Annotated in this window: 45 protein-coding genes (2 of these 45 only partly in view); 14 read left to right on the forward strand and 31 right to left on the reverse strand. The window is 43.4% G+C overall.

What is annotated here, in order from left to right:
* The 9 genes from BLW16_RS17090 to BLW16_RS17130 form a co-directional block, all read right to left on the reverse strand.
* Positions 1–482, reverse strand: the 5' portion of a protein-coding gene (locus BLW16_RS17090) for an alpha/beta fold hydrolase (RefSeq protein ID WP_090558848.1). It extends 286 nt beyond the left edge of the window; the window shows 482 of its 768 coding nt (coding positions 1–482); it begins with the start codon at positions 480–482; its stop codon lies off the left edge, out of view.
* Positions 473–772, reverse strand: a complete 300-nt coding sequence (locus BLW16_RS17095) for an acyl carrier protein (RefSeq protein WP_090558849.1) — start codon at positions 770–772, stop codon at positions 473–475. Before BLW16_RS17095 ends, BLW16_RS17090 begins: the two co-directional genes overlap by 10 nt.
* Complete coding sequence (locus BLW16_RS17100; RefSeq protein ID WP_090558850.1) at positions 757–5,025, reverse strand: type I polyketide synthase; 4,269 nt, start codon at positions 5,023–5,025, stop codon at positions 757–759. Before BLW16_RS17100 ends, BLW16_RS17095 begins: the two co-directional genes overlap by 16 nt.
* Position 5,026: 1 nt before the next feature.
* Complete coding sequence (locus BLW16_RS17105) at positions 5,027–12,055, reverse strand: type I polyketide synthase (RefSeq protein WP_090558851.1); 7,029 nt, start codon at positions 12,053–12,055, stop codon at positions 5,027–5,029.
* 650 nt (positions 12,056–12,705) lie between these two features.
* Positions 12,706–14,901 (reverse strand): alpha-galactosidase, encoded by a 2,196-nt coding sequence (locus BLW16_RS17110; RefSeq protein ID WP_090558853.1) that lies wholly within the window; start codon positions 14,899–14,901, stop codon positions 12,706–12,708.
* A gap of 151 nt (positions 14,902–15,052) precedes the next feature.
* Complete coding sequence (locus BLW16_RS17115; protein WP_090558855.1) at positions 15,053–16,258, reverse strand: basic secretory protein-like protein; 1,206 nt, start codon at positions 16,256–16,258, stop codon at positions 15,053–15,055.
* Between the two features lie 95 nt (positions 16,259–16,353).
* Positions 16,354–17,235, reverse strand: coding sequence for a PorP/SprF family type IX secretion system membrane protein (locus BLW16_RS17120; protein ID WP_090558856.1), 882 nt, complete (start codon positions 17,233–17,235; stop codon positions 16,354–16,356).
* A 19-nt stretch (positions 17,236–17,254) separates the two neighbouring features.
* Positions 17,255–20,749 carry a glycosyl hydrolase gene (locus BLW16_RS17125; protein WP_090558858.1) on the reverse strand — a complete coding sequence of 1,165 codons (3,495 nt, stop codon included), beginning with the start codon at positions 20,747–20,749 and terminating at the stop codon, positions 17,255–17,257.
* Positions 20,750–21,159: 410 nt separating this feature from the next.
* The gene (locus BLW16_RS17130; protein ID WP_090558860.1) at positions 21,160–22,083 is read right to left on the reverse strand and encodes an AraC family transcriptional regulator; all 924 of its coding nucleotides are present in this window, start codon (positions 22,081–22,083) and stop codon (positions 21,160–21,162) included.
* Between the two features lie 155 nt (positions 22,084–22,238).
* Here BLW16_RS17130 and BLW16_RS17135 point away from each other — a divergent pair, with 155 nt between their 5' ends.
* A complete protein-coding gene (locus BLW16_RS17135; protein WP_090558862.1) occupies positions 22,239–23,744 on the forward strand; it encodes an aldehyde dehydrogenase family protein in 1,506 nt (501 codons plus the stop codon).
* A gap of 13 nt (positions 23,745–23,757) precedes the next feature.
* A complete protein-coding gene (locus tag BLW16_RS17140) occupies positions 23,758–24,135 on the forward strand; it encodes a DUF779 domain-containing protein (protein WP_090558954.1) in 378 nt (125 codons plus the stop codon).
* Positions 24,136–24,313: 178 nt separating this feature from the next.
* On the opposite strand, the gene BLW16_RS17145 is transcribed toward BLW16_RS17140, so the two are convergent.
* Positions 24,314–25,429: a bile acid:sodium symporter family protein gene (locus BLW16_RS17145; RefSeq protein WP_090558864.1), complete on the reverse strand. Its 1,116-nt coding sequence runs from the start codon at positions 25,427–25,429 to the stop codon at positions 24,314–24,316.
* A 22-nt stretch (positions 25,430–25,451) separates the two neighbouring features.
* Complete coding sequence (locus BLW16_RS17150) at positions 25,452–26,663, reverse strand: aminotransferase class V-fold PLP-dependent enzyme (protein ID WP_090558866.1); 1,212 nt, start codon at positions 26,661–26,663, stop codon at positions 25,452–25,454.
* A gap of 357 nt (positions 26,664–27,020) precedes the next feature.
* On the opposite strand from BLW16_RS17150, the gene BLW16_RS17155 reads away from it, so the two are divergent.
* Both BLW16_RS17155 and BLW16_RS17160 read left to right on the forward strand, forming a co-directional pair.
* Positions 27,021–27,542 carry a GNAT family N-acetyltransferase gene (locus BLW16_RS17155; RefSeq protein ID WP_090558868.1) on the forward strand — a complete coding sequence of 174 codons (522 nt, stop codon included), beginning with the start codon at positions 27,021–27,023 and terminating at the stop codon, positions 27,540–27,542.
* Positions 27,543–27,885: 343 nt separating this feature from the next.
* Positions 27,886–28,095, forward strand: coding sequence for a hypothetical protein (locus tag BLW16_RS17160; RefSeq protein WP_090558870.1), 210 nt, complete (start codon positions 27,886–27,888; stop codon positions 28,093–28,095).
* Positions 28,096–28,110: 15 nt separating this feature from the next.
* Here BLW16_RS17160 and BLW16_RS17165 read toward each other — a convergent pair whose 3' ends face one another.
* Both BLW16_RS17165 and BLW16_RS17170 read right to left on the reverse strand, forming a co-directional pair.
* A complete protein-coding gene (locus BLW16_RS17165; protein WP_090558872.1) occupies positions 28,111–28,950 on the reverse strand; it encodes a transglutaminase-like domain-containing protein in 840 nt (279 codons plus the stop codon).
* A complete protein-coding gene (locus tag BLW16_RS17170) occupies positions 28,947–29,690 on the reverse strand; it encodes a proteasome-type protease (protein ID WP_090558874.1) in 744 nt (247 codons plus the stop codon). The genes BLW16_RS17165 and BLW16_RS17170 overlap by 4 nt, the downstream gene beginning before the upstream one ends.
* A gap of 207 nt (positions 29,691–29,897) precedes the next feature.
* Here BLW16_RS17170 and BLW16_RS17175 point away from each other — a divergent pair, with 207 nt between their 5' ends.
* From BLW16_RS17175 to BLW16_RS17185, 3 genes are read left to right on the forward strand one after another with little or no spacing between them, the layout of a single operon-like run.
* Positions 29,898–31,346 (forward strand): circularly permuted type 2 ATP-grasp protein, encoded by a 1,449-nt coding sequence (locus BLW16_RS17175; RefSeq protein ID WP_090558876.1) that lies wholly within the window; start codon positions 29,898–29,900, stop codon positions 31,344–31,346.
* Between the two features lie 19 nt (positions 31,347–31,365).
* A complete protein-coding gene (locus BLW16_RS17180) occupies positions 31,366–32,298 on the forward strand; it encodes an alpha-E domain-containing protein (protein ID WP_090558878.1) in 933 nt (310 codons plus the stop codon).
* 10 nt (positions 32,299–32,308) lie between these two features.
* Complete coding sequence (locus BLW16_RS17185) at positions 32,309–33,280, forward strand: transglutaminase family protein (protein WP_090558880.1); 972 nt, start codon at positions 32,309–32,311, stop codon at positions 33,278–33,280.
* Positions 33,281–33,601: 321 nt separating this feature from the next.
* Here BLW16_RS17185 and BLW16_RS17190 read toward each other — a convergent pair whose 3' ends face one another.
* Positions 33,602–33,784: a hypothetical protein gene (locus BLW16_RS17190; protein ID WP_090558882.1), complete on the reverse strand. Its 183-nt coding sequence runs from the start codon at positions 33,782–33,784 to the stop codon at positions 33,602–33,604.
* A 176-nt stretch (positions 33,785–33,960) separates the two neighbouring features.
* Here BLW16_RS17190 and BLW16_RS17195 point away from each other — a divergent pair, with 176 nt between their 5' ends.
* Positions 33,961–35,205 (forward strand): alkaline phosphatase family protein, encoded by a 1,245-nt coding sequence (locus BLW16_RS17195; RefSeq protein WP_090558884.1) that lies wholly within the window; start codon positions 33,961–33,963, stop codon positions 35,203–35,205.
* A gap of 99 nt (positions 35,206–35,304) precedes the next feature.
* Here BLW16_RS17195 and BLW16_RS17200 read toward each other — a convergent pair whose 3' ends face one another.
* The 4 genes from BLW16_RS17200 to BLW16_RS17215 form a co-directional block, all read right to left on the reverse strand.
* Positions 35,305–36,570 carry a flavin-containing monooxygenase gene (locus BLW16_RS17200; protein ID WP_090558886.1) on the reverse strand — a complete coding sequence of 422 codons (1,266 nt, stop codon included), beginning with the start codon at positions 36,568–36,570 and terminating at the stop codon, positions 35,305–35,307.
* 120 nt (positions 36,571–36,690) lie between these two features.
* The gene (locus tag BLW16_RS17205) at positions 36,691–38,115 is read right to left on the reverse strand and encodes a Dyp-type peroxidase (protein ID WP_090558887.1); all 1,425 of its coding nucleotides are present in this window, start codon (positions 38,113–38,115) and stop codon (positions 36,691–36,693) included.
* 7 nt (positions 38,116–38,122) lie between these two features.
* On the reverse strand, positions 38,123–39,322 hold the full coding sequence (locus BLW16_RS17210) for a hypothetical protein (protein WP_090558889.1): 1,200 nt from the start codon (positions 39,320–39,322) through the stop codon (positions 38,123–38,125).
* A 43-nt stretch (positions 39,323–39,365) separates the two neighbouring features.
* On the reverse strand, positions 39,366–40,631 hold the full coding sequence (locus tag BLW16_RS17215) for a flavin-containing monooxygenase (protein ID WP_090558891.1): 1,266 nt from the start codon (positions 40,629–40,631) through the stop codon (positions 39,366–39,368).
* A gap of 141 nt (positions 40,632–40,772) precedes the next feature.
* Here BLW16_RS17215 and BLW16_RS17220 point away from each other — a divergent pair, with 141 nt between their 5' ends.
* On the forward strand, positions 40,773–41,450 hold the full coding sequence (locus BLW16_RS17220; RefSeq protein WP_090558893.1) for an HAD family hydrolase: 678 nt from the start codon (positions 40,773–40,775) through the stop codon (positions 41,448–41,450).
* Positions 41,451–41,476: 26 nt separating this feature from the next.
* On the opposite strand, the gene BLW16_RS17225 is transcribed toward BLW16_RS17220, so the two are convergent.
* From BLW16_RS17225 to BLW16_RS17235, 3 genes are all read right to left on the reverse strand, one after another.
* Positions 41,477–42,193 carry a class I SAM-dependent methyltransferase gene (locus BLW16_RS17225; RefSeq protein WP_090558895.1) on the reverse strand — a complete coding sequence of 239 codons (717 nt, stop codon included), beginning with the start codon at positions 42,191–42,193 and terminating at the stop codon, positions 41,477–41,479.
* Between the two features lie 93 nt (positions 42,194–42,286).
* Positions 42,287–42,760 (reverse strand): FKBP-type peptidyl-prolyl cis-trans isomerase, encoded by a 474-nt coding sequence (locus BLW16_RS17230; protein WP_090558898.1) that lies wholly within the window; start codon positions 42,758–42,760, stop codon positions 42,287–42,289.
* Positions 42,761–42,779: 19 nt separating this feature from the next.
* Complete coding sequence (locus BLW16_RS17235; protein ID WP_090558900.1) at positions 42,780–43,928, reverse strand: serine hydrolase domain-containing protein; 1,149 nt, start codon at positions 43,926–43,928, stop codon at positions 42,780–42,782.
* 200 nt (positions 43,929–44,128) lie between these two features.
* On the opposite strand from BLW16_RS17235, the gene BLW16_RS17240 reads away from it, so the two are divergent.
* Positions 44,129–45,136, forward strand: coding sequence for a fatty acid desaturase (locus BLW16_RS17240; protein WP_090558902.1), 1,008 nt, complete (start codon positions 44,129–44,131; stop codon positions 45,134–45,136).
* Positions 45,137–45,541: 405 nt separating this feature from the next.
* Positions 45,542–46,462, forward strand: coding sequence for a helix-turn-helix domain-containing protein (locus BLW16_RS17245; RefSeq protein ID WP_090558955.1), 921 nt, complete (start codon positions 45,542–45,544; stop codon positions 46,460–46,462).
* Between the two features lie 120 nt (positions 46,463–46,582).
* Here BLW16_RS17245 and BLW16_RS17250 read toward each other — a convergent pair whose 3' ends face one another.
* Both BLW16_RS17250 and BLW16_RS17255 read right to left on the reverse strand, forming a co-directional pair.
* On the reverse strand, positions 46,583–47,500 hold the full coding sequence (locus tag BLW16_RS17250) for a helix-turn-helix domain-containing protein (protein WP_090558904.1): 918 nt from the start codon (positions 47,498–47,500) through the stop codon (positions 46,583–46,585).
* A gap of 79 nt (positions 47,501–47,579) precedes the next feature.
* Positions 47,580–48,320 carry an SDR family oxidoreductase gene (locus BLW16_RS17255; RefSeq protein ID WP_090558905.1) on the reverse strand — a complete coding sequence of 247 codons (741 nt, stop codon included), beginning with the start codon at positions 48,318–48,320 and terminating at the stop codon, positions 47,580–47,582.
* Positions 48,321–48,714: 394 nt separating this feature from the next.
* Between BLW16_RS17255 and BLW16_RS23330 the strand changes: the two genes are divergently transcribed.
* Positions 48,715–48,882, forward strand: a complete 168-nt coding sequence (locus tag BLW16_RS23330) for a hypothetical protein (RefSeq protein WP_175470628.1) — start codon at positions 48,715–48,717, stop codon at positions 48,880–48,882.
* A 185-nt stretch (positions 48,883–49,067) separates the two neighbouring features.
* Here BLW16_RS23330 and BLW16_RS24070 read toward each other — a convergent pair whose 3' ends face one another.
* Positions 49,068–49,208 (reverse strand): YHS domain-containing protein, encoded by a 141-nt coding sequence (locus BLW16_RS24070; protein ID WP_090558907.1) that lies wholly within the window; start codon positions 49,206–49,208, stop codon positions 49,068–49,070.
* Positions 49,209–49,383: 175 nt separating this feature from the next.
* The gene (locus BLW16_RS17265) at positions 49,384–50,223 is read right to left on the reverse strand and encodes an SDR family oxidoreductase (RefSeq protein ID WP_090558908.1); all 840 of its coding nucleotides are present in this window, start codon (positions 50,221–50,223) and stop codon (positions 49,384–49,386) included.
* 43 nt (positions 50,224–50,266) lie between these two features.
* Between BLW16_RS17265 and BLW16_RS17270 the strand changes: the two genes are divergently transcribed.
* A complete protein-coding gene (locus BLW16_RS17270) occupies positions 50,267–50,611 on the forward strand; it encodes a winged helix-turn-helix transcriptional regulator (protein ID WP_090558910.1) in 345 nt (114 codons plus the stop codon).
* A gap of 606 nt (positions 50,612–51,217) precedes the next feature.
* Here the strand turns inward: BLW16_RS17270 and BLW16_RS17275 are convergent.
* The 6 genes from BLW16_RS17275 to BLW16_RS17300 form a co-directional block, all read right to left on the reverse strand.
* Complete coding sequence (locus BLW16_RS17275; RefSeq protein ID WP_090558912.1) at positions 51,218–51,460, reverse strand: flagellar basal body-associated FliL family protein; 243 nt, start codon at positions 51,458–51,460, stop codon at positions 51,218–51,220.
* Positions 51,461–51,537: 77 nt separating this feature from the next.
* A complete protein-coding gene (locus tag BLW16_RS17280) occupies positions 51,538–51,969 on the reverse strand; it encodes a MauE/DoxX family redox-associated membrane protein (protein ID WP_090558914.1) in 432 nt (143 codons plus the stop codon).
* A gap of 14 nt (positions 51,970–51,983) precedes the next feature.
* Positions 51,984–52,970 carry a hypothetical protein gene (locus BLW16_RS17285; RefSeq protein WP_139298349.1) on the reverse strand — a complete coding sequence of 329 codons (987 nt, stop codon included), beginning with the start codon at positions 52,968–52,970 and terminating at the stop codon, positions 51,984–51,986.
* Between the two features lie 298 nt (positions 52,971–53,268).
* Positions 53,269–53,865 carry a Crp/Fnr family transcriptional regulator gene (locus BLW16_RS17290; protein WP_090558917.1) on the reverse strand — a complete coding sequence of 199 codons (597 nt, stop codon included), beginning with the start codon at positions 53,863–53,865 and terminating at the stop codon, positions 53,269–53,271.
* A 912-nt stretch (positions 53,866–54,777) separates the two neighbouring features.
* The gene (locus BLW16_RS17295; protein WP_090558919.1) at positions 54,778–55,776 is read right to left on the reverse strand and encodes a helix-turn-helix transcriptional regulator; all 999 of its coding nucleotides are present in this window, start codon (positions 55,774–55,776) and stop codon (positions 54,778–54,780) included.
* Positions 55,777–55,778: 2 nt separating this feature from the next.
* A complete protein-coding gene (locus BLW16_RS17300; protein WP_090558921.1) occupies positions 55,779–56,759 on the reverse strand; it encodes a helix-turn-helix domain-containing protein in 981 nt (326 codons plus the stop codon).
* A gap of 293 nt (positions 56,760–57,052) precedes the next feature.
* Here BLW16_RS17300 and BLW16_RS17305 point away from each other — a divergent pair, with 293 nt between their 5' ends.
* On the forward strand, positions 57,053–57,671 hold the 5' portion of the coding sequence (locus BLW16_RS17305) for an MBL fold metallo-hydrolase (protein WP_175470629.1). Its footprint extends 302 nt past the window's final position; only the first 619 of its 921 coding nucleotides appear in the window; it begins with the start codon at positions 57,053–57,055; its stop codon lies beyond the right edge, outside the window.

A 57,671-nucleotide genomic window follows, 5' to 3' on the forward strand; every position in this document is an offset into this window, starting at 1 on the left:
TTACGGTCCAGCAGTCTTTTACCCTGCTTCTTTTTGTCAGGCCCGTTGAGATAATTTTCCAGTGATTCCTTGTTATAGGCGTCCATCATCAGGCGGGTTTTATCATCATTGGGGTTCGGGGCCTCTATCAGCACCAGCTTTTTCACCTGTTGGGGGAAACGAGCCGCCATTTTTAAGGAGATGAGTCCGCCGAAACTATACCCGGCCAGGTAAACTGAAGAGATGTTCAGGCGTTCGAGCAAATGCGCGATATCATCAGTGAGGCTATTGAGGTCGTAACCGCTGGTGATCTTTTCACTCATGCCATGACTTTTTAAATCATACATCACGACATGGAAATGTCTCGCTAAAATCGGAGCAATCCTGAAGTAATAAACCGACAGGTTGCCCAGCATTCCATGTACAAGCAGTATAGTTTCCGGTGCCCCCCTGTTCAGTTCCTGAATATGCACATCCCGGTTGTTGACCTTAATTATTGGCATGACTCAATAAACTTAACGATCATCCCTAATTTGAGCTCGATCAGCTGATCGATATCCATATTGGACAACCACCCGGTGAAATTTATCCTTTCTCCAAAATGTGCTTTGATTTTCTCTGAAAAAGCAACGATTTCGATACTGTCCATTTCAAGGTCTTTATTGAAAGAGCTCTCCATCGAGATGTCCATTTCTTCTATAAATTCTTCCCCTATTACTTCTGTAATAAATTGTTTCAGGAGATTAAAGATCTCATTGCTGTTTAGTTTTACTGCGGTTACGATTGTGTCCATCCTATGATATAGTTTTTATGTTTAATTGTCTGAATGAAAATGTCATTGATTCTAAGCTCCTCGCCTCTGATTCCGGTGATGATGTAAGTTCTGGGATTGCCCTGCAGCCCTTTCCCTAAATATTTGCCATAGGCTTCTTTAGCTACCCAGAACCGGGTTGCCCATTCATTCTTTTCATAACCGGCCAGAAGCAGCTGTTCACTTTCTGAAAATACCAGTTCATAGAAGCCTTCACTGCGCTCTTCAATATGTTCCATGTCAATACCCACCGGCCTGCCATATTGTGCAATGCCTACTGCGTCTGTTCCCTTATGTGCAATGGAGATCTCGATCCCTTCTGTCATCTCTCCATGCAGATAAGGCTTATGCAGCTCGTTTGAGCGAACCTCAAATTCTATCGGATAATAGGCTTCCTTTTTTGTTCTGATCAGCAGGTTTTTCACCGCATCCTTTACCGCGATACGGCTGATCATCCATTCCTTTTTCCTGTTTGGAGTCAGGGTTTCGTAATACTTTTTCTCCTCCTGGCCGAAATAACGCTTCAGCACGAAATTCCAGGAAACCACACGGCTGTACGCCTGGTGAAACATGAAAATTCCCGGCGCGATTTCTTCTGATAAATAGTTGTTTAAGGGCGACATGGACACGCGCCATAACGGCTCATCGATACCCATCCGCCTGTTCTGCCAGCCTGTTACGGTTGCCCAGATCTGGTTGTTGCGTTTGATCATGAAATTTGCCGTGGCAAATTCATCGTTCAGTTCGGTCAGCTGGCAGGTACATTCAAAGCTTCCCTGCTGATCGGCAAAGTCAGCAAAGAACGCGATCTCCTGTATCTTTACCGGAAAAGCAATCCGGTCTTTCGGAAGGGTCAGTTGCAGCCAGAGACCAAACAGCTGGCCGGCATTGTCCAGTAACGACCCTTTGCCAGTCCCCCCCTCAATCACGCCTGTGATACCCTTGTTCCCTACATCGATGAGTTTTTTTATCCCCTGGTAGGCCTGGCCATGGAACATGTGCTCCTCATAGATCTGCGCTGCAGTCCGCTGTATATTCAATGATCTGCCTGTATCAAGATCAGACACTGCCGGATGGGCGCGTTGCCTTGCCAGCAAGACCTCTGCTTCTGCAAAACGTTCCAGGTTCAGGCGCAGCAGGTGCTCGTTCTTCCATTCCCCTGTTATCGTTTCCTGAAATGGCCGGGTAACGTTCATCCACTGGAACACTTTGATATTCATGATCTTTTGTACCAGTTCTCCAGCTGCCTGCTCCGCAGCAATCTCTCCAAAGAGTTCGAATATCATGGTCATTGGAATTACAGGATCCATATCATCTACACAAGTCCATCCCTGAGGCTGCCGCATCAGGCAATGGTCCATCAGGTAGGGGCTGTTGGCCAATGAAATATCCAGCTTTTTTGAAAAGGACGCCCTCACGGGAGTGACCGGAACCGGTTGCACAGTACCTATAGCAGGAACAGCGGATTGTCTTTCCCTGTTTTGGAATGCCTGGATCAATTCTGACTGGATCTCTGCCATTTCCTCCACGTTTTTGTGAAATACCTGCATCAGGGCATGTTCTGCCGATGGCAGTACTGTTTTGCGTAAAGGTTGTCCTGCAGGGATTGCCAGCTTTTTAAGACCAGGAAAATCATAGATCAGGGGGAGTCCCAGCTGTAACATAATACCTTTCCGGGCAGCCTGTACCGGTTTTTCATCGCCCATCAGTTTCATATCCACAGGCCTGCCTTCTGCAAATAATGCTGCAAGCACACGCTGCAGCTGTGCAATACCTGAACGTAGGGGGCTGCTGGAAGAGATCGTGCTGATGTTCTTTCCGCGTAATGTATCATCAATAAAGCCCGTTAAACCGCCGGAGCCAACTTGTATAAACACCCTGGCTCCTTCAGCGTAGAGGCGTTCGGTCAGCTCCCGGAAACGTACCGGCTTGATCAGGTGCTCCACATTTAATTTCATGATGGATCCGATATCATCCGGATAAAGTTCCAGTGTGGTGGCAGACCATAGCGGGAACTGCGCCTTGTTAAACTTCAGCTGGCTCATTCCATCAAGGATAATATCCAGACGTTCTGCAATGAAGGGAGAGTGGAAGCCAGACTGAAAAGGCAGCACCTGGTGAAAGATCTGCCGGCGTTTTAAAACAGGCAGCAACTCCTCTATCGCGGCATTGCTGCCACAGAGGATCACCTGCTGCGGACAATTGTCATTGCTAAGGTATAAATGCTCTATGTTGCTGATCAAGGGCTGCAGCTGGTCAATCCCCAGCCCTACAGCAATAAACCTGGAATCCTTTAGCTCGTAGGTTTCGGGGTTTAACTTACTGAGCAGCTGCAGCACTGACGACTCTTCTACCAGTCCCGAAGATCTTGAGGCCAGCCATTCCCCAAGGCTGTGGCCGGCTGCCATGTCTGGCCATATCCCCATTTTTTTGAGCGCGGTATCAATAATACTGCTCTTGTTAAATACTTCAAGTGCATCGTTCAGCAGCCCCGCAGGTCCGGTTATCTTCTCCTGCGGAATGTTGAAATACTCAGCCACACTGTCTGCTTCAGCTCCTGCGAGGCCATCCAGGCCGGGAAATACAAAGGCTATTTTACCGCCCTGCTGCAACAGCGGTTCATTAGTAAACCAGATATCCTGCTTATTGCGCCAGGGAGTATTTCTGGATACGATTTTTATTGCTTTTTTTATCCTTTCAGGGCTGGGGTCAAATACGGCGACCCGGTATTGCCCATCTCCCGGTGTATCTTCAGTATTTTCAAGTGCCGCCATCAGCGCCTCATGACTATGACGGGCAAGCAGCAATACCTTATCCGTTTTAGCCTGCAGAGGAGTCTGATGCTTTAGCCCTCCGGCCGCATAACTTTCCAGCACGGCATGTGCATTGATACCGCCAAAACCAAATGCATTGACACCGGCAAGCCTGGGCAAACCAGATGCATCCCAGTCGCGCGCTTCCTGAACGGCGGCAAATCTCGTATCGCCCAGCTGCGCCAGTGGTGTCTGGCAATGTAAGGTTGGCGGAAGAATACCATGATATAAGGCCATTGCGGTCTTAATCAATCCAGCGATGCCACTTGCAGGCATTGCATGCCCGATATTTGATTTTACAGTACCTATTCCAGCCTTTGGCAGTGCCGGGTCATGACCAAAGAATTGTGCTAAAGTTTCCAGTTCCGTTTTATCACCCAGAGGTGTTCCGGTTCCATGGGCTTCGATATAACCAATATTCCCGGGATCCGCTCCTGCCTGTTCCCAGGCCTGGCGCATAGCGGCAAGCTGCCCTTTTACAGAAGGGCTCATCACACTGGTGCCGCTGCCATCACTGCTTATGCCAATGCCTTTCAACACTGCATATATCCTATCCCCGGCTTCAACTGCATCTTCCAGCCTTTTCAGCACCACAAAGCCACATCCTTCGCCAATCAGCAATCCATCCGCATTTTCATCAAAAGGAGTAATCTTCCCTTTTTTCGATAAAGCCCCCAGCTGGTTAAAGATGCTCCAGAAAGCTGCGTTTTGCCCCACATGCACACCGCCGGCAATTACCATATTACACCGGCCGCTGTTCAGTTCCTGTACTGCATGATCTACTGCAATGAGGGAGCTGGCACATGCAGCATCCAGCGTATAAGCTACCCCTCCGAGATTGAGTCTGTTCGCTACCAGCGAAGCCACCAGATTTGGGATCAGGCCCATTGCCGTATCAGGGCCGAAACGGCCTTTACGTAACTGAAATTCTTTCTTGACTTTCTCCAGTTCCGCAGCCTCCAGATGAGGAAGCAGGTCTTTCAGCACATTCACAATCTGCTCACCTGTCCTTACGATTTCGATGGCACGGGTAGCACCGGGCCCCGCATAGTTTCCTTTGCCAATGATGATCCCTGTTTTTTCCAGGGACAATTTCTTTTCAAAAACACCCGCATCTTCCAGTGCCTTATGCACCAGACTGAGTGTGATCAGATGATCCGGCTCTGTACCCTCTACCGCCAGCGGGAGAATGCCAAATTGTGCGGCATTAAATTCAACATCCGGGATGAAGCCCCCGCGGTTACAGTAAAAGCGGTCTACACCGGAAGAGCCTGTATCAAAATGTACCTGATCGATCCTTCCTTCCGGAACGGTCTGTATACAGTCTACCCTGTTGATAATATTTTCCCAGAACTTGCCGACATCCCCTGCACCCGGAAAAACGCAGGACATGCCAACAATAGCTACATCAGTTCTTTCCATATTACCAGTTGTTACCTGCCATGATCAGCACCTGACTCTCATTTCCATATTTCAGTTCGTTGAGGAAGATTTCCATACCATCCTGCAATGGAATAAGAGCTATACCTCTGCGTTCATATTCTTTTTCAAGCGTAGTGGATACCATTCCTGCTCCTTTCCATGGCCCCCAGTTGATAGACATCACTTTTCCGCTGATCTTTTCGTTTAATGCCCAGGCATACCTGTCCATTACGCTATTTGCCGCTGCATAGTCGGTCTGCCCGCGGTTACCATACACCGAAGCGATGCTGGAGAAGAAGACCATGAACTGGGTTTCAGGACGTAACTGCTCTGCCAATACCCGTAAAGGAGTAACTTTTGTCTCAAAGACCCTTTTGAAAGAGTCTACGCTTTTGGCATTGAACAGTTTATCTTCCAGTAAACCGGCGCCGTGTATCACTCCGTCAATTCTTCCGTATTCCTCATAAACGCTGTTGATAAACCGGCTTAGGCCTTCTTCATCACGCAGGTCCAGTGAGGCATAAGAGACTGCAGATCCGCTTTTTTCGAGTGACCTGATGGTTTCCAGGATCTGGTTGTTCTTATCAATCCGCGAGGTCTCACGTTCTATCTCTGCAGGTTTTTTCAACTCTCCCTTACGGATCAGGTATTCCCTGATCTCTTCTTTTGTTTTCAGGAAAGAAAACTGCTCCAGGCCGTTTGATAGTGGGTCTGACGAGCGCCCTACAAGGATATACCGGCAGGGATAATCCTTCGCCAGGTGGGTGATCAGGTTAGAGGTAATCCCCTGTCCGCCACCGAACACGAGCACCACGGCATCTTTGTCCAGCTGGATATCAGCTGCGCGCGGCTCAGCCGGCAATGCTGAAGGAACCGGCTCCAGCGTTTGCCGTACATTGTCCTGGTAAATCACCTCTGAAGGCTGGTCAAAGCTGAGTACTTCATTTAAAACGATGACAGCGATCTCCTCAGACGGCAGTTTCGTGGTTAAACTCACGAGTCTGCATTTGGTATGCTCATATTCCTTATCCAGGCTTTTGAATAAACCTGAATAACCCTGAAAGCGTCTCAGCAACGCAGCGTCTGCCTGCCCGTCAACGGAACTTTTGGTATCGGAAATAAAGTATACCCATTTGAGCTCCTCAAAATTAAGTTCCCTGATCATTCCGATATAGTCTATGATGTTCTGCTGCTGAACCGAAGCAAACATGTTCAGGATGATCAGTCCGCGGTAACCATTAAGAGGCTCACCGATGGATACGATGTCTGCAGCTGCACCATGTTGTTCGAATAATGTTTTGATGGCGCCTGCCTGCGGCCCGCCGTCATCGGTGACCGCGAAGCGCAATCCGTTGAGGACAACCTCTTCAGTAAACACCGGTCTGGCATCGGTGAGCTCAAAGCGAAGCCTGAATACCGCATCTGCCGGAACGGCATTTACAATGCTTTCTTCAATGATTTTTTTAGCCGCCGTTACCGGCTCAAAATTTTCAGCCTCGATCTTCGAGATCAGGCTGACCAGGCCACTGAGTGTTTTAATTGCCGCAAGGTTCTCCATGATATCTTCTGCACCGTCATCTGCCACACGGAATCCTATCTTATCCTTCATTTCGGCAATGATCTCCATCCGTTTGATTGAATCAATGCTCAGGTCAGCTTCCAGATCAAGGTCAAGTCCAAGCATTTCCTGCGGATAGCCGGTTTTTTCGCTTACAGCATGCAGCAATGCCGCCTGTATATCTGCTGCCGTGAACCTGTGCCTGTCTACCGTCAGCGTCATCTCAGCATTTTCGGGGATGGCAGTTCCCGCAGTTGAAACTGCATTATCATTGATCCAGTTTACCAGTCCGCTTAAGGTCTTAATCCCTGCCAGCTCTTCCATAGCAGCATCCTCAGTTTTATCCGAATGGTTAAACCCTCCCAATGCCGTGCGTAAAGTGCCAATGATTTCCATCCGTTTGATCGAATCAATACTCAGGTCAGCTTCCAGGTCCATCTCCATTCCGAGCATCTCCTGGGGATAGCCGGTTTTGTCGCTCACGATCTGCAGCAATACCATATTTACATCCAGGTGGATCACCGGCGGTGTAAAATCCATTTCTGCCTGCAGCACCACAGGATTTTTGACCATCACTTCGGCCGGCGCCAGCTGCTGCTGGTTTAACTGGGGGAATTGCTGCTGAAAGGCCATTGGATTATCTGCAGGAATATGTTGTCCAAGGAACTTCAGCATGACATCCCGCTGTGCCTGAATCATCATTTTCATTCCGTTCAGGTATTCCTGCATCATCAATTCTGTGCTGTGAGATGGCATATTGATGTGCTCCGTTTTCTTTTCGTTAATTTTCATTTTTAGCGGTTGTATGATAGGTGGGGCGCCATATGCAGGAAGTTCTCCTACAGAAGGAAAAGCATGCTGCCCGTTGACCAGCCAGATTGCCGCGCTCTTTTTATATTTCCCGGCATCATCCAGGTCAAGCAGCTCACAATCACGTCCTTCGAAGAGTTTTTCCAGCTTCACATTCCGTCCTGCCGCCATATAGGAGGCCAGGGTGCAGAGCAGGTGCGTCATTTTATTATGTCCGCTGTCTTCCGTATGCAGCAGCAGCTCATCCCTGCCAAGGCATGCTTTTGTGAGTGTGCTGAGTACTTTTCCCGGCCCAACTTCAATAAAGATCCTGGCCCCGTCAGCATACATTTGCTGAACCTGAGCGGAAAATTGCACCGGTTTCACTAAATGATCCGTCAGCCTTTCTTTTACGGCTTCAGCCTCCGGGGGATAATGTTCCGCTGTAGTATTAGACCACACCGGCAAGGTCAGGTCATTAAATTTCACCTCATCTAAAACTGACTGGTACAGCATTTTGGATCCTGATACCAGGGGACTGTGGAACGCACAGGCCACTTCAAGGGGTCTGAAGGAGATTTTAGCCGATTTCAGCAGCTCTCCGAATTTTTTTATAGCCGGTGTGGTACCGGCGAACACGATCTGCGATGGCGAATTGTAGTTTACCGCATAGACATCTTCCCAGCCCCCGATCAGCCTGAGTATATCTTCCTCTGTACTGTTTACGGCAACCATGGCCCCAGAATCTTCCCCTTCCACTGCATCCAGAATTGCAGCAGCCCTCTTTTCACTCAGTGATACCAGCTGATCTTCGTCAAATGCCCCTGCAAAACATAAGGCAGGTAACTCGCCATAACTGTGACCGGCAACCATATCAGGCTCAATGCCGAGCACTCTCAAAAAGCTGGCAATGGCAAGATCCACGATGCCCAGTAAGGGCTGTGCCATACGTGTATCTTTAATCCGCTCTTTCTGGGTTTTTAGTCCTGCCTCATCAAACACAGTGCTCGGGAAAAGCACTTTTTCATATTCGCTGTTCCCGCTCAAAAGCTTGCGCATCACAGGGAATACCACAAAAAGATCTCTCGCCATGTTGATCCGCTGACTGCCCTGCCCCGGGAACATAAAGGCTACTTTACCTTCTTTTCTGTGGGTGACGAAGGTTTCCCTGCTTTCAATTCCTGATAAAGCGAGGTCGATCTTCATGCTCAGATCTTCGGCACTATTGGCCACAATGCTGAGCTGTATAGTTCTTGCATTCCCGGTAGCCAGACTGTAGGCTATATTTTTCAGGGCTATGCTGTCATTTTCTTCCAGCAGGGTCTTTACTGACATCAGTACCACCCTCGCCTGGTCATAATTTTCACCCCTAAAAACAAACAACTCTGAAGGCCATGATTTTAGAATGGGATACTGATCAGAAACCACATGGCTGCTTTCAATAACAGCGTGGAAATTTGTTCCGCCAAAACCAAAAGCACTGATCCCGGCATGCCGCTTATCTTCCATCCAGAGGCCCGCGGCCGTATGAAAAGCAAAAGGGCTTGTTTCAGCGTTGTAATAATCATTTGGCACCTTTAGGTTAAGGGTAGGTGGTTTAACCCCATAATAAGCAGACAGCGTTGCTTTGATCAGACCTGCCAGCCCCGCAGCACACTTGGTATGCCCGATCTGTGTTTTTACAGAGCCCAGGTGTGTCTGACCGGCAAGGGCTCCGGACTGGTTCATCATTTCAGTCAGTGCGCTCAGCTCTGTCCTGTCCCCAACCACGGTTCCCGTTCCATGCGCCTCCACCAGTCCGAGTGCAAGTGGTGAGATTCCCGCCTGTTCATATGCACGCTCCAACGCTTTTACCTGTCCTGATTTCCTCGGTGCGGTAAGGCCCAGGCTCTTGCCATCGCTTGAACCTCCTACGCCCTGGATCAGGGCATAAACGGTATCGCCATCTCTTACCGCATCCTCATGTCGTTTCAATACCAGGATGGCAATACCTTCGCCAAGGGCTATACCATCAGCTTCAGCATCGAAAGTAGCACATTTCCCTTTCCGGGATAAGGCATGCGTGCTGGAGAACATCAGGTAATCGTTAATACCATTGTGAAGGTCTGCACCACCGGCAAGTACCATATCAGATTTTCCCAGTGCCAGTTCCTGGCAGGCCAGATCTATTGCTGCCAGCGAGGAGGCACATGCGGCATCTACAGTAAAGTTACGGCCGCCAAGATTGAGCCTGTTGGTGATCCTTCCGGAGATCACATTCGCCAGGATGCCCGGAAAAGAATCTTCCGTCATCTTTGGCAGCGCTTCATCCATTTCTGCCGGCATTTCTCCGAATACCTGCTTGGTGAAACACCTGAAACTATAGCTGTTGGCCAGATCGTTACCTCCTTCAGCACCGATAACCACCGATACATTCTCAGCATCGAAATTCCCGTCGGCATAACCGGCCTTCTCCAGGGCTCTTTTTGCCACCAGTAAAGTCAGCAATTGTGTGGGATCTATAGCCGCAAGTGATTTGGGCGGTATGCCAAATTCCAGCGGGTCAAAGTCAATGGTGGGAATAAACCCGCCCCATTTGGAATGCGACATATCCGCTGCTTCAGACTCAGGATCATAGTACAGTGCTTTATTCCAGCGTTCATCGGGAACCTCTGTAATGGAATCTGTCCCCAATATGATATTACGCCAGTACTCATCTATATTTTTTGCTCCCGGAAAGATACATTCCATACCAACAATGGCTACCTTCAAAGACTTGTCTTCTCTTTCGGGCAGTGCCGCCAGAACGGCATCTTCAACATACCTGTAATTTCTTTCGGCTATCTCCTGATGCAGTTCAAGCACCGGCACTATTTTATTACATAGCGAAGCTACCTGACCGATCATATACATGCCCAGTTGCAGCTGTCCAGCTTCAGCTATGTTTTTAAGCTCATCACCTCTGCGTTCTATTCCTTTTGCTGCGATGCGCAGCCTGCCTACATTCAGCGTTTCCAGCTGCGCCCAGATCTCTTTTTTGTCTACACCCAACTGCTGAAGCTTTTCCTTTTCCTGGTTAAAGAAGGTAGCAAAAGGTGAGTTCAGGCACCTGGTTTCATGTCCGGGAGCAGTTTCCAGCAGCACAGTATCGCTGGCAGAGACGGCCTGCTGCTGAAATCCCGGCAGGATAGCACCTGTACTGACTGCTTCAAGTGTATACAGATAAGAAGTCCCCATCAGTACCCCCACTTTCATTCCCCTGGCAGCCAGTGGCGCAACCATCACTGCAATAAATGAGGCCGATAAAGCATCATGGATTCCGCCGGCAAAAAACACGCTGATCTCTTCGGGATGATCTTCCTTTAATAAACGTTCAATTTGTTTTTCCCAGAGCACCATACTGGACAGCGGCCCTACATGTCCGCCGCACTCCCGGCCTTCAAAGACAAACCTCCGGGCACCTTCTTTTAAAAACATATCCAGCAGTGATACCGAAGGCACATGGAGGAACGTCTTAATGCCCAGCTTCTCGAGCGATTTTGCCTGCGATGGCCTTCCTCCTGCAATGAGCACCACGGGAGGCATAGCCTCCTTAATATATTCCATCTGTTCGTCCCGCAATTCCTGCGGGGCAAATCCAAGTATGCCTATTCCCCAGGTTTTACTGCCGGCTAATGCTTTGGTTTCCCGGATCAGCTCCTTTGCACGTTCTCCCTTCAGTAAAGAGAGCGCGATAAAAGGTAAGGCTCCGGCTGCGGCTACGGCATCTGCAAATGGGGCGACATCACTCACCCTCGTCATAGGCCCCTGTGCTATCGGATAAGTAATGTTCAGATCCTGCGCCATTGCATTTCCCGGGCTGATCACATTGATGGCTTTGGCTTGCTTCAGATGCCCGTGGACAGCTTCATGAATGGCCGGGATCAGCCGGTCAAGCTTTTTATACCGGTTCAGAAAATCTGCTGAGACAGCAACATCCTGGCCTAAAGGCAGGTAACTATTCTCCAGATCAAGATCTGTAAGATATCCATCAAGATCATCCTCCGTATCCTGGGAGCTGAGTACGGGTGAGTTGGGTCTTACGAGAACACGGAAGTTTCCAAAGAGCCTGGTTTCGTTACCGCTTAGCTTTTCACATACCTGCTTTAGAGCTGCGGGGGCAGAACACTCAGGGAAAAGTGCCAGCTGGCTATCCAGAACTACTCCTTTTGCGCCCAAAGCAACTAATGCTGCTGCAGTATGTATGCCCACGCCACCCTGTACATAAATGTCGATATCCTTAACTTCGTTGATCACACGCTGAAACAACACAAATGAAGATTCGTATCCCACCTTTCCTGCGCCTTCATTTCCTTTTACAATGATAGCATGAGCCCCGGCTGCCCTGGCATTCCTGGCTTCTTCGATCGTATGCACCTGATAAAACAGCTGAACATGTTCTGCAGCAGATATTTTTAAACCATACGGCAAAACAATTAGGTTTACCTGCTCAGGAAGGATGAGCCCCGCAGCATCGCCTGAAACGATGCAGACACCAAAGTTACCTGGATGCATAAGGGATAACTGTCCGAGTGCCCCCGCAGCGACGGCCATATCTCTGCCGAGATGAAGTACAGGAAAAGCTTTGGCACGTGATAATTGGAGAGTAAGATGTACATCCGGTTTCTCAAACGGAGTAATCCCGAGAGTAGTAAGAGCTTTCATATCAATAAATAATAGTTGTTACTTTTCAAATGGTTAAACTAATAGTAGAAACAACAGGATATAATACTTGCTATTTTAAATATATAAATGTCTGAACAATATATATTTTTAACTATTTTAGCGTTAACTGACATAAATCTATAGATTTATAATTAAATCTATAAACGTTTTTATTTAGTATCAGAAATTTTACAATTCTCATTGAGATAAATATTTACTGATTTAACTACTTGAAATTCAGATTAAATAGTGAACAAAATGAATAACCCCAGGAATGAGGCATTAAAACGTTTTCCAGGATACAAATTTAATACTGAATTAACATTAACATTAAAGAAACATTAAGATAAAATTTTGTATTCAGTTTTATTCATTCCTGTTCATTTTAAAAATTACTTTCAGGTGACAAAAGATTTGTAGGAGTTCAAACCAGACAAATTTCATTACCAAAGTAATCAGCAACCTAATTATAGCAAAGCAGGGAAGGAAACAGCGGCCGCTAAAGGGTTTAGCACACCTAAAAACATTTATCTGCAGGTCAGATTACAGACAGGCCTTAAAAGAAGCTCCCCTACCAGTAAAGAACGCCGGCAGGGAAGCTAAAATTAATTTACAGGAAATATTCAGCCGCACATTTATAACATGAGCCGTTACAGGCCTTCAATTTGCAGGACCACACTGGACCTGCGGGCATTCACATCAGGATTAAAACCTATCTTCATTAAAAAGTCGCCTGTGTAGATCTTCTCAGCATCAATAGTCGATTTTGTACCGGGATACAAATTTACTTCTTTGAGCCTGTATTTTTTCTCGGCATCCAGTCCCTTCAGCAAAATAGGACGCTTACTTCCTTCATCGTACCGGTTATTTACCAGGTAATTAAAAATAACCCCGGAGGATTTGGCCTGATCCAGGTAAAGAACAGCGGCCACACTGCTTTCCCTTGGATTCGACAGCCTGTACTGGTCGCCCTGCCAGATAACCTGTTTCATGGAGTTATACGCTTTGATCGCATTTTGACAAAAAGCAAGATCGTTCTCATTCAGCTTACTCACTACGATATCAAAACCCAGCTTACCCATCATTGCTACATCGGTACGGTATTTAACAGGCTGTTTGCCCCAATCGGTCACATGGTTGGCGCTGCTGATTGCCGGATAGAAATACGAATACTCCCATTGCATGAAGATTCGCTCCAGCGGATCGGTATTATCGCTCGGCCAGAACTCCGTAAAATATTGCAGTGCTGCATAATCTACCCTGCCCCCGCCCCCGGAACATAACATCATTGGTACCTTTGGATATTTTGCCCTCAGTTTTGCCAGCACCTGGTACAGGCCTTTTACATATTCTATATAGAATTGCGACTGGTTCTTCAGGTGGGCAGACCAGGCATTGTAGATCACCGCATTACAGTCCCATTTGATATAAGCGAGGTCAGGATTTTTTATAAACAGCTGGTCAACAATTCCATATACAAAATCCTGCACCTTAGGATTACTGAGATCCAGCACCAGCTGGTTCCTGAAATACGTCTCTTCTCTTTTGGGTTGTTTAATGACCCAGTCGGGATGTTTTTCATAGAGTTCGCTTTTAGGGTTTACCATTTCCGGCTCTATCCATATTCCAAATTTGACACCGTTACTTCCTGCTTCTTTAACCAGCGAAGAAATGCCATTTGGCAGTTTACTTTTATTCTCCTGCCAGTCGCCAAGCCCGGCATGGTCATCATTACGCGGATATTTGTTTCCAAACCATCCGTCATCCAGCAGAAACAGGTCTACGCCCAGCTTTTTGGTATCTTTCAGCAGGTCGGCAAGTTTACTTTCATTGAAATCGAAATAGGTAGATTCCCAGTTGTTGAGCAGCGTCAGACGGGTACCTTTACCATCCAGCAGCTTATAATTACGTGCCCAGCTTTGCAGTTTACGGCTTGCCTCTCCTTTCCCTTTGTCGGAAAAGGTATAAAGGAAAGCGGGAGTACTAAAAGTTTCACCAGATGGAAGCGGATAAGGGGATACATAATTATTCATCCCTGCAATAATGCGCAGGTTATCCAGATAGTCCAGTTCCAGGTCTATCCGGAAATTGCCGCTCCATTCCATTGCACCATACAGTACACTTCCCTCGTCTTCAGTTGCAGGTTTATTTAGTGAGATCATAAACATAGAGGGCTGGAACAAATTGGCCCTTGTTCCTAATTTGGTGTCGAGGGTTTTAATCCCATGCGTCAGTTTCGATTCTTCAGGCTGCATTTCTCTGGCCCAGTTGCCATGGTATTGGTTTAACCAATAGCCGTCTGCCTTTAAATAAAGATTTGCCGAAGCAAATTTATGGAGTGTAACCACACCCTTTTCAGTATGCCTGATCTCGCTCCATTGTTCTATCACATCTTCCTTGTAATAAGATTTGTAGAACAGCGTCACTTCAAAATTGTAAACCGGATCTTTCAGGCGAATACTTAAAAGGCTGATATCATCTGCCGGTTTGGTCACCTTGTGACTAACGTACCGCAAATCCAGTGAGTTATTGCCATCCGCATGTGTTACAATAATTGCCGGCTCCATGAGACTCCGTGATCCGGAGGGAGTATAGGCAGCGTTCAGCTCATCATTTACGTCATTGTTTTCCTTGTATGCCCCCTGAATGAGTTCGTATTCCGCAGGGCTTGCCAGCTTTCTACCAAAGAAGATAATGCTGAGGTCCTTTTTTTGCCCAACGGAAAGTACCATGGCGTTGTTAGCGGTCTCTACAGGTATAATCACCGCTTGCGCAAAGACCTGCGTAGTTAGTCCTATGAAGCACAGGAGCTGAAACACACAGCCAGCTATTCGCTTTAATTTCATATATAAAATTATAAGTATTTTACATTACCAATTTGATTGAAATATAATCATTTTGCCTAAAACTCCTGCACCAATAACAACACTGGTCTTATCAATACAGGAAGGCTTCTGTATTGATAAGACCAGTGTTGTTATTCAATTACATTAAAACTTAGAGAGGCCTTTTGATTACACGCCACTCCGCCAATTGGAAGCCGGCACTGCCGTTATTAGCAGACACACTTATTCTATAATACTTATAGGCGGTTAAATTGGAAAAAGAATATGTCTTTTCCTGTTTCCTTGAAGTGAAAACCTGATTGGTTTGGCTGTCCAGCTGAGTCCAGTTACTGTTATCATTCGAACCATGAAGCGTCCAGCTTTTCGGATCGCGGTCAGGAAAATCATTTCCGGATGTAAGGCGATATGAGGTGACGATTTTGAGTTGAGGAAGGGTTAGCTTTAGTGTAAGTCCGGAAGGAAAACTATCAATAAAAAACTTAGTGTCAGCACTGTTGTCAATCAGCTTTAATGAACCTTCAGTACTCCCTGCTCCTGAACCATTTTCCCTGCTTACCGTCAATACCGCCCCAGTAGTTACATCCAGGCCGGTAATCGTTGGATTCTGCCCATATTCGCTCCATAACTGATCTACAGTTTTACCGGTGATATTCACCCAGGTGGCCGATGTATACTGACCATTGCGGCTAATCGTATTGAGCTGGTCTACAATAGTAGCTGAATAATGCTGCTCTAACCACACTAAAAAGGTGGCAGTAGTACCATAACCCGCAGTATAAGACTGATCCGGGCGGTAAGGCTGCATTTTCCATCCATTCTCATCATTATAAATACCATATTTGTACCTTACATAATCTGCTATGCCTTCTGTCAGCCACCCGGGTACACCGCCTTTATATGCCTGCACAATATGCATGCCTTCATGAACAACAACATCAACGTCTTTAGGGTGACTACTCATATAAGCCGGATTAATCTCTATCTGTGTTCCTCCGGCCTGAGCAACTCCTGTAAAATCCGGATTCATCCAGATCGTTACGGTTTTAGCGGCATTGGTATTAAAGCGGTTGGATAACTTGGGGTAAACAGCAAAAAATGTATTGACCATCTGATCACGTATTGCCGTACTAAAACCACCAGGCACATCATCTTTGAAATTTATAGTATAATCACCGAAGGGAAAAACGATAATGCCTAAAAGTTTGCTCTGTGATTTGGAAGCAATACCCGTCCCGTCGGCAGACCGGGACAACTCATCTGACTTCTTACAGGACGAAAAGCTCAACACACCTGCAAGAGCCAGCAGGACGAATCTGCTTAAGCGGATTTTTTCTGAATTTTTAAATTGATTCTTCATGATTTTAGGTTTTGTATGGTTAATTATTTAATGAAGTAAAAAGTGCTAAAGAGAAATCCAATACTTTAACGGCGGATTTGCAACAAAGTCCGGGACTAGAATTTCACTCCGAATCCAATCTCAAAGCTTCCGTTTGTATTTTCATTTAAGCCTGCTGTATTTACATTATACAGTCCGCTGATCAGGTATTTACCCAGATAATTCAACCCAATACCGAATGTAGCAATGTCATTGCTGTGGTAAAGGGCACTCAGAAATACCCGCCTGTCAGCCAGGGATAACTGTCCGCCGGCATCCCAGATATTATCTGCTTTGTCCGCTCCCCTATAAGCAACCAGGGGCGTAAAATCTGCACTGCCCGCGGCCGTAAGGTAAATGCGGTAGGAAACTGCCGTATAAAAAGTCTCGCGGCCGTTAATCTCTATCACGTCCTTTTTAAAGAAATGCTTAAGGTTAAGAACAGCAGCCTGCACAGTAAGGCTGCCTGATGTATAAGATGTTCCAAAATCACCGTCAAAATAGTTCTGACGGTCGTTATACTGCCCAATCAATATATCACCGACATCCCCGCTGAGGTCACCTACATCGATGCGCTGGCTGCGCAGTCCGGCAGAAACACCGAAATGGAGATACTGGTCTGCCCCATCAAGCGGCAGGTGATAGGCATAAGTTGCCATAATGCGGGTTTCACGAAGCAGGCCTGCCCTGTCATTGTTCAGGTTTAAACCGGCACCCGCTTTTCCAAAGCCATATTCTGCAGTGAGGTTCTGGGTTTGCGGTCCTCCGGGAGCAGCATCCTTTTGCCTTCGGAAGGCTCCGTTCAGCCGCAGTCCCTGTTCGGAACCTGCCATTGCCGGGTTAATGATATAGGGGTTGTTAAAAAACTGGCTGCCCAGTGGGTTTCTTTGTGCCTTTACCTGCACAGCGATGCACAGGTAAAGGAATACAAAGATAAAAGTTAAGGTAAGGTGTCTCATTATTTAGATTTATGGGCAATTATTTTTGTCGGATAATAGTGATGAATCCTCTTTTTTGCCCTTTGCCATTCCCATAAGAGAAGACATAATAGTAGGTTCCTTCAGGAAGAGCAGCTCCGTTGTAATTGCCATCCCAATCGTTAGCATACCCCTTTTTGTTATACAGTAACTTGCCCGCCTGATCAAAGATCTTAACCATATTATTCGGATACTGATCAATGTTATTTACCACCCAGAGGTCATTTACGCCATCGCCATTAGGTGTAAGGATATTTACAGCGTCCAGTCTCAGGCTGTCAGGATTCATTTTCCATCCGGCTTTTTGCAGCCTGTTGCCTGACCCGAAGCCTTTTTCAAGCGGCACAGCGCCGGCGGCGGCGATGGTATCTGCAACAACGCCACAAACTTCAAATTCAAAAATAGAATAACCATATGGTGTGTTCCTTTCTTTGCCATCCATTTTCAGGTAACGGTATGTTTTACCAATACTGTCAATCATATCTACGCGACCATGTTCACCCGGTGCCAGATTGATTTTCACTGCGACGGTGTCCCATTTTACAGAATCAACTGATCCCAGGATGTTATACGATTTTGCAGATGCATCTTCCCAGGAAATAGTAAGCTTATTAACCTTTGTCGGCACTCCCATATCAACTATCAGATACTGATCATTATCAAAATTACTTTCCCAGCGCGAACCAGGGTCACCGTCCACTGCCGCTGCGGCGTTACCAGATGAAGCCGTTGCACTTACAGCAGACACACCGTAACAGCCTTCAGGCTGCTGCCCCGTTACTGGCAGGGAAGGGTAAGTGATCAGCGTATAAGCAGGTACATTAAACGAGTCAAAAACGTTACCGCCTGCGTCATAGATCGTACAGCGCTTATTACTTCCCGTAGGGTTATAGGCTACTGCATGTGTAAATTTCCCGTTTTTCTCAAATGTACTGCTCGAAGGAAAATCAGTATGGTAATTAAAAGAGAAATGACCCAGGTTCTGATCTGCATGCGTATAATAATAAGTAATTCCTCCTGTGACATCCTTCATGATATAAGTTGAATCCGTAACAGGCAGTTTCAGGTTTTCATCGATATAGGCAGCTACATACTGCGGGTCAGAAAGCTGTTTGAAGCCGAGTGCAACATTTGCCCAGTCAATCCCAAAAAACCTTTCGCTTGGCTGCCCCTGCTCTGCGGCAGCTTCTGTCAATAAATCACTGTATTCCTGTTTAGCCCAGGTGGTATCGCGCGCCATGTAACTGAACCCCGGCGCGATAGGCAGATATTGAATTCCGTGCACAAATTCAGCCTGGCCTCCGAAGTATGTTCCATGCGCAGAGCCCCCGTTCCAAACCATAGCTACCATATTATACTTATAGCCACTTGGAAAGATTCTTTTTTTCCAGTCAAACCAATATTCAAGTGTACCGTAAGCCTCAGTGGTATATCCAAAAGCACCGGCTTTAAGCATATCATTATCACCAATCATATCTCCCAGCAGGAACAGGCCCAGCCATGATTGCATCGATTCCGAAGATGATTCCTGGTTGTTACCATTTCCAGAACTCAGGCCACCAGCATAACTATGGCCCATCCATGGGTCAAGCGTTCTGAAGAATGGCAGTGTAGTATCCTTTCTGTCCCAGTTTGCATATTCCTTGGCGATCAGCCGGATCATGTCCTTATATTGTGTAAGGAATTCAGGATCTACCATTCCATAAAGTGCGCAGGCATGGATAAGGTATCCGCAGTGAAAATGGCTGTCATTAAATTCTCCAGAATCATAAGATTCATCAAAGCCGATAAAGGCCCCCCAATGATCGTAGTGTGCGTAGAAACGATTATTTTCTCCCACTGTATAGGTTAACCAGTCCACAAGCCTGCTCCTGGTTTTTGCTTTAATTACGTCATAGGCCTGGTGATTCGTTTCCTTAGCCATCAGGGTATATTTTGCCAGGTTAACCAGGTTTTTTCCATCCCAGTAAGTATCTCCGCCAACATCATTCTTTTTAGCGAATTTGCCGATCAGGTCAAACATAACGCCTGCGTTATATGGATTTTTATCACTCTTATTACTGAAAGGCGCAGTATAACTGGGCAGAATCCCATTAAAATCATACGTAAAAGCGAAGGTATTGCCAACTGCCGTTTTAATATTACCTTTATTACTGATATACGTATGGGAAGTAAAAGCAATATTATTCGCTGCATCCGCATATAAATGCGGCAGGAAGCCCTGCAGTGTATTTCCTGCGGCCTGCCCCTTCAGGTTTTTTGTGGTAACCTTCCAGTTTACACTTACCTTTCCGCGGGCTACATTATAATCATAATCAAATTTCGTATCCGTAACTTTGTTAAAAGCATAGGTTTCATATTCGGTCAGATCTTTTGCTTCAGGCAATGCCGAAACAACAAAAAAGGCGTCCCCTCCGCCGGTGTTCAGCACAAGTTTTTCCTTCGCATTCAGATCAGATCCCCAGCGGGAGCCAAAATCCCCGTCGTTGATACCTGTTATAAACCAGGGGTCCTGAGTAGATGTGGCATATACCGGCTTACCCTGAGAAATCAGGGTGCTGCCGTTGTATACCTGCAGCTCAAAAAGGGAATAACCAAAAGTACTTCCCTTAGCACCAAAATTGAGCTTCACATACCTGCCCGATGCGGTAAGCTTAAAATCATCCAGACCTCCGTCACCGTTCGCCTCTGTATAGGCGTTTCTCCAGGTCAGGCTATCGGTTGAAACCTGTACAGTATACCCCTTGGCAAAAGCAGCTTCCCAGGTGAGTTTCATTTGCGAAATATTCTGTACCGCTCCCAGGTCCAATACCACAAATTGCTGTCCCTGCACTTCACCAGTGCTTTTTCCATCCAGGTGAATTCCGAAACTACGGCCATCTGTCTGGGCAACAAAAGATTCTTTAACAGGAAACTGAACAGCCGATCCATCTGCCCTGGTAAAGGAGACACCACGTTCAAACGCAAGCTCAGGGTTGACGCCATGTAATTCTACCCAGGCAAAAGGTACGCCATGCGCCATTGTCACGTCTATATTTTTCCCGTGAACACTATCCGGCATAGACATTACCAAACCCCAGTCAGACCAGTTTTTAGCAATGGCCTTGTCAGGAGTATAACCTTCCGCCAGAATCATCATGTTACCCCCATGCTCCATGTTAAAACTTCCGCCATCTACGATCATCTTATTTGGAAATTCAATTTTGATGCCGTTCGGCTCAGGATCTACCACAAGCGGCGTAGCCCATAGCGACCCGGCATTTTTACTGTTCACGAGCAGGTCTGTCCACCAGTCGTTGGTTGGAATACCCTGTTTTTTCTTTTCATCGGCCACATACAGTGTTTTATTGAAAATAAAATTTTTTCGCTCTTCACTCAGCTTTGAGAGAGGAGGAAAGGAAGCATAACTTCCGGCGCCAACAGCTACAGGCGTCTGCGCATGCAGGCCTATAGATACAATTGCCAGGGCAACTGCTAACAAGTAGTTTTTTTTCATGATCTTTTAATGAATAATAGTTATAAAATTAAGGATTTAAATAATCATTTGTAATGAAACAAATTAATAACAATAATTTATCAAATAATATGATTCGAATATTTAATTTAAAACAATATATTGTTATCTAATTTAATATTTATTTAAATAAATTACAATAGCTAATATTAAAATATTGTTATCAAAATAAGATCTAATCCTTTAATATGATGTTATTCATAAAAAATGTTTTAAAAAAAGGGCTTAAACAGCGAAATTCAGCGAATCTGTTTGAATTGGAGGAAAGAAAATAATTTTAGGTATAGAAAATACAGCATCTATAGGTTTTGCCTGTGCCCAGGATGGCAACAAGGCAGCAGGAAAAGGAGACCAGACGAAGGTGAAAATGGAAAAGCAGTAAACCTCCTATTTCACAGGTGTGGATTTCTGACCTGTAACTGGTAATTACCAGGAGTCATACCTGCCAGTTTTTTAAAAGCCCGGATAAAGTAATTGGCATCACTAAACCCAAGCTGATAACCCACTACAGCAACTTTTATATAAGGATCACTAAGTAGCTGCTTGGCCCGGGTGATCTTCTCCGAAAGGATAAAATCATTGGGGCTAATGCCAAGTTCACGTTTAAATAACCTGTAAAAAGTAGCTTTACTCATACAGGCTTTGTTACTTAACGTTTCCGCACTGATTTTTTCACCCAGATTATTTTTAATATAACTGATCACATAAGCCAGTGAATTGTGACCGGCCTGTGAATCGTCCTGTCCAAGCACCTTCAGATTCTGGCGCTGCATGATTCTCACCAGCAGTTCCTTTAAGGTAAGATCAGCGAAGATATCTTTTGTTTTGGATCCTCCGGAACAGATCCTGATGACTTTGTCCATCAGCTGGGCCAGCTCTTCGCAATTGTAAAAATGATATTCGTTGAAATTCAGGCTCCATTTGCCGCCTGTATCTGTTTTAGGAAAAAACTCGTTCAGATAACTGATCGTTTTGCAGATCTGATCGTTATCGATTGCCAGGGCAATACACTGTGTAGGGCTTTCAGTGGTTGCTTCCGGAAAGTCTATCTTCATCGTAAGCGCAGCCGGAACGATCACCGTTTGTCCCGGAAGGTAATCAAAGCCGTTTTTATCAAACAGGTGCATTACTTTTTTACCCCTCAGCATACTCGTAATTACAACATCACTAAACGTAAGCGGGACATTATAAGATGGTGAATAGGTTTCAAAAACGTTGAGCTCGCAGCTCTGAAGTGTGTAAGAAGTCCTGTTTTCTACAAGAGTTTGTAAACATTCAGGCTTACTCAGGCCGAAGGCATCTAAGGTGTGCTGCATTGAAATACGATTTGGTTAGAATAACGTCTTATTCAAATATAATGTTTTTACGTAAGCTTCTGTCAACTGCAACAATAATGCTATTAAATGAAAGAATTATACTATCTGAACACTATGTTTTGATATTATGTTTGTATCAACCAAATAATATAAACATGGAAAACCAAGTTCAAAAACCTGTATTTAAAACACAGTACGACAACTTTATCGGCGGCAAATTTGTACCGCCTGTAAAAGGCATATATTTTGACAACATTTCACCAATCGACGGCAAGGTATTTACCAAAGCCGCAAGGTCAGGTAAAGAAGATGTAGAACTCGCACTTGACGCAGCACATGAGGCTTTTAAGATCTGGAGTAAAAGTTCAGCGGTTTACCGGAGCAATATCCTGCTGAAAGTTGCGCAAAAAATAGAAGATAATCTGGAATTTCTCGCTACCGTAGAAACAATTGAAAATGGTAAAGCCATCAGGGAAACACTGGCGGCCGACCTGCCATTGGTGGTAGACCACTTCAGGTACTTTGCCGGGGTGATCCGCGGTGACGAAGGTTCCATTTCCGAACATGATGAACATACCGTCAGCATTGCGCTGCATGAGCCAATCGGTGTGGTTGCACAGATCATCCCCTGGAACTTCCCCCTGCTGATGGCCACCTGGAAAATAGCCCCGGCACTTGCAGCGGGTTGCTGTACCGTAGTTAAACCTGCGGAACAAACACCGGTATCCATCATCATCTTAATGGAGCTGATCGGTGACATTCTTCCTCCCGGAGTATTGAATATCGTAAACGGATATGGAATTGAAGTGGGGAAACCACTTGCCACCTCATCCCGCATTGCTAAAGTTGCCTTCACCGGAAGTACCACCTCGGGCAGGTTAATCATGCAGTATGCCGCAGAGAACATCATCCCCTCCACCATGGAGCTGGGCGGCAAATCACCCAACATATTCTTTGCCTCTGTAGCGGACCACGATGACGAGTTTTTTGACAAAGCTGTTGAAGGGGCTGTGATGTTTGCCCTGAACCAGGGAGAGGTCTGTACCTGCCCTTCGAGACTGCTGATCCAGGAAAGTATCTATGACAAGTTCATCGCCAGAGTAATCGAACGCACAAAGGCCATCAGAACCCTGCACCCCCTGGACAGGACGAGCATGATGGGCGCACAAACTTCCAATGAACAATATCAAAAGATACTTTCCTATCTGAAAACAGGAAAAGAAGAAGGAGCAGAAGTACTGACAGGCGGGGCAGCGAACCACCTTGAAGGTGAACTGGAGGGCGGTTATTATATCGAGCCCACGATCCTGAAAGGCCACAATAAAATGCGGATTTTCCAGGAGGAAATATTTGGCCCTGTAGTATGTGTCACCACTTTTAAGACCGTAGAAGAGGCGATAGAAATAGCGAATGACACGCTTTACGGATTGGGGGCCGGTGTGTGGACACGTGATGCCCATGAACTATACCAGGTTCCGCGGGCAATACAGGCAGGGCGGATTTGGGTAAACCAATACCATACCTACCCTGCCCATGCGCCATTCGGCGGTTATAAGAAATCAGGCTTTGGCAGGGAGAACCATAAAATGATGCTTGATCATTACCGCAGCACTAAAAATATGCTGATCTCCTATGATAAAAATAAAATGGGATTTTTTTAACACCCTGATAACTATGGCAACCAAAAGAATCCTGACTACAGAAAAAGCCAGGCACGTAATCGCTAAACTGAAAGAAGAATACGGAGAATTGATGTTCCACCAAAGCGGAGGCTGCTGCGAGGGCTCCTATCCGCATTGCTTTGAGAAAGGCGGATTCCTCGTTGGCTCCAATGATGTATGTATAGGAGAGATTGAAGGTTGCAGGTTTTATATGGCAGGAGACCAGTTTGAATATTGGAAACATACACAGCTAACCCTCGATGCAATGGAGGGCAGAGCCGCGAGTTTTTCACTGGAATCCGTTCTGGACGTCGGCTTTTTTATAGACTCCCGGTTGTTTACGGAAGAGGAACTTAAAGACCTGGAACCTCTGCCGGCTATGGTGGAGTAATGCATAAATAACCGCATCTTCGGTTGAAATCAATTTACACCCCTCCGGGGCCAGGAAAAATAAAACAAATGGTCCTTTAAGACCTCCGGCACGTTCAGCGGCAGGCAGCCTTAAAGGACCATTCCATTTTTAAAGAAGATCTGAGTGCATTAACTTACGTTATTGCTACTCCTTCAACTTACGTTATTGCTACTACTTCTTCTTCAATCACCTCATCTGTGATCGGTTTACGGTGCCAGTAAGAGGCCAGGATTGACCCCGTTACGTTCATTAGAGGCCCGAATACTGCCGGTGCCAGTCCTACTGTAGCCATTTTACCCATTGCCTTGGCCAGTCCCGATGCGAGTCCGCCATTTTGCATGCCTACCTCAATTGCCATGGTACGGCAGTCCCGCTCCTTCATTTTGAATAAGCGGCCAGACCAGTATCCTAATGTGTACCCCAGCAGGTTATGGACAAGCACGATCAGTATCAGTTTAAAACCGATATCCATCAGGCTGTCATGTCCGGCGGCAGTAATGATCACAATGATAAATGCAATTCCGGACATCGATATTAATGGCATTATGGTTTCCAGCCATTTGTCCCGGCCTTTTAATATTCTATTCACGATCAGTCCGGCAGCAATAGGTATGATCACCATCTTGGTAATATCAAGCATCATACTGCTCACATTGATCTGGATAAAAGCTCCGGCAAGCAGTTTCATCAATACGGGTGTCAGTAAAGGCGCCAGCAGCGTAGAAACTGCCGTGATCGTAATTGACAAGGCCAGATTAGCTTTTGCGAGGTATGAAATCACATTAGATGCCATTCCATTTGGCGAGCAGCCGATCAGGATGATGCCTGCTGCGATCTCAGGCTGAAACCCGCTTAGATTTGCAAGTGTAAAGCCAAGGAGCGGCATGATCAGGAAGTGGCTGAAAACACCGATAAATACGCCTTTTGGCATTTTAACAACCCCGACGAAGTCGCGCACACTCATAGACGTACCCATTCCAAACATGATTACCTGGATCAGTGGTGTAATTAACACCGCAAATTTGAAACCATTGAATTCCACGAAATGGGTAGGATAATACAGCGCCGTTGTCACAGCCGCGAAGATCACTACTGTATAAGCAAAACCCTTTAAGTGCGGAAAACCTCTGAAGCCAATGGCCAGCAGGATGAAAAACGCAATTATTACCGGTCCTGCCTGAGCCAGACCGGTAGTAAAATGAAGTATTATAGTGATGAGCACACACAAAGCCGCTAAACCCAGGGCCAGCTTATAGATATTAAATTTGTTCACAGTAAAATTTGGCTAGATAATTTTAAACAGTTTTAAGTAATACTTCCTTCACACGGTTAACTACAATGTCAACTTCTGCAGGAGTCAGCAATACGATACCCACATGCAATGCACTTTTATCACCGTTGATTACAATACTAGGTGTACCTTCCTTTAAAGCAGTTTTAACTTCATCAACGGTGATCTTAATTTTTGCCTGGTCCCAGGTCACTTCAAGTCCGGGGAATGCGTTTGCAGGTCCGGGGCTAACCACAGTTTTTGACTTTACCGTAGGAACTGTTTCAAACGCTTTATTCATGCGTGCTGCACGGTCAAGCCAGTCCTGCCATTCTTTCTTATGGTCTTTTTCAATATATGCTTTCAATGCGGCATACATACCAAACATTTCTTCTTTATTCACCTTCATTGGCCGTCCGATAGGCGCTTCATTAGGGCTATGGTTCAGCCTTGCTGCCTCGATCAGGTCTTTACGGCCGAATAACACACCGGCACTCTGAGGGCCTCTTATCATTTTTCCACCAGAGAATGTAACCAAATCAAAACCCATCTTCTGGAACCTGAATAAGTTCTCTACCGGTGGAACATCTGCTGCTGCATCAATAAATGACGGAATATTATGTTTTTTGGCAAGTTCTATAAATTTTTCATGGCTGATCGGATTTTTTCCAGGTTCACCTGCATTGAAAAACAAAGCCATCACGGTATTGGAATTAAATGCTTTATCCATTTCTTCCGCACCTTCTACCTCGATCAGTTTTGCACCGGTAGTGGTGATTGCCTGATCAAATAAGTAACGGTGAGACTTCTGGATGATTACCTCTTTACGTTCACCCGGAAGGTTCGGAAGCATTTTGATCTTTTGCGCATCTGTACCAGTTATACAAGCTGCTGTTCCAAGCAACATGGCACAGGCTGCTCCGGAAGTTACCATCGCTGCTTCAACATGAAGCATTTCAGCAATCTTGGCGCCTACTTTATCCTGTAACTCGTACATATTGGCAAAATGGTGACTGGTAGAATTAATGGCATCCATTACCTCAGGGAGCATTAACGAACCTGATAAAAATGTCATCGTTGCAGCTGCATTAATAACAGGAGTTACACCCAGTTCCTTAAAAAAATCACGCGTCGGTACTGATGGCTTCTCTGCTGCAAATACAGATAATCCACTGCCGATAATACCTCCTGCCAGCGGCAGTGCTGCTAAACTTTTAACAAGTTCTCTTCTTTTCATATTATAATTAATAATAAATGGACAAATCCAGCTCCAGCACCCACATAAACAGCAGTATCCTGTTTATTTTATTCAATTTTCAGGCTGATTCAGAGTAAAGACACTTAAATCACTCAAGCAGACTAATTAAATGTACGAAAAATCAAAATAAAAGAGCAAACCGAATTTTTGAATTTATATACTTTAAGCTGAACATCCAAAACAAACAACAGAACACGCACATACAGGGTGCCTCAGATCAAATCAGGCATCATTCTCAGATTTTCATAACATTTATACGGAAAAAAACAATCCCCTTATCTGCGTATTTTTTCAGCGGAGCAAAAGTCCCTATCTTTGTAAAGAAATTATTACACAATGACTATTAGCAAAGCAATTATTACAGATATACCTGAATTATATGAGCTGGTGAATCTCACCTACCGCGGCAAAACAACCCAGATGGGGTGGACAACTGAAGCCGACCTTTTAGACGGCCTGCGGATAGATGAAGAAATGCTGACCGCGCAGATGAATAAAGAAAACGCAGTCATCTTTAAGTATACTGATGAAAAGACAAATAAAATAGTCGGGGCAATTTATCTGGAAACAGAGCATTCCAAAATGTATTTTGGAATGCTGACTGTATCCCCATCGGCACAGGGAAGCGGAATAGGAAAGTCATTACTTACCTATGCAGAAGACCATGCAATAAACAACAACTGTACAACCCTGACAGCTACTGTAATTGACGTACGTTCCGAACTGATAGAATGGTATGTACGCCTCGGTTTCATCCGCACGGGCCGGATTGAACCTTTTCCAACCGATGGAAAAGTGGGTATACCAAGAATACCTGTTGAATTAGTGGAAATAGAAAAAAATATCCTGATCAGTTAAGCAATTTTTCTGTTTACAGCAGGCCAGCACAGACCATAATGATCGTATATGTACCTGCTATAACAATTTGAATGATGTCTTTAAAATCAGAACTTGCGTCTCGTCATACAAAAGATCTTAATTTTACTTAATTTTATGTAAATAAATTAATTATTTTAAACTTAATTTATGTGTTAATAACCTATTAACGATAAAATAGTTCAATTTTAAATAAAAATCACTACCTTTATTTGCCACAAATGAAATAAAATATATGCAATTAAATTAGTTTAGAGAAACAAAAAAAACTTTAAACCAAAGTGGTATCTAATACGTAATACCTTTTAAACCAGAACCTGTAGCTATGAAAATTTTGAGAAACCGACACCTCGTTAAAGTGCGAATGATTCCAATGCACGCTATATCTTCAGATTATTTTAATAAGGTACGTGAGTTTAATTCAGACGAAGAGAGCAGATTGTTGAAGCAGGGATTCGAAGATGGTTATGACAGATGCCTGAGGGATCTGGGAATAGATGAGAAAGATCATCCAAAAGGGAGACGGGAAGCCTAACTGTTTGATTTCAGCTTATATATAGGAATATCCCTGTGAAGAGGTATCAAAATCAGGGCTTTCAAAGTCAGCATTTAATGAAACTGTATTCACGTTCATGCTGACGAACTGCAGGTTCCCGAAAATACTGGCAAATGCGGTATCCACGGCATCAACGCCGGTAGCTATTTTTACCAGGCCATTGAGAGGCGCGAGTTTGGTGGCGTCGATGACGACCCAGTGCCCTCCCAGATAAGCTTCGAAACAGGCATGGAAATCCGGTGGATTGAGCTGGTAGGCATACCCGGTAAAATAACGTGCAGGAATAGTAAGCGCCCTGCATAAGGCCACGCCCAGGTGCGCAAAGTCCCTGCAAACCCCGATCTGCTCCGTAATGGTATCATATGCTGATGTCTGCGCAGTAGTATATCCTCCATATTGCACATTGGTATATATCCAGTCGCGTATCGCCATCACCTTTTGATAAGCATGTTCTATATGGCCAAATTTATTATAGGCAAATCTATAGAGGCGGTCCGACTGGCAATAACGGCTCGGGTTCAGGTAGGTTAATGCCGAAGCTGTCATCAGGCTGATAGGCACATCATCCAGCTGTTCAGCAGGAATAATCCTGAACTCATTCTCTACAATAGCTTTATAACTGATATTCACCTCTCCAGCTCCGGGGATCTCAATGATCTTAAATCTCTTTTCGCCCGATATGGAGTTCAGTTCCCTCATCTTCAGCTGAGGATCCGACTCAAATGTTTCTTCAATCACTACCTGGTTCAATGATCTGAAAGGCTGTATGTTTAAGATCAGGGTAGAAGCTGACATCGCTTTATAGGCTACAGTTGCCGATACTTCAAACTTCATAGCTCATCTTCATTAGATACATTCATTTTATTAAAGGCCGTATTCATCCAGTCGTCCGGAATTTTAGTCAGTGCTGTTTTCAGTTCCTCCGCCCACTGCTCTGAAATATTTTCCAGGTCTTTTTTTGTGTACCGCTGTTCGATCATTTCAAAACTATTGTTCAGGTAAAGCACTACATCAATAGGAAAATCGACATCATTTGCACTTACGCGCGTAGAATCAAAGGATAAAAACCCGCTTTTTAAGGCCAGGTGCATACTCGAATCATTCGTCAGTGTTCTGTTGAGGATCGCCTTGCCATGCCCGGAATTCCCTACAATCACATAAGGGGCTCCCTGCCCCAGTTCAACCCAGTTTCCCTCAGGGTATAACAGGAAAAGCTTATGCTCCTCATCATCCTTCAGTTGCCCGCCTATGATGGTATTCAGGTTGAACTTAAAGCCCGATGCTTCCAGCGAATCCTTATCTTCCCTGGCTACCCGTTTCACCTGCTCCCCAAAATCATTCACGGCCTTATATAATTTGTTGTGCTCTATTCCCTCATCAATCCGCTCCTTAAAATATAACACCGCTTTATCCCTCACCGAGCGGAGCCCGCTGGTCATGATAAACAGGGAATACTTGTCTTTCTGGTATAAATATATTTTCTTTTTTTCTGTAGTATCTGTGCCCGATGTTACTCTTGTATCTGCAATTGCGACCAGTCCATCCTTAACTTTTATTCCTAAACAATATGTCATACTATGCGTGTCGATTAAATATAAGGCTAAATATATCGGATCAGCCCGAAAAATATTTTATTTTATTTATATAAATTACGTTTTGTCCGTTTTATAAATATTAAACTTGTTTTTAACACACAAATATTCATATTTTAACAGAAAAAACATATTACACTATCATAGATTTCAGTATATTTCAATAAACATTTACATTATCCGGGCAAAATGATTAAGAATAAACACACAGAATTATACAATCTGCCCAGCAACACCTGGGATGAAATGTTTGATCAGCTGAAACAGGTCAGAAGTGAATACAAGGTGGTCATGGATTACCTTGATCTGGAATCTACCGAAGAGCTGAATAAAAAAGAAGAACTCTCCAAAGTTCTTTTTATGAGCCAGGGTATCACATTTACCGTTTACAATAGCGGAGAGGGCATTGAAAAGATATTCCCATTTGATATTATCCCCAGGATCATCAATGCTGAGGAATGGGAATACATAGAAAAAGGGATTAAACAAAGGGTAACCGCTTTAAACCTGTTCCTGAAAGATGTGTACAGTGACCAGTTTATTATCAAAGACGGAATTGTACCTATTGACATCATTTACTCCTGCCCTCATTTCCTGAGAGAAATGTGCAATGTTAAAGTGCCGCATGATATCTATATACACATCGCCGGAATTGACCTGATCCGGGATAATGACGGCACGTATTATATCCTCGAAGATAACGTGCGCACCCCTTCAGGCGTAAGTTATATGCTGGAGAACCGGGAGATCACCAAACGGCTGTTTCCTGATCTTCTTCCGCAGTGTAAAGTAAGAAGCGTAACAGAGTATCCTAACGTATTATATAACAACCTGAGGGAATTGTCACCCCGGCAGATCGATAACCCTACCATCGTACTGCTGAGTCCGGGTAGTTTTAATTCTGCCTATTTTGAGCATACTACCCTTGCCCGCCTGATGGGAATTGAACTGGTTGAAGGGTCTGACCTGATCGTTGAAGACCATAAGGTATACATGAAAACCACCGCCGGCCTGCAGCAGGTGGATGTGATTTACCGCCGTGTAGATGATGATTACCTGGATCCGCTGGTTTTTAATGCGAACAGTATGCTTGGCGTCGCAGGCCTGATGAATGCGTACCGCAGGGGAAATGTAACCATCGTAAATGCGATAGGCAATGGTGTGGCGGACGACAAAGCGGTCTATGTGTATGTGCCGGAGATGATCAGGTATTACCTCAACGAGGAACCCCTGCTTAAAAATGTACCTACCTACCAGCTGGGCAATAAGGAAGAAAGGGCGCATGTGTTTGAAAACATCAATACCATGGTGGTAAAACAAACCAATGGCAGCGGAGGCTACGGCATGCTGATGGGCCATGCAGCAACACCTGAAGAGATTGAAGCCTACAAAATAGAGATCATGAAAGACCCGAGGCAGTTCATCGCACAGCCAACGATCAGCCTTTCTTCAGCCCCCTGTTATATGCATGGGGTACTTCAACCCAGAAGAGTAGATTTCAGGCCTTTTGCCGTATGCGGACCCAGCGGGATCACCATTATTCCCGGCGGATTGACAAGAGTTGCTCTAAAAGAAGGTTCGCTGGTAGTGAACAGCTCGCAGGGCGGCGGCAGTAAAGATACATGGGTACTTTCTTAAATTAAATGATACGATCAATATGTTAAGCAGAGTTGCAGAGAGTTTATATTGGATGAGCCGTTATGTTGAAAGAACGGATGGTATGCTGCGCATGCTTAAAATAAATTATGCTGCTTCGCAGGATGCAGTTTCAGAGTTCTCATGGAGCCCGGTCATCCGTATTTTTTGCGGTCCGGAGCCTGAAGGAGCTGAAGGAATTGAATTCAACAGCCGCGCAGTGCTGCAGTTTATGGTAACGGATAAAAGTAATCCCAACTCCATTATTAATATTATCACCCAGGTACGCGAAAACGCCCGGAGTGTACAGGACCACATCACCAAAGATGTATGGCAGTGCCTGAATGAGTATTACCATACGGTAAAAGACCCGAAAATGAAGGCCATGCTGAAAAAGGATGATCCTATTTCAGTTTTAGATATCCTGATCAAGCAGGGAACACTGTTTTACGGAACTACCGAGGTAACCATGCCGCGCAACGAGTGCAGCAGTTTTATGCGCATCGGCAAGTACCTGGAACGCAGTATCCAGTCCGTAGATGTACTTGACATTAAATTCGGATCAGTAGACCATAATCCTGACCTGCTGACGAATACCAGTTACTGGAAACACCTGCTGTTATCTATAGGGGGATATGAATTGTACCTGAAAACGTACCGGCAGGGTATTGAAGCTGAGAATGTGCTGGAACAGGTGGTGCTGAACAATGAGTTTCCCAGATCGGTGATCTATTCCATGAACCAGCTGACCAAGTACTTTGACCGGCTGAGAGTTGACGGGGATATCAATCCCGGTGACCTGGGTTTCCTGATCGGCAGGCTTCAGAGCAAGGTAAAGTACAGCTCCATAAAGGGGCTGAAACAGGATGACCTCCACTTATTCCTTGCGGAGATCAAATCCGAGCTTTACGGCATTGGTAATGCGTTCAATCAAACTTGTTTTTCTTTGTCTTAAAATTTGTAAAATGCCAGAATTTAACATCAAGCATATCACTAAATACACTTATGAATCCCTGGTAAAGGACAGTGTCAATCATATCATCTTATATCCGAAAGAAGATGAGCATCAGAAAGTACTGAAACACGACCTGAAAATTTCGGGCAAACCCCGCGTAGATACTTTTGTTGATTATTATGGTAATAAAGTTGGCTTCTTCACCTATAGCGAACGGCACAGGGAACTGGAGATCTACTCTGAACTGACAGTTTCTACTACTGCTAAAGAACCGCCTGCAGAAACAATGTTCGGGGAGATGGAATGGACTGAGATCCGCGCGCTGCGCCACCAGGTACCTTATATTGATTATCTGAAATGGGAAGCCTTTGACGGCTTACAGGAACTGAAAGAAGTAACAGGTCAGAATGCAGAACCAGCATCTACCCCCTATCAGACCGCATTGAACTACTGTACCTTTGTTTATGAACAGTTCAATTACATCCAGGGGGTCACTACAGTTCAGACCAAACTGGATGAGATCTGGAAGTTAAAAGCAGGCGTTTGCCAGGATTTCGCGCATATCCTCTCACAAATGCTGCGCATGGTTAATATTCCTGCCAGGTACGTGAGCGGATATATCTGTCCGAATAAGGACGGCATGCGGGGTGAAGGTGCCACGCATGCCTGGGTTGAAGCTTATATACCTTCCTATGGATGGCTTGGCCTTGATCCTACCAATAACTGCATTGCCAATGAAACGTATGTCATCCTGGCCTATGGCAGGAGTTTTACGGATTGTTCTCCGGTAAAGGGAGTTTATAAAGGCCCTTCAAGTCATAAGTTAACCGTTCAGGTGATTGTAAGTTATGATGACGGAATTACGGAGACCCTTGATCCTGTCGCAGAAATCATTGATCCGGAACCTGAAATTCCCGCCGGGCAGGGCAATAGTTACCGGAGAAACCTGGAGCTGATGCAGCAGATTCAGCAGCAGCAATAGTATAAAATTCAGTATAGGACAGTTATTCATAAAAAACAATAGGTATTTACCTCATATACACATCGTATTTTCAACGGGTTTGGAACGCCTTTGTAGTGAGTTTGAAACGAGTTTCGAATGACAATTTCCCGTTCCGAACCCGTTGAAATCCCGTTATAATATCGTCTTAAATTCCAGCTATGTATCATTTAAACCTATTGTATTTATGGTAAAGACAATTACCTGGACAGCATCATATATAATTTAATCACACCAGAGGGGCCAAAATAAAATAGCCTGGCCTGAAAACATCAAACCAGGCTATCAACCGATAAATTTGCATTACATTTTTCTCAGCGTATCTGTTTTAGTAGTATCTGTTTTAGAACCGTGCTTTTTCATCTTGGACGTAGGTTTCATTTTTTGTTTCTGCACCTTTTTAGTAGTGTCTTGCTGAGGAGGCATCCCTGCAAATGTGCTCAAAGAAAAGGCTGCAAGTAGCAGCGTGGCAAATAACTTTTTCATAGAGATTACTTTAAGTGTTTATTTTTTATCCTTAACAACTATTTAATGAGGTTGTTTTGGAAAAGATTAGAAACATACCAGACACCATAGTGCCATAAGCAACAATAAAATGATAACACTAGATTAACCTTTATTCCTTTTTCTGTCCTTAAATTTGCATCAAATATTATTTATCAATGACCAGATTTCATAAGACCAATTTCCTGCTTATCCTTTTATTTCCACTGGGCATTACCGTCAGCGCCCAAAAAAAGGTACAAAAAGCGTTATTCATTATTGCTGACGGAATGTCTGCCGACGTAATAGAGCGGACAACAACTCCCAACCTGCATTTAATTGCCGGACAGGGTAAATATTTAAGGGCGCATGTAGGCGGGGATAAAGATACCTACTCACAAACACCTACTATTTCCGCCGTTGGATACAATAGTTTACTCACGGGCACCTGGGTAAACAAACACAACGTATGGGACAATGATATCAAAGCACCTAATTATAACTATCCTACGATATTCAGATTATTCAAAGATCAGTATCCTGATAAAAAAATAGCGATTTTTTCCAGCTGGCTGGATAACCGTATAAAATTAGCTGGTGATGGTCTGGCAGCTACCAGTAAACTTCAGGTGGATGAACATGCAGATGGTTTTGAACTGGACACCGTAAACTTTAAGCACGATAAAATGCGGGATTTCATGCACCGCATCGATGAAAAAGTAATTGATGAGGCTGCTGCCGCTATCCGGACAAAAGCACCTGACCTTTCATGGGTTTACCTTGAATATACGGACGATATGGGTCATATGTATGGCGACAGCCCCCAATACACCCATGCCGTGGAATTAATGGATGCGCAGGTGGGAAGCATCTGGAAAGCCATCCAGTACAGGGAACAACATTTTAATGAGGAATGGCTGATCTTCATTACCTCCGATCACGGCAGGGATGAAAAAACCGGTCGCGACCATGGCGGTCAGTCTGCCAGACAACGCTCCACATGGATGGTAACCAATGCGCCGCAACTGAACACCTATGCACAATATTACTACCCGGGTATTGTAGACATCATGCCAAGTATAGCCGCTTTTATGCATATCGATATTCCTGTTGCTGCAAAAAGAGAAATTGACGGAGTTTCACTGATCGGGTCAGTCTCAGTGGTACAACCAATGGTAAATTATATCCAGAGCAATCTTGATATCAGCTGGAAATCACTGGGCAAGACGGGAAAAGTAAAGATCTGGGTATCCCCTGCGAATACGATCAAAGAAGGAAAAGCGGATAATTATAAACTGCTGGCCGAAATACCTGCAGGAACAGAACATGCAACAGTATCTGTTAAGGATATGCCTTCATCGTTTTACAAAGTGTGTATCGAAGGCAAATACAATACAATAAACAAATGGGTCACAATCCCCTAGACCATTTCGGTATAGAAATTCCGATGACGCGAATCATCTCAAAAAAATGGGATCACCAGATGAAGCTACTGATCCCATTTTTAATGTTTGAATCAAGTTTTATTGTTCGGTCAGACGGTCTGTGATGTATGCGGCGTCCTCAGGCATACCATAGATGACGCCGGATTTGCGCTTGCGGAGCCATGGGAACCCCAGAAAGAACAAGCCTCTGATTGGTGAGACTCCTTCAACATGGACAAGTTGACCCTGTTCATCAAGCACGGGCAGATACATCCAGTTTAAACTGCCTGTTAAACCTGTTGCCCAGATGATGGAAGTAATTCCAGAACCGGCAATATCAAGTTCTGTAGCAGTTTCAGCACTTGAACCGTCAGGGTCAGGTACATCTGCCTCATCAAATTCAGGTTCCGGCAGCTCCAGACCGTACTGGTTAATAAATCCCTCTATCATTTGTTTGGTACTGGCTGAAACCTGGTCCGCAAACCGGATGTTTTCCACAGCATCACTCCCAAACAACAGTTTATCCTGCTCGTAGCCGAGCAGCCTTCCCATTAGCGTAACCCCTTCCTTGTGCAGCATCTGCAGACTGATGGTATGCCCTCTTCTTCCCCGGCCCGAAACCAGCGGGTGGTGTTCAGTTAAAATTGCCGGATCAGTAATATCAGAAGTTTTAACGTCAAGCAGTCCTGATGCCACCGTCCAGGAAGCAATATCCTTACCCCTGTAACGGCGTGGGATACGGCCCACCTTGCTTGTGGCAAGATAAACCCTGCGTCCTGCTGCGGATAAATCTTCAGCAATAGCGCTGCCGGACCTTCCACTGCCTACCACCAGAATATTACCTTCCGGCATTTGTGCGGCATTGCGGTACTGGGAGGAATGAAACTGTTTGATAGCTGCTGGAATCGCTCTGCTGACCGAGGGAATTTTTGGCTCATTGAGCATTCCTGAAGCAACAATAACCTTCCTTGCCGTCCAGATCATCTCCTCTCCGTTGTGACTTGTTTTTACTTCAAATAAGCCGGTATCATCAGCTTTATCCAGGGATATTACCTGATGATACTCCTTCACAGGAATCTCATTATTGCCGGCAAAGTCTGCCAGCTTTTTGCCGAATTCTTTTCCGGTAGAAAACAGATCATCCTGTATGTTCTCCGGGCTCTCTCCCGGCAACAGGTTTGTAATCTCCGGTGAATCCAGAGTCATGGAATCCCAGCGCTGGCTCTTCCAGGATTCGGCAACGCCCCCTCTGTCGAAAATCACATAATTGAGCTGATGTTTGTTTAAAAAATAACCGGCAGACAGACCCGCCTGGCCGGCTCCGATCACAATTACATCAACATGTTCTGAAGTTTGTAAAGACATAATGTATACTTTTTAAAATGAAAACATGCTGGAATGACAGGGAAATGAAATAACCAGTATGCCTGCTCAAAGTTTGCCAAAAAGTAAATACCGGTAAATCCCCAGATATGGTGAGTAATTTTAATCCGGCCTTTTTGCTCCTGCCAGGCAATACAGCGAAGCTATACCGGGGAGAAAAAAGTAAGCTCCGCCTTTTACATGTACAAAACGCGGCATTCCTTTAAACTTCTCCCTCACAGGTGTGGAGGGGATGGTCATATCGTATGCCCCCGTATCATCTTCCAGGTCTTTGTTGTTTCCTGTGATTGGATCACGGTCATTGTACAGATCGGCAAACTTTGGGTTATTCATCCAGCTCTGCTGCATAAATTCAAACTGCCTTCTGATGTCTGCATTTATACAGACGAACAGGAGCCCCCGGTCAGCCCCGTCATCCCGCACTCCGGAAAGCCTTTCACCGTACCGGATTCCGCGACGGAGAATACGGTGCCGATTAACTGTCTGTAAGGACTGGATGGGGTCTGCGCCCAGAGAGTCCCTCGGGTTAACCCTGCGGATATGTGCACCATGCGGACATTTCATTCCTTCGGCATCATTGTTCATATAAAAGAATGCGTTCTTGTCTTTGATATCCGGGTTATCTGCATCCGGCGACAAGACTAAAGGAGTGCCGCTGGGCCACCTGCCAACAAATTTGGCCGCCACCAGGTCGCGATGTGCCTGATCTCTCGTATTTGCCTCAAGGTAAGCATTGAACTTTGCTACGTCCTGATACAATTTCCGAAACACCAGGTAGGTTCCGTTGTGCCCGAAGTCTTTGAGTTTGTTATCGAAATATAATACAGGAAGGTTCCCCTGAAGGTCATCTTCGGCCTTTAGCGTCGGTGTGGGAGGAATCAGATTATATTCATTGTGATAGCCGAGGATAAATTCACCCGCCCTCACACAGGATTGCTGCCCATTGGGGTTTGCAGGACTATTCTCTATAAAGGGTTGAGAAATGTTGTCCGTAAAACCGAAATGTTCTTTATTGTCTGCCGGCTGAAAGCCATGCTGGGATGGTGCTCCCTCAGTAATTCCATATTCCTGATATTGCTTCGCAATCTCATCGGACAGTTCCTTCAGCAGACTTGCCGACGGCGCCTGTATCATCAACAGCAGATGTATATTTTTCTCCTTTATTTCCCATAGCTCAGGCGCGCTGTTTCCGTCATCTCCCAGCCGGCGCGCGCGGTGCTCTTCTGCTATCCCTTCTGTAAACTCCTCGGAGAAACCAGAGACAAATGGCAGGTTGAATTTTTCAATACCGGTATTGGTAAATGCGATATTGATGGCATATTCAGGTTCATTTTTGCCGCCCGATCCTTCCGTCCGCTGTGCAACGGTTATCCGCGGGATCATCAATGACAGCCAATCTTTCGCTTTTACAGTGTCAGACAGGGTTAAAAATAAATATCCGGCATATGGAAGGTGACCGTAACCACTGATAATTATCCCCTGGATATCTTTTAGTGCTGCTTTATTCAATAGTTTTAAAGACGACATATTTTTTTTAATTTGACAAACCGGGGCTCCCGTAATAGCCCTTTATAAAATTCCGTCTGCCATATGGACGTGCAAATTTGGTAACTTTTGTGTTCAGGCTGATGTCTGTAAATATATTGCGCACTGTACTGTCTGGATATGCACTGTAATATACCTGCGCAGGCGTCTGATGATCGCGTATATAACGCTTAAAGGACTCCACATCACTACTTCCGGAGATTGGAAAACCAATACAATTCCCCCAGACCAAATTCATGCCTGCAACCGCATGGTCTGCAAAATCATCAATATAATTTTCCCAGCTCCCGTCAAAGTTACTCTCAAACAGAATGTTCCTGCCCCCGTCAATAATTACCCATCTTGCAAAATGAATGGAATCCAAGTCTGAAAGCTTACCTTTTGATAATTTAAACACCTGGTTCATCACAAAAAGGACCAGCCGCAGCATCACGTAAGCAGTGATCGTTCGTTTTACAGGTACCACCACGGTCATTTGATTTTGTGTAACGATATCTTCTGCTGCGTACAGCCGCGCATCCGTTTTCAAATTCACCTGAGGGTTATTCTGCTTTTTTCTCAGACCAATAATCCATTCTACGGTGCTGATCAATAAGTTAGCAATGACAGTAGCCAAACTGAATCCCGGCTTTTTGGGTGCAAGGGATGGATCTGCAGCACGATTAATGACCTGCTGCGGTTTCAGCGGCAGGTCGTGATTCTCATTAAAACTCATTTCCCCGGCGTCAAGCGATGTTTCCAGTTCCCTGCGTATCGCGGCACTTTCCAAAATTAAGTTTACCGTGACTGACCTCAATGCTACAAAAAACGCCTGGATCGAAATATTCCGGCCTTCTAAAAACCGAAAAAACAACAGCGGATTATTTGCAATGCCCTTTGTATAACCTTCACACCGCGAAAAGAATTCTTCCATCGCTAAGGCAAGCCCTGTTTGGATAAGGTCATAGGCATAGCCCTTCAGGTCACCGTCGAAATTACTGGAAAACAGCAGCCTTTCACTACCGGGCTGTCCGGAAGCCCCCGGAATGACCACGAACCTGGCAAAATGCGTAAGACGGCTCTTGCGGAAATCAACCGTTGGCGTTTTTCCCAGGTGCTTTCCCATGGCCGCCAGTTTACTTCGCAGCCATTCAGCATCCGCGTCAGATTTTATTGGCAGAATCAGGGTTAAACCATTTTGTTTGATCATAAATATAAGCTGTTAAATAAAATACTATTGAAATCATACACAGTTATATTGCAGGTATACGTCCAACAATGGATGCAGCATCGTCGCTCACACCGAAAATAACGCCCGACTTCCGCGTGCGGAGCCACGGAAATCCGAGAAAGAATAAACCTTTCACCTGAGATGCACCATCATCATGAACAATCTTACTTTCATGATCAAAAACAGGCAGTTTAAGCCAGCCAAAACCTCCCCTGAAGCCCGTAGCCCAGATCAGGGAAGTAATCTGATGATCAGCCATGTCCAGTTCCGTTTCCAAAGCAGCACAAGAGCCCTCAGGATCGGGCTCATCGGCTATATCAGTTTCGGTTATTTCGGCCAATATGCCGTTTTTCTCAATATAGTCATCCACCATCCGCTTTACGTTAAGAGAGACCTCATCTGCAAAACGGATGTTTTCTGCGGCATCCCTGGCAAAGAGCAATTTTCCATCAGCCGCCCCCTGTAGCCTGCCCATCAGCTTTACTCCCTGGTGATGGAGCAACTGTAAACTCAAGGTATGACCCAGGGGCCCTACACCCGATATTACCGGAACTGTGGCACTGATCATTGCAGGATCGGGCACTGCAGCCGTTGCCAACTCCAAAAATCCTGCCCTTACTAACCATTCCATCACATCTGCACCACGGTAACGGCGCGGAGAACGCCCCACCTTACTGGTAGCCAGGTAGACTTTATGAGCTGTGGCCGACAATTCTTCCGCGATCTGGCAACCTGATTTAGCACTTCCTACGATCAGCGTATTACCCGGAGGAAGCTGATCGGGATTATGATAATCTGCTGTATGAAACTGTTTTATTCCAGACGGCAGTTCACTGCTGATAGCAGGTATTTTGGGTTCATTCAACATGCCTGAAGCTACAATGACGTTTTTAGCAAGCCAGATCTCCATCTCACCATTATGATCAGTTTCTATGTGGAACAATCCGCTATTGTCGTCTTTATCTAAAGAAGTTACCCGGTGATATTCCCTTACAGGAATGTTATTAGCATAGGTATACCTTTTGAGTTTTTCACAATATTCCCGGCCCTTCATAAAGAGCTCTCCGGTTATGGAACCGCTACTTTCCCCAGGCAGAAAATTCATCCATCCGGGAGTATCCAGCCTCAGGGAATCCCAGCGCTGGCTTTGCCACGATTCTGCAATACTGCCGCGCTCGAAGATCACATAATTCAATTCGCGTTCATTTAAAAAATATCCTGCTGATAATCCAGCCTGACCGGCACCAATGATAATCACATCAAATATTCCGGAGGTTTCCTGAGACATATGTATAAGATTAAATTAAATTTGACAATCATAAAGTCATTACAACCCTAATGATCAAAATTTGCCAAAAAATGGCGGATATAAAATCCCCATTATAAGGGAATATTCCCTGTGACGAAAAATTCATCTTAACTTTGTGGTATGAATAAAGAAATTGCAGTCATTTTCGATATGGATGGCGTGATCTGTCATACCAATCCTTATCATTCCCTTGCCTTCCGCGAATTTTTTTCGGCAAGGAACCTTGCACCTACAGATGAAGAGTTTGCCGAGCATATGTTTGGTAAAAGTAACAGTTATATTCTTTCACACTTTTTAAAAAGACCTGTAACCGGAGAAGAGTTTTTACAGATGGAAGAAGAAAAAGAGGGGCTGTTCCGTAAAATATATGCACCATATATCGAACCCATTGCCGGCATCATTGAATTCATGGCGGATTTAAAAGCCAATAGTGTAAAGATTGGTGTAGCCACATCCGCTCCGCGTGCGAATCTTGACCTGATCTTAAGCAAAGTCCCCGTAAGAACACACTTTGGTTCTATACTGGCGAGCGAAGATGTAACTCGGCATAAACCAGATCCCGAGGTATACCTTCATTCTGCATTAAACCTGGGGGTGGCACCGGAGCAGTGCCTGGTATTTGAAGATTCTTTTTCCGGCGTTTCTGCTGCCTTAAATGCAGGGATGCAAGTTGTAGGTGTTCTCAGTACGCATACAAAAGAAGAATTGCCGCCCTGTAATTTATATATAGAGAACTATATAGGTTTGTCATATGATAAGATCAGCGGGTTATTGTGCCCCATCCCACCAAACTCCTGACATTACAGCGGGATACAGCAATTTATTTATTTGACTCCTCCAAACGCTGCAAAACAGGCATTTTTATGCAAAACTTCGGTATGACGGAAACCCACCGTTCTCATCAGTTCCAGCTGATAACTAACAGAGCGCGGTGTATCTTCAGCTTCAATGTAGTCAAGGACATGCTGGCGGTATGCCGCTCCCCCTATCTGCTCCAGATGGACAGCGTATCTCTCTTCAAAAAGCCTATTGAGTTCCTGCGGTTCATGACTGATCAGGTCAGATATCCAGAAACATCCGCCGGGTTTAAGAGACCGGTAGATTTTGTGAAATACCTTTTCCCAATCGCTGTCTTCTCTCAGATGATGCAGCACCGCCGCAGCAAGTACAATATCATAATGGTTCTCCGGCAATTCTGCTGTTAAAATATCAGCCTGTATTATCTCCACGCTGCCACTCGTTACTGCTGAAACCCTTTCATTTGCCCGCTGCAGCATTGGCATACTGAGGTCAATCAGTGTACAATCCAGATTGGGTATCTTTTCCAACATTTTCAGGGTATAATTTCCGGCCCCGCAACCAATATCCAGCAAGGTTACTGCGTCAGGCTTTACATACAGCGCAGCGCTGGTAGTGAGTTCCAGCGTAAGCGGCGCATCAATGATGGTCTGCTGGCCCGTTTCAAGATTTGAAAAACGATCAACATCCTGGTCAAACCGGTTTCGTATTTCTTCAATGGTAGATTTCTTCGTAGTTCCCATATGTTTGTTTTTATATACTTCACCCGCGGTTATGCACCGGCGTACGATCAGCAGTTCATAGAAATACGCCAGCGGATGGATCCATTCAGCAGCTTACTTAACGTCGGCAAGCGTGACGGTAAAATCAAGGATGGAATTCGCGGGGATAGATCCGACCGATGAATTTGCATACCCGTAATAAGATGGAATAATGAAACGGATCTTACCTCCTTTTTGGATATATGGTATTGCAATCTGCCAGCCTGTGATGACACCGCCAAGTGAAAATACCAAAGGTGTTCCTTTAGAACTGTCGAAAACAAGACCGCTCAATAACTTGCCTTCATAATCAGCAGTAACCGATGTAGACGCAGAATATGTCACATTTCCTGATCCGGGTTCAAGCACCTGGTAAAAAATGCCCGACTTATCCTTAAGCGCAGGGATCTTATTGTCCGTTATAAATTTGCGTATGGTTGTTGTATCGGATCTAAGCTGCGCATCAACATCGAATTTATCTTTGTTGGAGCAGGCGGTAAAACTTATAGCTACACAAGCCAGAAGCAATAAATGTTTAAAAGTTTTCATCTTGAAACAAATATAAAAATTACTTGATAAAATTAGCATACAAACTGTTAATAGTTACCCTTAAAACTTCATTAAATCCATCGGTATAAAGCGGACTGCAACCATTTGTGATAACCACAATCCCAAATTTTTCTTTTGGCTGAAAAAACATCGCACTGTAAAGGCCATAAGCAGAGCCTGTATGCCCCGTCATCATCTTACCCGGGATCATATTGTCTACATTCATCATTGCCATACCATATCCTTCCTCGGTGGAAATTCTGTTTTGCATCAGCGCAGCGCTTTTTTTGGTCATAATCCGGGTGCCCTTATACTCCCCCTTATTCATATGCATGATCATATATTTCGCCAGATCGGTGGCTGAGATCTTCATCCCGCCTGTCGGGGAAAACACCGGAGTGCTGTACCCCATTACATAGTTCCTGATCTCTTCCCTTCGTGGTGCATAAGCCAATGGCGCAGGCCTGAACTTTCTGGAAACAGAATCATACTCATATATCGTGCTGAACAGATGGGCGTCAAGGGAATCCACGCAATATCCGCCATATAATTTCAGAGGATCCAGAATGTGGTGTTTTACGTATCTGTCAAAACGTTCTCCGGATTGTTTTTCTATAATCGTCCCTACCATATTGTAATTCAGGTTACAATACCTGTAACCTTTTCCGGGTTCATAGTCACTATAACATTTTGCCCAATTTTCATTTTTTCCCGGATTGATCACGTCCAGCGATAAATAGCCTTCACTATCATTGATGCTTGAGGTGTGTGAAAGTGCCATTTTTAGCGTAATGACAGTTTCGGGGTATTTGGGATTTCTGACTTTAAATCCTGCAAGATCGCTCATATCGTCTTTCAGCGACAACTTGCCTGCCTCAATAAGCTGCATGACCGATGTGGCAGAGAAGGATTTGGATATGGAAGCAATTCTAAAAATGTCCCTGTCTGTCAGCGGGCTGCTGCTTTCCACATCTTTCCATCCGAAGGAATGCGTGTAAATAATATCACCATTCTTCACAACGGCCACAGAAAGCCCAACTACCTCCTTACTTTCCATGATCTGCTTCAAATCGGCTTCGGCTTTTCCGGCCTGTCCAAACCCTTTTAAAGAAGCGGTTATTACCAGGAAGAAGGCAAAGAAATATTTTACAGCAGTTGATTCAGTCATAGATTGAGTATATAAATCATGAAGATAATGATTTAAAATCAAAAGACTAGCGCAGACTGCTATCTTTTCCCAAAGCTAAAGCTCAATCGTTTTAATCTAATTTTAAAACTAATTGTTAATTTTATCTATATTTGGAGGTTTACAGATGAATTATGCCATATTAAAATCATATCTTACTTACGAAAGCAACTACCAACGAAATGACGAAAAAAACAAGTTTTAACTGGTCAGATGAGTGTGAGCCTCATAAACTGCGTACAAAAACCATTATCAAAGAACATCCTGAAATCCGTACCCTCATCGGACGGAATCCATACACCTTTCTGATCATCCTGTTCTGCGTGAGCCTGCAGGTAATTTTAGCCTGGCTTTTAAAAGACCAGGCATGGTGGTGGAGTGCAATTGCAGCATATTTTGTGGGGGCATTTGCGTGTCATACCTTGTTTATCTGTATCCACGAATGTTCACATAACCTGGTATTTAAGAATAAAAACCTGAATATTATCAGCAGTATCCTTGCAAACCTTCCCCTGATCTTTCCAAGTGCGGTATCTTTTACTAAATACCATATGAAACATCACTCCTACCAGGGTGTGGAGGAACTGGATGCAGATATGCCTAATCGCTGGGAAGCAAAGCTGATCAATAACTCAACCCTCGGTAAGGCGATATGGCTATTGTTCTATCCAATTTTTCAGGCGCTCAGGCCAATGCGGTTAAAAGAGATCAATTTGTTTGACACATGGACCGTAGTCAACATCGCCGTTCAGGTACTTTTTGCCACTGCGATTGTCTATTTCTTTGGCTGGCAGGCGCTGGTGTTCTTGACGCTCAGTTTCTTCTTTTCTGTGGGTTTACATCCCCTTGGTGCAAGATGGGTGCAGGAACACTTTTTAACGCACGGTGACCATCAGGAGACGAAAAGTTATTACGGCCGGTTAAACCTGGTCAACTTAAATGTTGGTTTCCACAACGAGCATCATGATTTCCCTTCCGTACCCTGGAATAAGCTGCCGCAGCTTAAAGCCATGGCAGATGATCATTATGAAGAGCTGGGCTACCATACTTCTTATACAAGACTTTTGTTCCAGTTTCTGTTCAACAGAGAAATTTCGGTATATTCACGCACCGCCCGTTCCAACAGGGGGAAAAAAGCAATTGTACCTAAGGCTGCACCTATCAGTTATTCCGACACTCCCGTTAGTTAGAAGAGTAAGGCCGCTCCTTTAGTGGTAAAGAAATCCTCCAGATACAATGATCTTTCTGATCATGGAACACTTATAAAGCAATATGCAAAAATCGCATATTGCTTTTTTTTTTAAGATTTGACAGTGGTCATGGACAAACAACTCTTTGGCCTTAAATTAGATATTCAAAGTTGCAAGGATTAATCCCTCCGCCTCTTTAAAGGAATAAGCAACTTACAGTTTGGCTACAACATGGGATGATGCGGTAAGAACATACAGGGACAGACTTGAGGCCGGCCCGGAACAATACAGGAGAAGTGTCAGCAAATATCTCCACCTGCAGAACCCCTACACAATGGCTATTTTATAAATCATTAACTTGGCATGGAATTTACACCGGCGTTTCCATGCTATAATTTTAAACACATGAAAACTGAAGCAAAACAACCTTACCTGTTCAATTCCATTTCGGAGCTGCACAGGGAACTGGGATTACCCTCCCCGCTGCACCCGCTGGTAAGCCTGGTTGACTACAGTACGATCAAAACGGATACCACTGATTTAAAAAAAGGGATGATCTTTAATTTTTACAAGGTGTCTTATAAGAAGAACTTTAAGGGTAAGATCAGATACGGCCAGAGCTATTACGATTTTGATGAGGGCGGCCTGTCTTTTGTCTCGCCTAACCAGCTCATTTCAGCAGCTGGGGAAGAAGAAGCCGACTATGGCGGATACACCCTGCTTTTCCATCCTGACTTCATCAGACAGCATCCCTTAGGTAAAAACATAAAAAACTATGGCTTTTTCTCCTATTCCGTGGCCGAAGCATTATACCTGTCCGAAAAAGAAAAAAATGTGATCACCGGTATTTTCAAAAATATTGAAATGGAGCTGGATTCCTCTATTGATCACTTTAGCCAGGACGTGATGATCTCACAGATAGAACTGCTGCTCAATTACAGCAAACGTTTCTACAGCAGGCAATTTATTACGAGAAAATCCGGCAACAATGACCTGTCCCTGAAACTGGAAGAGTTGCTCAGCAACTACTTTGATGATGAGAAGACCCTTGTCACCGGCCTGCCCACCGTAAAACAGCTATCAGATGAACTTCAGGTTACGCCCCATTACCTGAGCGACATGCTGAGGACGCTGACGGGACAGAACACGCAGCAGCATATCCACAACAAACTGATCGATAAAGCCCGGGAAATCCTGAGTACAACAAACCTGTCTATTGCCGAAGTGGCCTACAGGCTCGGCTTTGAACATCCGCAGTCGTTCAATAAAATATTCAAACGAAAAACCAAAATGTCCCCTGTCGAGTTCAGGCAGTCATTCAACTGATCTGTATGACCAGCCATACGTTTACAGGTACCTGTTCCAGTTGATATTACAATAACCTACAGTACCCGGGAAGCAGTAATATTCTTCCCGGTCAGCATTTTCCTAATTTCAGGTGATGGCTTACCCAAATGACTGCCTGAATTCTACCGGTGATACGCTGGTCTTCTGTTTAAACAATTTGTGAAACGACTGTGGATGCTCAAAACCCAGTTGATAAGCAATTTCAGCGACGGTCAGCTTACTGGTCGATAAGATATCCTTTGCTTTTTCGATCACCTTATTGTGGATGATCTGCTGCGTGCTTTGCCCGGTTAGTGATTTTAGCATATCTGTCAGATATCTTGGCGAAACCTGAAGGTGATCTGATACCTCCTGCACCGACGGCAGTCCGGCGATTACCGATTTTCCGGCATCAAGACGGTCATCCAGGTACAAATCCAGCTTAGTGGTCAGATCGTTATAAACGGCCTTCCGGGTGATGAACTGCCGGGTATAAAACCTGTTGCTGTAATTCAGCAGCTGTTCAATCTGTGAGACCAGGATATCCTGACTGAAGTGGTCAATATTACGCTCCAGCTCATTCGCTATGGATTCAAAAATAGCGGAGATGATCTTTTTCTCCTGATCTGATATGAACAGTGCTTCGGAGACAGCATAAGAGAAAAAACCATACTTGTTCATGTCCCTGCCAAGCGGGTAGTTCCTGATCAGGTCAGGATGGAAATAAAAGGCATAACCCTCATAGTTATTTCCATCACCAGACATGGTAACCAACTGGTTAGGTGCCAGAAATGCCAGTCCCCCCTCCTCAAAATCGTAGTAACCCTGCCCGTATTTTACCTGGCCCTTCCAATTCTTTTTAAATGATATTTTATAAAAGCTGAGCATAAAGGTACTCCCTGCATCAGCAAGATTTGGCTTTATTTTTTCGTAGTCAATAAGCGCGACAAGCGGATGCAGGGGTTTAGGCCCACCCATGCGGTCAGTTAATGCAGAAATACTTTTAAAAACATATGGTTGCTGATTTATCGCTTTCATAGGCATCGTTTTGACTTGCAATTAAGACCAGGCTTCTTCTGTCTGTTCTCCTGCCTGCCTCAATCAAAGATACTGAGTTTTAATCCTGAATAGTTGGCCTGACAACAATATCACCTATTTCAACGTCTTCCGGTTGTTCAATGGCATATACCACTGCCCGCGCTATCGCAGCCGGAGAAATCGCAATATCTCTCATCCTCTTATCGGTAGCAGCCCTTAAATCAAGGTTTTTCAGATTATTTGCAAAGTCTGTCTGCACAATACCAGGAGAGATCCCGGTTACGCGCAGCTGATGGCCGCCCTCCTGGCGCATAGCCTCAGTGATGGTACGTACCGCATTCTTCGTAGCGGCATATACTCCCTGATTCGGAACAATCTTTATTCCCGAAGTTGAAATGATATTGATGATGTGCCCGGAATCCTGACTGCGGAAAACAGGCATTGCAGCAGCTATACCATATAAAACACCTTTCAGGTTGATGTCTATCATATCCTCCCAGCCTTCAACATCCAGTTCGTCTATGCGGGAAAGCTGACTGACGCCAGCATTATTGACAAGCACATCAAGCCTTCCATAACGTTCACATGCGAGTTGAATGAGCTGGGTTAAGTCAGTACGCTGTCTCACATCCGTAACCGCAAAGGCAGCCTCGCCCCCATCTTTAATAATCTGGTCTGCAAGTGTTTTAAGCTCATCTGCCCGGCGTGCACCCAGCACAACCTTTGCACCTTTCGCTGCAAGCATAATTGCGGTGGCCTTCCCTATCCCGCCGCTTGCGCCAGTGATTGCTACGACTTTTCCTTTTATTCCGTTTTCCATAGTATTGAGTTTTTAACTATACTTTATTAACCTCAAAATTAAACAACGTTACGGGCCGAAATGTCGCCAAAACCGTATATATGGTAGCCAAAATATCAGCAAAAAAGCAGCAAAGTTCATCATGCCAGCGAAACAGAAACCCTGGAAATACAGTATTTATAATAATTTCCAATTTATATACAAATTCGTTGATTAAATAATAATTTTGAACTGAAGATTATTTTTATTTTAAACCCCACAAATAATTGAACTACTTCCTGCATGATTTTGCTTAAAAAATGAAATCAATCACAGGCTGTCTTTTAGCTTTGCATCAAACGTAAGACGGAAAGTTCAGGAGCGCCTTAACCGGAAAAGCGACATCCGGTTCAATATACTGGCTATAATAATTTTTATGATGAGCCTGGTACTTGGATACGGATTATTGCAGCTCATCAGTCAGGCCACAGCTGCGCTGGCCCTGAGTTTGGTTTTAAAATTCAAGTGGATAATATTTTGTGTAATCTGCTTGTTCTTTGGCCTATTGGCGATAGACCAGCGCCTGGTAAAAAGGGAGTATTGATAAAATGCATAGCGTGTGATAGCATTGGCAGCAACATTCAGAAGCACTGTGTGAAGAAATGGCTGATGGCAAGATGGATCCGGATCAACTAATTGCAGCGCGCGAAAAGGCCAGGTAAGGATATATCCTGGTCAGTATATCCTTACCTTGTTCAGGCACTTATGATGGTCAAAGCAGTACACCGGTTAATTTTTTGAGGCATATAATGCTGAGTTTTTATCAAACAATTTTTTACAGCTGGAAGAACAAAAGTGATAGTCTTTTTCCTGGTAGTTAGAGAAGTATTTTGAGCTTCCCTTGGACACTGCCATCCCACCAATAAACATAATGCGACAGACTTCTTCAACATTTGCCGGCAGAGATAGGAATATTATAAGTGATCTGTAGGTAATCGTCTGATCTTATATTGACTAAGTTCACAGATAATATGAACCCAAATGAATCGATGTATCCGGTTCCGGTCCAAGACCGGACAAAGATTTTCCGGATTTATGGCCGAATTTAACCAGCATTTGTTGCTTTCTGTTGTCTTTCTTCATCAGTATTCATCTTATTGAAACCAAACTTTGGTGCTATCCGTGATAAAATCCTTCCAAGTTTTGATACTCCTATGGCAATTTCATCCTGACCATCGACCAAACCTTTGAAAACCTTTTGAGCAAATAGCGCGGGTGTCATCATAGATATCTTTTTATCTCTATTCATTTGAGTATCAACCACAGGTGGTATAACTTCCACAACCCGTACAGAAGAATTCCGAAGCTTAAATCGTAGACCCTGCGTAATTACCCTGAGCCCACTTTTAGTGGCACTATAGCCAGATGCCTGAGCTGAAGGAATGAACACATAGCCCGCTGTAACATTTATGATAGTAGCATCTGATTGCTTCTCTAAAATACCCAATAGTTGATGAATTAAAGCTATCGGTGCCACTAGATTTGTAGCTATTTCAGCTTCCAAAATAGAGATGTAACCCGGTTCCTTAAAATCCGAAATGCTATAGATGCCAGCATTGTTGACAAGTACATTTAGTTTGGGAAAACGACTGGCAATTTCGTCTGCTAAAACTTCTCGCCCTGCTAGTGATGAAACATCTGCAACAATGATGTTTATTCTTGGTAACCGCTTTTGTACTTCATCAAGTGTTGCCCAAGTTCTGCCACAAATGATAACTTCATTTCCTTCATTTAAAAAGGTTTCTGCAAGTGCCAGGCCTATTCCAGCGCTACCTCCGGTTATCAAAACTGTATTACCACTTCTTTTCATTTCGTTTTTATTTTCAAATATACATCCGTTGATATATATTTGAAAGTAGTTACAATAAAGTATATTAGTTTCCATAATGTTAGTATTGTGCAAATCAAATGGTTAAATAGAAAAAAAAATGGAAAATAACGAAAATTGTAAAATTGAGTTGGATGATATAGGGTTTGTATTAAAAGTATTGGGTGGAAAATGGAAACTTTACATTCTAACAAGCCTATATTTTGAAAAGAAACGTTTCAAACAATTAGAAAGAGATGTAATTGGTATTTCTCCCAAAATGCTCATTAAGGAATTAAAAGAATTAGAAGCCGTCGGAATAGTAAATCGTCACACCATTAATACTGTTCCAATTACAGTTGAATATAGTTTGACAGAAAATGGGCTTACTTTAAAACCGATACTAGGCCAAATGAAACAATGGGCAGTACAATTTAAACAACAATTGAAGTCAGACAACCAATAGGATCTTCGGGTAAAAAACAAGCTCTTTCAATTAAGTAAATCCAATATTTTGAACCTATCAAACACATATTCCGATCTCATGAATTAACTCATCATTCTGAGCTGTTCGGTAATGCCGAACAGTTCAGAATGCAAAAGTTTATTTGTTTAGTACTATTTGCTGTTAAATTTTGCTTTCCCAAACTGCTCTAACCATGCTGGAAAAGTACGTAACTGTGGATTTAATTTTCTTAAGTTCTAACAGCCTTAATTGATTTTGGTTTTAAACATCGTAAAGTGATTTTAGATAAATGAAAAAGATTGCGTTTAGTTTCCATTCCGAAATCTTTTTGTTAACAAATCTATGCTGCCATTATTTAATTTTTTAAGTAATGACGCTAAATTTAGCACCAAATTACTTTTATATTCTGGGAAAGCTAGGATAGATACTTTTAGCTTTTTGTGGTGTACTTTGGTTTCGCTTAGATTGACTCTGGTGACTAACCTACATGATGCTATAATTCTGCTATCAAAACATCAATTTTCAATACTGCCTGACTTTATCTTTTAATATTGGTTGAAGCTAAACAAACTTCAACCAATTTAACGATGTCTATAAATTCCGCAATTAAATTCCGGTATAGCTATATTCAGCTAAAACTCCACGGTCATTAGGCTGTGTTGATCCTTTGGTAGCGGGTACAGAAGAAACCGGGTAGCTCGGTGGTAAACCGGTAACCTGAGCACAACTCGGACTTATAGGTAAATCACAAGGAATTGCCTGGTCTGATCCTACCAGATAAAGCTTAGCGTTTGCCGCACCACCTACAGCAACCAGCGCTACTGCGGCGAAAAAAAATAACTTTTTCATGATGTAAATATTAAAATTAAGTTCCTACTCTATTTCAGGTTTTCGGATGCTCCTGATTCATTGGCCTAAGAATATTTTTATGGACTATGCTGTTTTTCCAGGGCCTTTTGGGCCTTTAAAACAATAGCTACTATTGCTAGAAAAATAAATACCAGATTAAATACCATATGTGTTCTCCACCCCATCATCGCCAGAACTCCTCCACATGAACAAGGGATAAAATCACTGTAGTTTAAAATGATAAATATATATCCGGTGAAGGCACACATCATACCCAAAGCCATTAACAATCCTATCATTGCTGCCTTTGGTATTGCAATAAGAACTGAAATAAGAATCTCTAATGCAGGGACCAACCACACTAAAATTGACGCGTAATCTGTTATAACCGGTGATTTTGACATTTGCATTTCAGAATTATCATAATCCATCAACTTACTTGTTGCCGCATAGAGAAATAGTAATACATATGCATAACTGACTATATCAACTGTGATTCTCTTTATCATTGATATTTTTATAACTAATGTTCATCCATACTATATTTCACAAGATATTTCCCATAAATAGCGAGCAGCGTATCCCCTTTGACTTGAAAATCCGAAACCTTTATTCCCCTATATCTGGGTAAATAAAAACTATTCCTGTATTTTCCTGTAGTACTATCATAAGTGTCAATTACACTATTGTCCGCAAATTTTAATTCTGTATCATTATCCGCTTTCAATCTGGAACGTATATAAATTTGATTTTTATCAGCGGTAATAAATGCATTTACAACCTTTGGTGGTTTAGTTTGCATAATAACCCTTTTATTTTCCTTAACGTCAGTTTTCACTTTTGTGGTAATATCTGCTGTAAGGACCGTATCAATTGTTTTACTTTTGTAAAGTAGATTGAGATTAGTATCCAGCGATAAAAACTCCCCTCTGTAATAATACATGTAGAATACCCTGGCATTTTCCCTGTCATAATATAAGTGGCCTTCATTTGCAAATATGCCATTGGCTAAATTTGGAAGTACATATTCTTTTTCCAGTTTGACGGAGTCAGTTATGGAAATTTTTGTGATGGACCTGTTATCGTTTTTGCCATGAGGGTACCGGCCTCTTGCAATAATTGTATGAGGAGATATCGCTTTGAACCTGTCAAATGTGAATGAAGTAAGTTTAAGAACTTCTGATTGTGTCCCACTGGACTTTAAAATATCACCATAGAGGTTGGTACACAATACTGTAGATTGAAAAATATCTTTATAAATATTAACAGCCTTTGAATTAAAAAGAATAGGATATCTGATCACAATAGTATCCAATTTTGTTAATCCATAGTCGATTTCATACAAATTCAATTTATCAGCGTACCTGTTTAATTTTATTTTACTACCGGATCCTGGAGAAAACTCAAATGTTTTGTCTGGGAATTCAAACATATGTAGCACCTTGAGTTTCGGATCTTTGATTTTCCTTACAAAAGCGTTATTCTTTTCGCCGGAATTGGCATTAAGCATTAATAAATACACGGCCAGGAAACCAAAACCTATAACAAGAATCATGTATAATATTACTCGTTTCATCTGTTGAAATTATAGGTATTCTATTCTCTAATCACTTAAATCATATAGTTAAATTCTATTATAATTCAGGTCCGCTAAAATCCACTGTCATTATTATCCCTGTACTACTTAACTAAGTTAGGTACATTAATCCTTCGGGTTGTGCCAGAATTGGACAAATCAATTGTATAACTCCGGTCGACAGAACCGGCTATTCTATAGCTCCTGTTTTCGCGAGTAAAAATACTCAGCGTCATTTCCTGGCGTAAAATTCATTATATGAAGAACGGGATATACATAAGTAGGAAGCCAGATCAGTTTTAGAAAAAATCAGCTCTATTCCTTTTCTTGTAGAAAGCAACTTCTTAAATCTTTCAAATGCACTTAACTTTTGAAAGTCCAAGTATTGTTTTTCATAATAGATCATGTGCTTCAACAAAATTGATTCACGAATTAAATAGGATTCCGGATAGGTTATAATTACACTGCTCAATGCTGGTCTTTCCAGCACGAGAAGTGAAGAATCCTGAACTATCTCAATATTGAGGGAAGAGATAGATTCATAGAAGAAGCTTATGATATCGCCTACTATGCACGGACTTTCCCATAAATGGGTGATCTTTTTTTTGCCCTGATGATCCTCATAGCCTTTTATAGCTCCTTTTTCGAGGAAATAAATTACATCAGGTATACTTCGTCCCAGAGCCAGTATTCTTCCATGTTGTATATCAATTGTTTTTAACTGACTTTCCAGTTCTTTAATCCACACCGAGTGAGCAGATTGTGCTAACATAAAGGATGAAAGCTTATCTCCTGGAAATAAATAATTAAAAAAATTTTTGTAGTCCATATCATTGATTTTTATATAGTGACTATTCTGACGATACCCGCGCACTTTTCAATCAGAAATCTTAACCAAACCGTATTTTTTAACGTCACATTGCTGAGCATATTTAAATTATATCTACACATCGATTACCAACTTATAAATGACCTCTTCTATAAGACACAAATTCCACCATTGTGAATAATTATGTACATATATATTAAATACTACTAACGTTAGATTAAGTATATAACACTGAACTCAATAAAAAGCTTATTATTTTATATAACCGAAAGTGGTGAGATGGCGGACCACCAGGTCCTGAAGGAAGCAAAAGATAAAATTCTAAAATACCGGAACCAAAAAAGCCTTAGATTTCTCCAAGGCTTTCAGGCGTACTTCTTACCGGACAAAGCCGAACTGCTTTGAACAGGATTTGAATCAAATTGTTCAAATACAGCAAAATAGAACAGAATTTTAAAATAGTTCTGGCCTGAACAGACGCTCATAGCTTGCATAGAAATTATTACAATCTACCCTTAACGCTAATTACTTCGAACACCTGGAACGCTTTTGTAGGGTGCTGGAACCAATTATTGACGATTTAAAGAGTAAAGGGTTTATAAAAATAAAGGAATATTTATTCGATATCTCGCTTCTCTCTCCCGTTGTCTCCTCAATTTTGAACTAAAAAGTTGGCAACTTTGAAAAATAGTATTTTCAACTAACGAGTATGGTAAAAATAACTTTCCTATTGGGGTGGACCCAAGTGGGCACTTCTCGAAATATTTTCCATCTGATTTATGTTTAATCGCTGATTTAGCAAAAGAAATTGTATAGGAATTTTCAAGAAGTACATTTCATTTATTGGTAGGATCAGCTAAAAGATTGAAATCTAAACAAACTTTTAGCTATCCACATAACGGCTGTTACGGCTTACGATTTAACCATTATTTCTCCTGGAAGAATACCATAGTTTTTTTTATATAATCCAGAAAAATAACCGGGCTGATTATACCCCAATTCATAGGCAACGTCATTAACGTTATTAAAATTTCCGCTTAAAAGTAGTGTCTGCGCGAGTAGCATTTTTTCATTTAAAAAAAACCTGTTTGGAGTTTGTTTTAAGATCTTTTTAAACAGCACTTTATACTTTGATACCGACATATCAGCCATTGCTGAAAGTTGGTGTAGGCCGGGAAAATCTGATAATAAATTATCCAGCATATATTGGGAGGTTTTTAATACCTGATCAATATCCTGTTGTGATAACTTATTGATAATCGGTTGGAACCTTGTAGCCCGGTCTACCAGATAGGCCAAAAGGCGCAAAGCAGTGCTTTTAAGTTTCAATTCAAATGAAGTACTGGTGAAAGAAAGATTTTCTAAGCTGTTTAAAAGCACTTTGCTTCTGCTATCAATATGACTGTAAAAGAAAAGTGTATTTTTAGATTCGTCAAACAAGCCACTAGTGATTTCTTCTTCTCTGTTGGGAGCAAATAAACATTTTAAAAAATCTTTGTCAATAATCAGTCTTAAACTATATGATCGCTCTTCTACCGGAGGAATGATTATACCTCTTATACTGGCATCCATAAATCCCATGCCTAATTTCGACTGATATCCAGCACGATGTTCTGTATCATGCAACAGATGGGTTGTAACTTCATCTCCCAGATCGAAATAAGCCATATAGTAGTTTTGATCGGTAGCGATTCTGGTTATTGCTACAGGTACATGAAAGGTCATGTCCAGTAAAAAAACAGATAAACCCGGCAATACCTCCAGAAATATGGAACTGCCAGTGGCAATTGAGTCTGGCATCACCATAATTTTCTGGTCAGTAATCACAGCACCTAATTTATCGGCTACTTGCTGCTGCCATTCTGGACTTAGCGTATAATGATATAAGAATTCAATTCTTTCCTCACTCATCGTTATAGTTTAATTAAATACTCTTTGGGGGAGACACCGTAACTGTTTCTAAACTGTTCAATGAGGTGGGAAGCATCAAAGAAATTAAATTCATCAGCAATCTCTGCAACGGTATGGTTGCCTTTTTCGAGGAGTTCTTTTGCAAAAGATAGTTTATTTGTTAAAAAAAAGGAGTTGGCACTATCCCCGGTTATTTTCTTGAAGATTTTTTTATACTTTGTTTCAGACATACATGCTTTTGATGCAAGTGCCGGTATACCTGGAAAGTGATCTTTTATATGTTCAACAAGGTAGGATTGAGAGCTAATGATATTACTAACATCTTCCTGAACTACTTTTTCAAGAATGATCTCCTGCACCAGAAGCTGGTCAAGATAGTCGCTAATCAGGCCATATACAGTACCCTGAATAAATACATCATACAAAGGTCCGCCAGGAGGAAACCTTCGCAGTTCATCCATTAACCACCAGGCTTGATTACTCATTCTGTCAAATCTTACAATGGTGTTTAACTCGGGTTCGAAGACGGATTCCAGAATTTGATTATACTTAGGAATATCGGAAATATATTCCTTTAACGCATTTTTCTTAATAAAAATAGCGATCATATAGGTTGTACAACCAGATTTTACCAGATAGTCACCATCTAGGTTGGAATCAAAAACGCTTAAATTATATCCCCAGCGTCCAATTGAACGTGAAACACCGTTGAGTATGTGGGTAGCGTTACCCTCCGTTAGATTAAAAAATAACGATATAAAATCATGCTGCGTGTTTCGTAACCGATAAACAACATCTTCATGATAGACTACATCAACTAAAAATGCTGTTATTTGGTTACTAATAGCGCAAACATATCGTGTTCCAGGACTTCCACCCTCTGGAACTTTTATATAACTACCTTGTACATATCCGTCTAATTGGACAGCCATGCTCTCCATCCAGTCTGATTCTACGCCATATTGGTGAATAACTTCTCTCATGTGATCGCTAAATCTAATGAATAACCTGCCCTGATACTAATAAAGATACCGCCTATTTTATTGATCTGTCTTTACAATAGCGCGTTTGGATTGAATCGTATTTCAGTATTATACCCAGTATCGCACTTATAAATAAATAGAAGTCTTGATAAGCATATTTTTATAATACCTTGTGGCTCCATGAGACTCATTTTAAGCCCATTATTGTTATCCAAAATATGAATATACTAAAATCACTTTTCATTTATTTTGTTCTGGTCATTATCTTTTTATCCGTTGGTGGATGTTATCTGATGAAACCGGCTAAAAAGATGGATGCATATAAAAGGTATTATTCCGATAATACTTCAATTCCTAATAAGGACGCTGTAAAGGTTACCTATCTTGGCGTAACATCATTACTGTTGGATGATGGTAAAACACAATTGTTAGTGGATTGCTTTTTCTCAAGACCTTCAGTCTTTAAGGTGGCGACATCAAAAGTTTCGACCGATACCGCTTTGGTTAACACCGTTCTTTCCCAATATAAAATAAATAGATTAAAGGGAATATTTATCTCCCATTCACATTATGATCACGCTTTTGATGCGGCATATGTTGCAAAAAAGACTAACGCCAATCTACTCGGTTCACAATCAACATTAAGTATTGGAAAAGGAGGTGGTTTGAGCAATAACAAAATGGCATTATTTAAGGATGGATGGGAACAACAGTTTGGGGATTTCAACGTTTCTGTGATCGCCTCCAGACACTCACCTGCAACGCCGTTAAACGACGACTTAGGTAAAAATATAACGGAATCCCTTATCCAGCCCGCGAAAGTAAAGAAATATGTAGAAGGCGGCTCCTATGATTTTTTAATAAAACATAAGGGATATGTCATTTATATTAAAGCAAGTGCAAATTACATCC

It is taken from the genome of Pedobacter hartonius (assembly GCF_900107535.1).
GTDB classification, from domain to species: Bacteria; Bacteroidota; Bacteroidia; order Sphingobacteriales; family Sphingobacteriaceae; genus Pedobacter; species Pedobacter hartonius.

Coding starts and splice junctions, on each gene's coding strand:
- BLW16_RS17185 (WP_090558880.1), top strand. CDS start 32,309: ATGCCAGAATTTAACATCAAGCATATCACTAAATACACTTATGAATCC.
- BLW16_RS17110 (WP_090558853.1), bottom strand. CDS start 14,901: ATGAAATTAAAGCGAATAGCTGGCTGTGTGTTTCAGCTCCTGTGCTTC.
- BLW16_RS17275 (WP_090558912.1), bottom strand. CDS start 51,460: ATGAAAAAGTTATTTTTTTTCGCCGCAGTAGCGCTGGTTGCTGTAGGT.
- BLW16_RS17285 (WP_139298349.1), bottom strand. CDS start 52,970: ATGCTTAATGCCAATTCCGGCGAAAAGAATAACGCTTTTGTAAGGAAA.
- BLW16_RS17105 (WP_090558851.1), bottom strand. CDS start 12,055: ATGAAAGCTCTTACTACTCTCGGGATTACTCCGTTTGAGAAACCGGAT.
- BLW16_RS17115 (WP_090558855.1), bottom strand. CDS start 16,258: ATGAAGAATCAATTTAAAAATTCAGAAAAAATCCGCTTAAGCAGATTC.
- BLW16_RS17170 (WP_090558874.1), bottom strand. CDS start 29,690: ATGACATATTGTTTAGGAATAAAAGTTAAGGATGGACTGGTCGCAATT.
- BLW16_RS17195 (WP_090558884.1), top strand. CDS start 33,961: ATGACCAGATTTCATAAGACCAATTTCCTGCTTATCCTTTTATTTCCA.
- BLW16_RS17215 (WP_090558891.1), bottom strand. CDS start 40,631: ATGTCTCAGGAAACCTCCGGAATATTTGATGTGATTATCATTGGTGCC.
- BLW16_RS17250 (WP_090558904.1), bottom strand. CDS start 47,500: ATGAAAGCGATAAATCAGCAACCATATGTTTTTAAAAGTATTTCTGCA.
- BLW16_RS17210 (WP_090558889.1), bottom strand. CDS start 39,322: ATGATCAAACAAAATGGTTTAACCCTGATTCTGCCAATAAAATCTGAC.
- BLW16_RS17140 (WP_090558954.1), top strand. CDS start 23,758: ATGGCAACCAAAAGAATCCTGACTACAGAAAAAGCCAGGCACGTAATC.
- BLW16_RS17120 (WP_090558856.1), bottom strand. CDS start 17,235: ATGAGACACCTTACCTTAACTTTTATCTTTGTATTCCTTTACCTGTGC.
- BLW16_RS23330 (WP_175470628.1), top strand. CDS start 48,715: ATGATGAGCCTGGTACTTGGATACGGATTATTGCAGCTCATCAGTCAG.
- BLW16_RS17175 (WP_090558876.1), top strand. CDS start 29,898: ATGATTAAGAATAAACACACAGAATTATACAATCTGCCCAGCAACACC.
- BLW16_RS17230 (WP_090558898.1), bottom strand. CDS start 42,760: ATGAAAACTTTTAAACATTTATTGCTTCTGGCTTGTGTAGCTATAAGT.
- BLW16_RS17155 (WP_090558868.1), top strand. CDS start 27,021: ATGACTATTAGCAAAGCAATTATTACAGATATACCTGAATTATATGAG.
- BLW16_RS17180 (WP_090558878.1), top strand. CDS start 31,366: ATGTTAAGCAGAGTTGCAGAGAGTTTATATTGGATGAGCCGTTATGTT.
- BLW16_RS17220 (WP_090558893.1), top strand. CDS start 40,773: ATGAATAAAGAAATTGCAGTCATTTTCGATATGGATGGCGTGATCTGT.
- BLW16_RS17100 (WP_090558850.1), bottom strand. CDS start 5,025: ATGGAAAGAACTGATGTAGCTATTGTTGGCATGTCCTGCGTTTTTCCG.
- BLW16_RS17290 (WP_090558917.1), bottom strand. CDS start 53,865: ATGGACTACAAAAATTTTTTTAATTATTTATTTCCAGGAGATAAGCTT.
- BLW16_RS17225 (WP_090558895.1), bottom strand. CDS start 42,193: ATGGGAACTACGAAGAAATCTACCATTGAAGAAATACGAAACCGGTTT.
- BLW16_RS17095 (WP_090558849.1), bottom strand. CDS start 772: ATGGACACAATCGTAACCGCAGTAAAACTAAACAGCAATGAGATCTTT.
- BLW16_RS17235 (WP_090558900.1), bottom strand. CDS start 43,928: ATGACTGAATCAACTGCTGTAAAATATTTCTTTGCCTTCTTCCTGGTA.
- BLW16_RS17255 (WP_090558905.1), bottom strand. CDS start 48,320: ATGGAAAACGGAATAAAAGGAAAAGTCGTAGCAATCACTGGCGCAAGC.
- BLW16_RS17265 (WP_090558908.1), bottom strand. CDS start 50,223: ATGGAAACTAATATACTTTATTGTAACTACTTTCAAATATATATCAAC.
- BLW16_RS17160 (WP_090558870.1), top strand. CDS start 27,886: ATGAAAATTTTGAGAAACCGACACCTCGTTAAAGTGCGAATGATTCCA.
- BLW16_RS17200 (WP_090558886.1), bottom strand. CDS start 36,570: ATGTCTTTACAAACTTCAGAACATGTTGATGTAATTGTGATCGGAGCC.
- BLW16_RS17295 (WP_090558919.1), bottom strand. CDS start 55,776: ATGAGTGAGGAAAGAATTGAATTCTTATATCATTATACGCTAAGTCCA.
- BLW16_RS17130 (WP_090558860.1), bottom strand. CDS start 22,083: ATGCAGCACACCTTAGATGCCTTCGGCCTGAGTAAGCCTGAATGTTTA.
- BLW16_RS17150 (WP_090558866.1), bottom strand. CDS start 26,663: ATGAAAAGAAGAGAACTTGTTAAAAGTTTAGCAGCACTGCCGCTGGCA.
- BLW16_RS17280 (WP_090558914.1), bottom strand. CDS start 51,969: ATGATAAAGAGAATCACAGTTGATATAGTCAGTTATGCATATGTATTA.
- BLW16_RS17245 (WP_090558955.1), top strand. CDS start 45,542: ATGAAAACTGAAGCAAAACAACCTTACCTGTTCAATTCCATTTCGGAG.
- BLW16_RS17270 (WP_090558910.1), top strand. CDS start 50,267: ATGGAAAATAACGAAAATTGTAAAATTGAGTTGGATGATATAGGGTTT.
- BLW16_RS17135 (WP_090558862.1), top strand. CDS start 22,239: ATGGAAAACCAAGTTCAAAAACCTGTATTTAAAACACAGTACGACAAC.
- BLW16_RS17190 (WP_090558882.1), bottom strand. CDS start 33,784: ATGAAAAAGTTATTTGCCACGCTGCTACTTGCAGCCTTTTCTTTGAGC.
- BLW16_RS17125 (WP_090558858.1), bottom strand. CDS start 20,749: ATGAAAAAAAACTACTTGTTAGCAGTTGCCCTGGCAATTGTATCTATA.
- BLW16_RS17240 (WP_090558902.1), top strand. CDS start 44,129: ATGACGAAAAAAACAAGTTTTAACTGGTCAGATGAGTGTGAGCCTCAT.
- BLW16_RS17165 (WP_090558872.1), bottom strand. CDS start 28,950: ATGAAGTTTGAAGTATCGGCAACTGTAGCCTATAAAGCGATGTCAGCT.
- BLW16_RS17205 (WP_090558887.1), bottom strand. CDS start 38,115: ATGTCGTCTTTAAAACTATTGAATAAAGCAGCACTAAAAGATATCCAG.
- BLW16_RS17300 (WP_090558921.1), bottom strand. CDS start 56,759: ATGAGAGAAGTTATTCACCAATATGGCGTAGAATCAGACTGGATGGAG.
- BLW16_RS24070 (WP_090558907.1), bottom strand. CDS start 49,208: ATGTTTATTGGTGGGATGGCAGTGTCCAAGGGAAGCTCAAAATACTTC.